We start from the raw sequence: 56,940 nt of genomic DNA, 5'->3' as shown, positions 1-56,940 counted from the left end.
TTGCCGCTCACATGCAGTTTTTGGCGCCTTCGGGGCCCCGCAAGCGTCTGCGGGCTAGCTCTCGACGCCACGTTCGCCGCAGCGGACGCTTCGCCTCCGGCTTCCGCCGGCTCCTCAATCCCGTCGCCCATGACCATTCCGCGGGGATCAGCGCTTGCGTGACCGGCCTCGTACGGTCGCGATACGTCAGCGAAGGCATGGTTGCGAGACCCCGGGCGCCTCAGGCGAACGGATTCGCTTGGCCGCGCCGGCCGAGCAGGGGGCTGTGTCCTGCCCGGGCGGGTGCGGGCCTTCTACCAGAGGTTCCGCTGCGATATGGGCGGGCTTAGCCGGCGCTCCACGCCTGGGCGACGTCAGGTCAGGGCGCGACAACTGCGCCCGTCGCCAAACCGGCCCGCGCCCGCCATGGTGGGATTTGGACTCCCAAGGAGCGCTCACTTTGGTTCAAACTCGCCCGCGCTTGTCCCGCCGGACCCTCGTGTTCGGCCTGCCCCTGGTCGCCGTGCCCGGCCCGGCCCTCGCCGCGCCCCCGAAACGGATGATCGCCTACAAGACGCCATGGTGCGGCTGCTGCGGCGGCTGGATCGCCCACATGCGCCAGGCGGGCTGGATCGTCGAGGTCGTCGAGCGCGAGGATCTCGCCCCGATCCGGGCCCGGCATGGCATTCCGGACCGCCTCGCCTCGTGCCACACAGCGGTGGTCGGCGCCTACGCCATCGAGGGCCATGTTCCGTCGAGCGATGTCGAGCGGCTGCTCGGCGAACGCCCCGCCGCCCGCGCACTAAGCGCGCCCGGCATGCCGGCGGGCTCGCCGGGCATGGAGGCCGCCGGGCGCGAACCCTATGCGACCGTCCTGATCCTCAACGACGGTTCGACCCGCGTGTTCGGTCGCCACAACGGGGCCTGAGAAGGCGCACCGCCGGCAGTCACGACGGTTGACGACGCGGCGTCCAGCGCAGCAGGCGCATGGCATTGGCGGTGACCAGGACCGTGGCTCCGGTGTCAGCGAGGATGGCGGGCCACAGGCCCGTCACCCCGATCACGGTGGTGACCAGGAACACCGCCTTCAAGCCCAAGGCGATGGTGATGTTTTCCCCGATATTGCCCATCACTCCGCGGGACAAGGCGATCATGTCGGGAATGTCCCTGACCCGGCCGTGCAGGACGGCGGCGTCCGCCGTCTCCAGGGCCACGTCGGTGCCGCCGCCCATGGCGATGCCGACATCCGCCTGGGCCAGGGCCGGGGCGTCGTTGATGCCGTCCCCGACCTTGGCGACCACCAGCCCCTCGGCCTGCAGCGCCTTGACGATGACTAGCTTGTCCTGCGGCAGCAGTTCGGCCCGGGGCTCGATGCCCAGGCCGGCGGCGACCGCCTCCGCCGTGCGGCGGTTGTCGCCCGTCAGCATGATGGTCCGGATGCCCCGCGCCTTCAGGTCGGCCAGACCCTGGACTGCGTCGGGCCGCGCCTCGTCGCGCATGGCGAGGAACCCGGCGACGCCATCCCCGACGACAAGGACGGAAACCGTCTTGCCCTCGGCGTTCAGGGCGGCGATGGCCGCGTCCTGGGCCGGCGTGATCGGGGCGCGTCGGGCCGCGGCCTGCGGCGAGCCGAGGAATATGCGTTCGCCGCCGACCTCGCCTTCCACGCCCTCCCCCGGAATGGCCTGGGTGGCCGAGGCCGGCGGCGCCGTGATCTTGTCCGCCTCAGCTCGGGCGAGGATGGCGAGGGCGAGCGGATGGCTCGATCCCGTTTCCAGCGCGGCCGCTAGGGTCAGCAGGGCGGAGGCATCCCGCGTTCCGGCGACGACGTCGGTGACGACGGGCTTGCCGGCGGTCAGGGTCCCCGTCTTGTCGAAGGCGATCGCCGTGATCTTGCCCAGCGTCTCCAGCACGGCCCCGCCCTTCATGAGCAGGCCGCGCCGGGCCCCCGCCGACAGGCCGGCGGCGATGGCGGCCGGCGTGGAGATGACGAGGGCGCAGGGGCAGCCGATCAGCAGCACGGCGAGGCCCTTGTAGACCCATTCGCTCCACGTCCCGCCGAACAGCAGCGGCGGCGTGACCGCGACGAGGGCGGCGAACACGAGCACGCCCGGCGTGTAGATTTTCGAGAAGCGGTCGATGAACCGTTCGGTCGGCGATTTCGATTCCTGCGCCTCCTCGACGAGACGCACCACCCGGGCGATGGTGTTGTCCGAGGCTGAGGCCGTCACGCGCACTCGCAGGACGCTGCCGCCGTTGATCGTGCCGGCGAACACAGGATCGCCCTCGACCTTGCGCTTGGGCACGCTCTCGCCCGTCACCGGGGCCTCGTCGAGGTCTCCCGCGCCCTCGATGATCTCGCCGTCCGCCGGAACGCGGTCTCCGGGCCGGACGAGGATGATCGCGCCCACCGCCACGGTCTCGGCGGCGACCTCCGTGGTCACGCCGTCCACCTCGACGAAGGCGGTCTTGGGCACGAGGGTGGCGAGCCCCTGGATGCTCTTGCGCGCGCGACCAGCCGCCACCCCTTCGAGCATCTCGCCGACGAGGAACAGCAAAACGACGGCGGCGGCCTCTTCCGCGGCCCCGATGAAGACGGCGCCGACGGCGGCGATGGTCATCAGCATTTCGATGGAGAAGGGCGTGCCGTGGCGCGCCGCCGAAAAAGCGCGCGACGCGATCGGAATGAGCCCCACGGCCAGGGCGGCGAGGAAGGCGTATCGTTCCAGGGAGGGGAACAGCGTGCCCAGTCCATAGGCGGACAACAGCGCCAGGCCGCAGAGCGCGGTGAGGCGGGCCTTGCCGGTCCACCACCACGGGGCGCCCCCGGCCCGGGCGGCCGCCGGAGGTGGGCCCGCCGCCGCAGCGACGGCTCCGGACGTCGGCGCGGCCGCTTCTCCGCTGTAGCCGAGGTTGCGCAGTTGCTGCAGGACCGCCTCGTCGGCGAGGTCTCCGCCATGCCGGATCTTGAGCACGCCGGTCTGCACCGCCACCGAGACGTCCTCGACGCCCGGCAGCCTGCGGATCGCCGTGTCGATCTTGCGGCCGCAGCTGGCGCAATCCATCCCGGTGACCCGGTATCGGCTTTCGAGAGTTTGCGCCGTCATGTCTGTTCCTTGTGATCTCTATAGGGCAAGGCTACCTCCTCCAGCGACTGTAGATGCAAGCTAAAAAATGAGCGCGCCGTTCGGTTGGAGTGGAGGGCGCCGTCCGACGAACCCCGGAGGCGAGCCCAGCCCCTTGATGACCTCGCCTTGTCCGCATGACCGGGAGACCGCGCCGCCGACGGCCGCACAGGTGGAACGCGCCCTGGACGCAGCCGCCGCCAGCGTCGCCGCCGCCGGGGACAAGCTGACGCGCCCCCGGCGCAGGGTGCTGGAGCTCCTGCACGTCGCGGGCGCTCCGGCCAAGGCCTATGATCTCGTGGCGACGTATCACCGGGAGGCCCGCGTCGCGACGCCGGCGACCGTCTATCGGGCGCTGCAGTTCCTCGAGACCCGCGGTCTGGTTCATCGTCTTTCCAGCCTTAAGGCCTATGTGGCCTGCGATCCCAAACGCCTCGGTTCGCCTGCGGTTTTTCTTCTGTGCGACTGTTGCGGCTTCTGTCGCCAGATTCCTTCGTCCGGCATGGCGTCGCTGGGCGCGGCCGCGACAGCGGCGGGCTACGAGATCGAACGGATCATGCTCGAAGGCCAGGGTCTGTGTCCGGCCTGCCGCCCGCAGCGCCCCGGCGCGGCCCGGGATCCGGCCCCCCAGACAGAGCCGGAGGCGGCCGCGGGGGTCCGGGCCCACAAGCACTGAGCCGCGCCCCTGATCAAGCCCGGGGCGGGTCGATGGCGGCCTGGCCCGGGCGCCCGGCCGCGGCGACGCCGGGGCCCGCGGCCCATTCCATGGCCTGTTTGGTGGCGGCGGCCGACATTCGGGTCGCCCCCCCCCGTCGGGACGGACTAAGCCAGGTCTGGACCGGTCGGTCGAAGCCGTAGCGAAACACGGCGGCGGCCACGAACGCCCCGACCAAGCCGATCGCCCACAGGACCCAGCGAACGCCGGACGACCACGCCTCCTGTCCAAGGGCGTCGAGCAGGCCGAACCAGACGATGCGGCTCACCTCATTCGTGAGGAACATCGAGAACGACATTAGGGCCAGATGCTCGATCAGCCGTGAAGGACTGCGCACCGGCACGGCGCCGGCGGCCCAGATGATCACGGTCATCAGGCCGAGCGACACCAGGCTGAAGGCGCCGAAGGCCTGCAGCCCCACGAGCGCGAAGGCGGCGGCGAGGCCGATCGCCCTGGCCCGGTGCGGCGCGACACAGACCCGCGAACCGTAGAAGGCCGCCGCGACTCCGAGCAGGAAGAGCGGCAGGGCGCGCAGGATGCCGTAGCGCATCGGCAGGCGGTAGATCGGATCGCCGAGCCACAGCGAGGCGGCGATATCGGCGGCGACGACGAGGAGCGTCGCGCCGATCACCATTGCGACCGGCGGCCAGCGCCACAGGGCGCGGCAGATCCAGGGCAGCAGGAGATAGCAGCCGATCAGGGCCGAGAGGGTCCAGGTCGGGGCGTTCCACCCCTGCCCGCCCGGCACGCCATAGGCCTGGACCAGTAGCACCTGCGCGGGCAGTTGCGACCAGTCGAACCAGCGCGGATTGCTGGGCGCGATCCCGGCCAGGGCGGCGCCGCCGACGAGCAGCACCAGGACGAGGCTGACCGCCAGGTGGGCCGGAATGACCCGCAGCAGGCGCTGGCGCGCATAGGCGCGCAGCGAGGCCTGTCCGGACGCGAGGCGATCACCGTAGATGCGGGCCAGGACATAGCCGGAGTCGATGATGAAGAAGTCGGTGAGCAGATAGCCGCGCTCGAAGACTGGATGCAGTTGTCCGAGAGGCACAGGCGCGGCCTCGCGGAAATGGTAGAGGATGATCAGCGCCCCTACGATAAAACGCAGCGCGTCCAGCCAGCCGCCGCGCGCGATCCGGACGGGGCGAGGCGATGGCTCGGTCAGCGCGGCTTCGGGCATTCAGTCAGCCTTCCGTGGCGCAGACTTGGCGGCGGCGCTGCGGTGCTCATGTGGACGCAGGACGATCTGGTCTCGCGAAGCGTAGAGGACGGCCGTTCCCAAAACCCAAACGACGACCAAGCCTCCGACGACCATCAGTCCGGGCCTATCGCGGGGTCCAAACACAAACGAGCAGCCGATCACGCCGCCCAGAATGGCCCCGTAACCAAAATGCAGCGGCACCTTGTGTGCGCCCAGCAGCAGAAGGGCCATGCAGAAGACCAGGCCTCCTGCGAACAGGCTGACCCCGATGGCGACGAGCGTATCGAGCACGGGCCGTGGCTTCAGCGGGCGCGCCTGGAGCCGCCGCCTACCTCGTTGGCGATAGCGGCCTTCCCGCCAACGAATGCTCCGGCCGCGCACGGTGAAGCGTTTGCCGGCCATGCGTCAGGGCCTTGCGTTGGGCGCGGGCGTGTCCTCATGGCGCGCAAGAAGGATTCTCATCCGGACAATTTCGGATTCCTGGGCCGCAATGATCTCATCGGCCAGATTACGCACGTCGCGGGCTTCGCCATGCTCGACGGCGACCTTGGCCATTGCGAGCGCACCCTCGTGGTGGGCGATCATTCCGCGCAGGAAGTCGATGTCGGCGTCGCCCGTGTAGTTGATGCTCATGGCCTGGTGCATCTTCGCGCTGGCCTCGCGATAGGCGCGAGTCGATGGGCTGTCCGTGGTCTCGCCAGCGTGGCTTGCCTCGGTGTCGCTCGGGCGAGAGTCAGCCGCCGACGGCGCCGCAGGGACCTCGCGGGTTTGCCGCGAGATCATCCCGAAGGCGAAGACCGACAGGGCGAGAAAGACGGCGATGACGGAAATCCATCCGAAACGCTTCATGACGATGTCCTCGAGAGAGCCGGCGGGGCCACGGGGGCGGCCGGGATTGCACTGGGAAGGATGGGCGCCGTTCGGTCGCGGTAGCCGAGCAGGCGCAGAGCGTTGAACACCACCAGCAGGGTCGACCCCTCGTGGAGCGCCACGGCAGGGCCGATGCCAAGGCCGAGGATCGTCGCCGGCACAAGGAAGGCGACGATTCCGAGACTGACGTAGAGATTCTGGAGAATGATGCGCCGCGTCTGTCGGCTGAGACCGACGGTGAAGGGCAGCTGCGACAGGTCGTCGGACATCAAGGCGACGTCGGCGGTCTCAAGCGCAACATCGGAGCCAGCCGCGCCCATCGCGATACCGACGGTCGCCGTGGCCATGGCCGGGGCGTCGTTCACCCCGTCGCCGACCATGGCAATCTTGCCGTCAGCGCGAAGGCGTTTGATGGCGTCGACCTTGTCCTCGGGCATGAGGTCGCCCCAAGCCTCTGTCAGGCCGACCTGTCCGGCGATCGCCTGTGCGGCCTTCTGGTGATCGCCCGAGATCATGATCATTCGCCCGATGCCGAGGGCGCGAAGAGCGGTCAGCGTCGGCCGCGCTGCTGGGCGAGGCGTATCAAGAAGCCCAATGACACCGAGATCGCGCGTGCCGCGTCGCACCACCATCAGGGTTCGCCCCTGCAGTCGCAACTGAGCGACGACAGAGGTTGTTTCGTCGCCGAGCGGCGCTACGCCGTCGACGCCGAACATCTCCGGCTTCCCTATCCAGATCGTCTCGCCGTGCAGCTGGGCGGTCACGCCCTTGCCCGTCAGGCTCTTGAGGTCGATCGCGGCCGGGATGATCGTATCGCGCAAGCGTGCGCCACCGTCGCGCGCGATGGCCTCCGCCAACGGGTGGTCGCTGAGCCGTTCGACCGCCACAGCGACCGCCAGAAGATCGCCCTCCTTCGTCCCGCGCACCGTCATGACGTCGGTGATCCGCGGCCGTCCCTCGGTCAGGGTGCCGGTCTTGTCGAAGGCGATGGCGTTGAGCGAGCCGAGGTTCTCCAACGGCGCGCCGCCCTTGATCAGGACACCGGCGCGCGCCGCACGGGCGACGCCCGAGAGGACGGCGCTCGGGGTGGCGATGGCGAGCGCGCAAGGACTCGCGGCGACCAGCACGGCCATGGCGCGATAGAAGCTGTCGCGGAACGGCTCATCGACGACGACCCAGGCGAACAGCAGGACAAAGGCGAGCGCCAGCACCACAGGCACGAAGATGCGTTCGAACCTGTCCGTGAAGCGCTGGGTCGGCGACTTCTGCGTCTCGGCCTCACTCACCATCCGAACCACCTTGGCCAGGGTGGTGTCGCTCGATGTGCGGGTCGTCTCAATCTCGATGGCGCCTGAGCCATTGATGGTGCCCGCGAAGACGAGAGACGGCGATCCGACCTGGGCCGGTCTCGCCCGCGCCGCCTCGGGGTCCGCGACGGGCTGCTTGTCGACAGGCATGCTTTCGCCGGTCACGGGGGCTTGGTTGATGCTTGTGGTGCCGACCACGACAAAGCCATCAGCGGGCAGTCGTTCGTTTGGACGCACCACCACGGTGTCGCCGACGACCAAATCTTCGACAGGCAATTCGACGACCTGCCCGTCGCGTCGCACATGGGCTGTCCGGGGGGCAAGCTCGGCCAGGGCCTCGATCGCGCGTTTGGCGCGGCCCATGGCGTAGTGTTCGAGCGCGTGGCCGATGCTGAACAGAAACAGCAGGAGAGCGCCTTCGGCCCAGGCCCCGAGCGCCGCCGCACCTGCGGCTGCGACGAGCATCAAGGTATCGATCTCGAAGCGCTTCTGGCGGAGGTTCTCGAACGCTTCTCGCACCGTAAAAAAGCCGCCGAAGATGTAGGCGATCAGGAAGAGGGCGAGGGGAATCCAAGCGGGAAGGCCCGTTGCGAGTTTCTCGAGGGCGAATCCAAGGCCCAGAGCAAGGCCACTTGTCAGGGCGAAGATCAGCTCCGTATTGGAGCCTAGAACGCCACCGTGATCGTGCTCCTCGGACTTGGTGTGGAGATGGTCCGGCAGTGTTGTGCTGGTCATAAATAGGGTCCCGTTGCGGGTTGGGAATCGCGGCTGCTTGCGGCGACCGCCGCGATCGAGGGGGCGGGATAGCGACACGGGCGAAGGCGCGCCGGGCCAGCGGGTTCCAGCGCGATCCGCTCGCAGGTGGTCATCCCGGTTCTCCCGACCTCAGGGCACGGGCACGACGGCATTAAAGCCCCCGAGCCGCTGGAGCTGCTCAATCGCTTCGAAAAGCGGAAGCGCTAGGAGAAAGACGAAGCCGTCGCGCACCGTGCGGACGAAGAATACCGGCCGGATCATGATTTCCGCCTCGTCGCGCCATAGGGAGAGCTTGGGCAGGAACCGAGGGGTGCGCTCACGGTAAGCTTGGTAGTCGTGTCCAAAGGCGTCGGAGAGGAAGCGTTCTTCGCGGCCGACCACGATGCGAAACACCACCCAGCAGGCTAATCCGAAGACCAAACCGACGCTAAGGCTGCCGGACTGGGCGCCGATGCCAAACGCGCCGATGAAGCTGAAGACGTACAGCGGATTGCGGCTGACCGAATACGGTCCTGCGGATATGATCTCCTGTTTCTTGCGGCCACCGATGTAAAGGGAACACCAAGCCCGACCGATGATGCAAACCATGATGGCGATCAGGCCCAGATGCTCGACAGGATGTTCGAGCAAGGGCCAGGATGTGACGAGCGCCGCGCAGACGACAAGAAGCAGGCCCCCGACGAGAATGCCCGCCTTGCGCCATCGTTGAACGGATTGGATATCGACCGCTGATCGACAGGCGTCATCAGGGGGCGAGGAGCCGGACAAAGCGGGGCTTGCGGGCTTGGAGACGCTGTCGGAGGGCTCGAGCGGCATCATTGCCCCTCCCCCTCAGCCGGATGATCCTTAGCCGCATCGCGCAGGATATCCACGCCGCCCTTCAACGCGATGGCGGCCACGAGGACGCCGACGACGAGGTCCGGCCACGCCTGGCCGAGCCAGAGCACCAGGGCCCCGGCGACGAGGATTCCCCCGTTGGAGGCGAAGTCGTTAAAGCTGAACGTCTCGGCAGCCTTCATGTTGACGTCGCCGCTGTGCTGACGGCGGATCAACTGCAGGCAGATCAGGTTGATGATCGCTGCGACGACCGAGAGTCCCATCATGGTCGGGCCGATCGGTTCGGTCCCGATGAGGAATCGACGACCCGCGTCCAGAAGGACGCCAGCGCCGAAGATAAGGAGCATGACGCCCGAGAGGCGCGCCGCCCCCCGCTTCCACGAACCAGGCCGACCGATCGCGAGAAAGCTGATCAGATAGACAGCAGCGTCCGAGGCGTTGTCCACTGCATTGGCCAGCAGAGCGCTGGAATCGGCGGACAAGCCGCCGATCCCGAGCGCTAATGCCAGGCCCGCGTTGAGCGCGAGAACCGTCAGCAACGTGCGTCGCTGCTGACGGTCATCCTGAGTGCGAGCAATCAATCCTCAACCCCCTCGTCCTTGCGATGACGCACCGCCTTGGCCGCGAAGGTCGGCAGGACCAGCAGGGTCAGGGCCGTCGCGGTCAGAAGGCCGCCGATGACGACCGTCGCCAGAGGCTTCTGAACCTCGGCCCCCGCGCCGTGGGCGAGCGCCATCGGGATGAAGCCGACAATGGCGACCAAGGCTGTCGTCAACACCGCACGCAATCGGCTGGACGCCCCTTCGATCGCCGCGTCCCGGGGCGCGAGCCCCGCCTGCAATCGCTCGCGAATGGCCTGCATCAAAACAAGTCCGTTCAGGGTCGCCACACCCGAGACGGCGATGAAGCCAACGGCCGCAGACACCGAGAACGGCATCCCTCGCATGAGAAGCGCCAAGGCGCCGCCGATCAAGGCCAAGGGCACGCAGGCGAAGACCAGCCCAGCCTCGGAGAACGACCCCAGAGCCATAAACAGCAGCACACCGATCAGGACGAAGACGATCGGAATAACCAGGCCCAGCCGTTGTTCGGCCCGTTTGAGGTTCTCGAACTGACCGCCCCAGGTCAGGCGGACGCCCGGCGGGAGCTGGATTTGGTCCACCTTGGTTTGTGCGTCGGTGACGAAGCCGCCCAGATCCCGGCCGCGAACGTTGGCCTGGACCACCATCCGTCGGCTACCGTCGTTGCGGCTGATCTGGTTCGGCCCCTCGGCGCTTTGGATACGGGCTACCGAAGACAGCGGCACGGTTACGCCTGTCGAAGAGACGATCGGCAGGGCCGCGAGCGCCGCCGGATCGTTGCGCGCATCGTCCGGAAGACGGACGACGACGTCGAAGCGACGGTCGCCCTCGAAAATCCGGCCGGCCTCCGCGCCGCCGATGGCGGCCGAGACCGCTTCAGAAACGTCGGCTGCGGACAGGCCGTAGCTGGCCGCCGCGAACCGATCGACGCTGACCGTGAGCGTCGGCAAGCCCGACGCTTGTTCGACGCGAACGTCGGCGGAGCCGGTGGTCTGCCGCAGTACGCCGGCCACCTCATCAGCGACCCGCTGCATGGTGTCGAAGTCATCGCCGTAGACCATGACCGCGAGGTCGGTCCGGACCCCGGAAATGAGTTCGTTGAAGCGGAGCTCGATGGGTTGGCTGAACTCGAAATTATTCCCGATCTGTTGGTTGGCGAGCTCTTCGAACCGCTCGAGCAAGGCTTCCTTCTCGAGACCTGAATCCGGCCAGTCCTTGCGGTCCTTCAGAACGATGACGCTGTCCGAAATGTTGGGCGGCATCGGGTCGACGGCCGCCTCGGCGGTGCCGGTCCTGGAGAACATGGTCTCGACTTCCGGCTGGGCGGTGATGACCCGTTCCAACGCCATCTGCATGGCGAGCGACTGTTCCAGCGACGCCGAGGGAACACGCAGCGCCTGCATGGCGATGTCGCCTTCGTCCAGGGTAGGGATGAACTCCCGCCCGAGGGACGAAAAGGCCAGACCACCGACGACGACCGCGCCGAGCGCCGAGATCAGGACGATCTTCGGACGATCGACGGCGGCGCGGATGGCCGGCTGGATCCAACGCCGCGCGTGGCGGAGCAGGAAGGTTTCGTGTTCGTGGGCGTGGCCGTGTTCGTCGGTCTCGACCTTCTTGGGATCCCGCACCAGCAGGGCCGTCATGGCCGGAACGAAGGTGAAGGAGAAGATGAAGGCCCCGACCAAGGCCAGCATCACCGTCGCCCCCATGGGGACGAAGGTCTTGCCCTCCACCCCCTCAAGCATCAGCAGGGGCGTGAAGACCAGCAGGATAATCAGCTGACCGAAGGCGGCCGGCTTGACCATCTTGCGAGCTGCGGCCACGGCGACATCGAGGCGTTCCCGACGGGTCAGGGCCCGTCCCAGATCGATCCGCCGCTGCGATAGCATCAGCAGGGTGCTTTCGACGACGATGACCGCCCCATCGACCAGAAGGCCGAAGTCCAGCGCGCCCAAGCTCATCAGGTTTCCACTGATGCCAAACCTATTCATGCCGATGACGGCGAACAGGAAGCTGATCGGGATCATCAAGGCCGTGATGCTGGCCGCACGAATGTTTCCGAGCAGCAGGAACAGCACGACGATGACCAGAAGGGCGCCCTCGGTGAGGTTGCGGGCCACGGTCGAGATGGTCGAGTTGACCAGGGCGCTACGGTCAAGGACCGTCACCGCCTCGATCCCTGCGGGCAGAGTCTTGCGAACCTCATCGAGTCGCTCCCCGGCCGCCTGGGCCACGGTGCGGCTGTTGCCGCCCGCGATCATCAGCGCCGTTCCGAGCACGGCCTCGTGGCCGTCACGGCTGGCGCCGCCCAGGCGCGGAGCCTGGCCGATCTCGACCGTGGCGACATCGGCGACCCGCACGATCAGGCCGTTCCGGTTGACGACCGGCGCCTGAGCCAGATCTTCCACGGTGGAGGCCAAGGCGTCGGTGCGGACCGTCAGAGCTTCGCCAGCGCGCTGGATATAGCCTGCGCCGGCCTGAGTGTTGGCGCGATCGAGGGCCTGGATAAGGTCGCCCATGCCCAGGCCGTAGGCGGAAAGGCGCGCCGCGTCCGGACGGACCGCATACTCCTTCACATAGCCGCCGACGGTGTCGACGCCGGCGAGACCGGGGGCGGTCCGCATTTGCGGCGCGACGATCCAGTCCTGCACGGTGCGCAGATAGGTGGCGCGCTGCTGCGGGGTCGAAAGCAGATCGCCTTCGGGCGTCAGATAGGCTCCGCCCGCCTGCCAGCCCGGCTCGCCAGGCTTGGCGAGGTTCTGACTGTTGAATGGCTTGTAGTCGATCGTCCACATCAGCACTTCACCGAGGCCCGTGGTGATCGGGGCCATGGTCGGCTCCACCCCGTCAGGCATGGCCTCCCGGGCGCCCGCGAGCCGTTCGGCGACCTGCTGGCGCGCGAAATAGATGTCGGTCTGGTCGGTAAAGATGACCGTGACCTGGCTGAAGCCGTTTCGGCTGAGGGATCGGGTCGTGGTCAGGCCGGGAATGCCGGCCATGGCGGTTTCAATCGGGTAGGTGACCTGTCGTTCGATCTGTTCAGGCGCGAGCGCCGGAGCGACCGTGGTCACCTGGACCTGGCGATTGGTGATATCCGGCACGGCGTCGATGGGAAGCCGTGTCAGCTCGAGGAGTCCGTAGGCCGCGACAAGCGCCGTGGCGAGAACCACGAACCATCGGAATTTGACCGAGAGTTCGATGATGAATTTGAACATGCGGTGCGCCCCTAGTGACCGTGCTCGGCCTCGCCCTTGGCGAGCTCGGCTTTGAGGAGGAAGGCGTTCGTGCCGGCGACCCGTTCAGCCCCGGTGAGGCCACGCAGGATTTCAGTCCGCCCCCCGGCCTGACGACCGGCGAGCACCGGACGGGCCTGGAAGCCGTTCGGGACCTGAACGAAGACGACGGTGTTGCCGTCGACGGTCTGGACGGACTCGGTCGGCACGGTGAGACCGCCGGTCGTCTCGCCCGTCACGATCGCCCCCGTGACGGCGGAACCGGCCGGCGGGAGGACAGAGCCCGTCGGCCGGGCCCGAATGACCGTGGCGCCGCTTTCGCCGCCCGCGCCTGCGGCAACGCCGGTGACGATGGCGTCGAAGTCGCCGCTGGGGCTGCTGACCCGCAGAGGCGCCCCGGCCCTTACATTGGCGGCCAAAGCAGGCGGCGCGTTGAAGACGAGCTCAACCCTGGCCGGGTTGGTGACCTCGGCGACAACGCCGCCAGGGGCGACGAAGCCGCCCGGTCCGACCTGGACGCTGGTCACGACTCCGGTGATGGGGCTGGTGACGCTGAGGCGGCCCGAAGCGTTGGGCGAGCCCGCCGCGCTGGACCGCGCGCGAGCCGCGCGGGCGCCGGCTTCGGCGCTGAGCAGTTGCGCGCGGGACGCCTCGACCTCCTGTCGGGCGACAACGCCCTGGTCCGCCAGATTGCGGTTGCGTTGATAAGCCTGGCGCGCCACTTCAGTTTCGGCGGCCGCCGCGTCTGCGTCCGCGCGGAACGTCGCCGCTTCACCGCTGACGACGCTCGCCAGGGGCTGACCGATCCGGACCGACTGGCCCGGAGCTACGAGAACCCGCTCGACCCGCCCGCCGACGGACGCCGCCACAGCGGCGCGCGCGTCGACCATGGGCTCGACCCGCCCGGAGAGCCGGGTTTCGGCGCCCCCTCCCCGACCGACGCCGACCACGATCAGGTTGGCGGCCTGGGCCTGGGCCGCGCTCAGAGCGACGAAGCCTTCCGGCGCTTCGGCCTCGCCTTCGTGGCCGGCTTCGCCCTCGGCATGAGCGCCCTCTTCTTCAGCGTGACCCGCCTCACCCTCGGCGGCGGCTGGAGCGGCGTCCGGCCCGCGCGTGAGCAGGAACAGCCCGCCTCCGCCAAGCAGAACGACGGCGGCGGCGCCGCCGATCAGCAACGTCTTGTTGGATGTGCGCTTGCGCATCATTGGGCTCCTTGGAAGGGGGCGCGGCCGTCCTGGCGCGCAAGTTCAATCTCGGCCTGGACGCGTGCAAGGCGCGCATCGACGGCCGAAGTTCGGGCAGAGATCAGGGCTGCACGGGTGACCCGCAGCTCGAGTTGAGAGATGCGCCCCGCTTCGGATCCGATCCGCGACAGACGGTAGGCCTCCTCGGCAGACGCCACCCCTGCATCGGCGGCGGAGACCCGGCTCACGGAGGCGGCGAGGCGCGCCCGCGCTGCGGCGCGATCGGCCTGGGCCTCCTGGCGGGCGCCCAGGAGCCGCGCATCCGCAGCCCGGAAGTCGGCCTGCGCCGCGTCGATGTTCCCGCGGTTGCGGTCGAACAGGGGCAGCGGCATGCTGACGCCGAAAGTCAGCGCCGTCGCGTCTTCCATCTCGTAGCGACGGACACCAACGCTGGCGTTGATGTCCGGGCGCGAGCGGATCCGCTCCACATCGATCCTGCGTTCGGCGGCCGCGCGCTGAGCCTCGGCGACGCGAACGGCCGGCGCCTCCGCCGGGGGAGCGAAGGTCGCGGCAGGTGCGAGGTCCAGCAGGCTGGTGTCGATCGTCGTGACCGGAGCCGCCAGCATGGCGACTGCGGTCAGCCGCGCGAAGGCCGCGTCGCGCTCCGCGACGGCTTCATCGCGAGAGGCACGCGCCGCAGCCGCTTCGCTTTCCCCCTGGATGCCGCGCAGCAGCGGCTCACGGCCTTCCTCGACAAGAACAAGGGCGGCCCTCGCATCGGCGATGGTCAGGGTGAGGCTTTCCTCCGCGAGAGCAGCCCGCCTTTGGGCGGCTTCCGCATCGGCATAGACCTGAGCGAGCCTTCCGGCGGCGTCGATGATGGCGAGATCCCGCTGCAGCGCCGCGGTTCCGGCTTCCGCGCGGGCGACATTGACCCGCGCGGTCCGACGTCCCCACAGCTCGAGGTCCTGGCTGATCGACAAGGTGGTTTCGGCATTGGCGTAGCCCGAGAAGGGCCCCGTGCCGAAAGCGTTCTCGGCGTCGAGAGCGATCGTCGGATTAGGCCTCGCACGGGCCTGGCGGACACGTGCTTCGGCGGCGTCCGACAGGGCGCCGGCTTCAAGGGTGGCCGGGGTTTGACCCAGCTGGGCGAGCAGCTCGGCGAAGGACGGCGCGGGGTCAGCCCAAGCGGGACTGGCCAGCACGGCCGCGAATGCGGCCAACGCGCAGCCGACCGCGAAACGCGGCGGCCTGCGATATGAGGGAGGCATGATTCATCTTCCAGAAATTTGACACGAGTTCGCGCGCACGGCGGCGCAGACGTCCGGTCAGACTCTGGGAGGGCGCTTCAGGCCGTCGGGAGAGATCGACGACGGAAAATCACTCGAGGGGAAGGCGTGAACAGGCCGCGCGTGGATCTGCATCGCGATGTGGTCGGCGACATCCGCACGGGCAGTTCCGTTGTGGTGGCAGTGGCCGTGGGTGCAGACTCCGTGCCCAGCGCCAAGGTCGACCTGGTCGCCATCGCCCGCATCTTCAACGACCATGGCGTGAGCCGATGCCGTCTCCGGGACGCAGGTCGCGGCGTCAGCGATCGGGGCGACGAAAAACACGGCGGAGACCAGGGTCACCGCCAGTATCAGTCTTGCCCATGTCGCAATTGGCCACGCCATCGCGTGGTGGATACTTTCATTCGGGCGATCAAGCAATCTGTTACAGTGTTCGGGGGCTGCGACTGTTTCGAGTGACCACCAATCCGCGGTGAGGGAGAGGGAAAGTCGACATGCAAGGCCGAGAGTGGCGCGTCGTCGGCCATCTCGACCTATTCAGCAACGTCGAGCGATCTTTAAGCGAGCGCACGCTGATCGCGTCCGATTCTTTCGCTGCGTCTGCAGGTGGATCGAGATTGCAGAATGCGCAATCTTCACCTGAGTAGCGCTCCCGCTATCAGGTCGGGCCATCGTGAACCGGTCAGCCAGACCGCTCCGCCGGTCGCCGCGACGCCAGGCTCTGGGTAAGGTCGTTGCGCGCGCATAGCCAGAGCGAGCGGACGTTGGCGTCGCCTGCGCAGTGGCTTACCAGCAGTAAGCCGGCCAGGGCGTTGGCGAAGAAGCCCAGAGGGCCCAGTCCGGTGATGCCACGGGACGGCGCCCCGGAGGTGGCTCGCGAGATCGCGTAGCTGAGGAATAACAGCACCAACGCAACGAGGCTGGCGCCTTGGCCATTGGCCGCCCCGGACTGCACGGCGACCGAACGTCCGATCACGGCCAGGCTGATGCCGTAGGTGGCGCGTCGGCCAGGAAGTTGAGCACATTGGCGCCCAGGGGGCGCCGAGCCTTGCAGGGACACGCCGCTGGCTATGGCCATAAAGGCGGCGCAGTTGACGGCGATCACCGCGATCATGATGCGCCGGTAGGCGGGGTGGCGCTGTCGAACCTGGAGGCCACGCCGCAACTGCAGCCGGGCGAGGAAGTGCACAGGACGAGAGGGGGTTCAGTCATCGGATTACCCTTTCGCGAGAAGCATGCATCTCCCAATGGCTAGACGATCATGCCGAGAATGCATGGCTTCCATGAAAGAAACGCCTGTCAGATAAAACCAGCTTGATCCTCTAGTAACTAGAGGGCCCAAAATCAGTTGAAATCCATTGGAGGCTTCATGATCACCATGCACCCGACGCGACGCGTTCCCGGCCGCCTGCAGACGATCGCCTTCGCGCTCGCGGCGCTGATCGCCGTCGTGGATCAGGCCGCCAAGGCCGCGGCGCGCGCTCAGCTGGACGCTCCGATCAACCTCACGCCGTTTCTCGCGCTGCGTCTCGGGTTCAACCCCGGCGTCACCTTCGGCCTGTTCGCCGGCTCAGGCGCCGTCGGCCGCTGGGCGCTGAGCGCCGTGGCCTCCCTGATCATCGGCGCCCTGCTGGCGTGGATCTGGCGCACGCGCAGCGCCGTGACGGCGGCCGCCGCAGGCCTCATCGCCGGTGGAGCGATCGGGAACCTCGTCGACCGGCTACGCTTTGGCGCGGTCACCGATTTTATCGATCTTCATTGGGGGGCGGCGCACTGGCCGACCTTCAACCTCGCCGATGCGGCCATTGTCTGCGGCGTCGCGCTGCTCCTCCTCACCGTCCGGGGCTCGGACAGCCGCGCGGCGTCCTCGACCCTGGGACGGGCGGCGCGATGAGGCTTCCCGCCGAACAGAGGGCGATCGCCGTCCGCTCGGCGCCGGCGATTCTCATCACCGCCTCAGCGGCGGCCTCCGCCTGGCTGCGGCTTTCCCCGCCCCTTCTCGGCGCGGCGCGCGACATGGCGACGGCCGATAGGCTGGCCTATGCCCTGCAGGCGAATCTCCCGGTCTTCCTGTGGCTCGCGGGGTGTTTGAGGGTGGTGGCCAGCATCCGGTTCCGGTCCGACGCCGACCGGCCGGGTCCGCCGATGCGGCGCCCGGCGCCAGGCTCGCCCTACCCGCCGCCGTGCTACAGAACTCGCTTGAACAGACCGTTCTGGCGGTGAGCGCCCACCTGGTGCTCGCCACCGTGCTGCGCGGCGAGGAGATGATCCTGCTGCCGGTGTTGGTCCCTCTTTATCTGGTTGGTCGGGGTTTCTTCGCCCTGGGTTACGCGCAGGGCGCGGCGGCCCCGGCCTTCGGCATGGCGCTCACCGGCGCCTCCACGATTGCCGCCTTCGGCATCGCCGTCGTCCTGATGGGGCTGGGCCGATGATCCCTCCCCGCCCCAGATGCCTTTCACCCGCCGTTACGAGCTGACGCGATGCCCCTCCCCTCTCCCGCCTCGTCCGGGTTGCGCCCCATCGGCAAACTGGCCGCCGCCACGGGCGTCAAGGTTCCGACCATCCGCTTCTATGAAGAAATCGGCTTGCTTCCGCCGCCGCCGCGCACCGCCAGCGACCGGCGCATGTATGACGACGCGGCGGAGCGCCGCCTGTCATTCATCCGGCATGCCCGCCAGCTGGGCTTCGATCTGGATTCGATCCGCTCCTTGCTTGATCTGTCGGATCACCCCGATCGGCCCTGCGCCGAGGCCAGCACCCTGGCCGAACGTCATCTCGCCGATGTGAAACAGAAGATCGCCCGGCTCCGCGCCCTCCAGCGCGAACTATCGCGGATGACGACGGAATGCGCCGGGGGCCGGGTCTCCGCCTGCAAGGTGATCGAGGCGTTGCACGATCCATCCGCGCCGCTTTGACCCTGTGGAAGATCCGGAAGGCGCAAAGACCCCGGAGCCATTAGCCCACCGCGACGTTTGGAGGCGATTGGCGGCTCCCGTCGCGGACCGCCCGTCCTTCTGGAGGATTTCGATGACGCATCGGCCGACCTCGCGACACGGCGACCAGACCCTGGCCCTGCTGACAGACCCTTATCGGCGCCTTTCCCACCTGTTCGAGCAGGCCGGCGCCGACGTCGTCGAGACCCGCCTGGCGCTGAAGGAGACGACCTGTCTGAGAGGCCGCGAGGCGGCGCGGATCTTCTATGACGAGACCCGCATCGTGCGGGCGGGCGCCATGCCGGCGCCGGTCCGCCGCACGCTGCTCGGCGAGGGCGGCGTCCAGGGGCTGGACGGCGAGGCCCACCGCGCCCGCAAGGGCGTGTTCATGTCCCTGATGTCGCCAGCCCGCGTCGCGCGACTGGGCGAACTGTTCGAAGCGGAGTGGCGGCGCGCGGCCGTCGAATGGGCCGGCGAGGACGACATCGTGCTGTATGACGCCTTGCAGCCGGTGCTAACGCGGGCCGTCTGCGCCTGGGCCGGCGTGCCGCTCGAGCCGCACGAAGAGGCGAAACGGGTCCGTCACCTGAGGGCGCTGTTCGACGCGGCGGGATCGCGGGGCCCCCGGCATCTGTGGTCGAGGCACGCGCGTCGCCGCGTCGACGCCTGGCTGGGCTCGATCATTGAAGACATTCGCGCCGGCCGTCTGTCGCCGGATCCGGACACGGCCGCCCACGCCTGGGCCTGGACCCGCGCCGCGGACGGCGAACCGTTGCCGATCCACACGGCGGCGGTCGAACTGGCCAATGTATTGCGGCCGACTGTCGCGACCTCGGTCTACATCGTGTTTGTGGCGCACGCGATGCAGGCTCACCCGGATGCGGCCCGTCTGGCCGACGCCGACGCCGGACGTCGCCGCGCCTTCGTCCAGGAAGTCCGACGCTTCTATCCGTTCTTCCCGGCAGTGATCGGGCGTGTGCGCGCGCCGTTTCGCTGGCGCGACCTGGTCTTCCCGGAGGGCCGTCAGGTGGTCCTCGACCTCTATGGCTCCAATCACGATCCCGCACACTGGACTGATCCCGAGGCGTTCCGGCCGGAGCGGTTCAGCGACGGCTCCGGAGATCCGTTCGGTCTCATCCCCCAGGGCGGTGGGGATGCGGCGACCGGTCACCGTTGCCCTGGCGAAGGGATCGTCGTGGAGCTGATGGAGCGCGCCGTCGGCCTGCTCGCCGACCTGAACTACCGGCTGCCGGATCAGGATCTGGAGATCGACTTCCGCCGCCTGCCGGCCCTCCCCGGAAGCGGGTTCCGAATGGAGACGCGCGACGCGGCCCTCAATGAGGGGGGCGCCTGATGCCGCTTCCTCGGGCTGGCCGGGGCCCTTCTCTCCCATCCACTCGCAGCAAAGGCTGACGCCATGAGCCGTTCGACGACCTCCTACGACCTGGTGATCATCGGCGGCGGGCCGGGCGGATACCCGTGTGCGATCCGGGCGAGCCAGCTCGGCCTGTCGGTGGCGGTCATCGACGACCGCGAACTGCTCGGGGGGACCTGCCTGAACATCGGGTGCATTCCGTCCAAGGCGCTGCTCCAGGCCACCGAGCGGCTGGAGATGGCGCGCAATCTCGAAGCGTTCGGCGTCATGGTAGACAATGTGCGGGCCGATCTTGACGGTGTCATGCGGCACAAGGGCAAGGTGGTGACCGAGCTTGGCGAAGGGGTCGCCTACCTCCTGCGCAAGCACAAGGTCGCCCGCTTCCAGGGCCGCGGGCGGCTGCTGGCGCGCGACCGGGTGGAGGTGCGCGCCGCGGACGGCGCTTTCGAGGTGCAGGCCAGCAAGGCGGTGGTCATCGCCAGCGGATCGGAAGCGGCGACCTTGCCCGACCTGCCCATCGACGAGCGGCGAATCGTCACCTCCGCCGGCGCCCTGAGCCTGACGGCGGCGCCGCGCCATCTGGCGGTGATCGGCGGCGGCTACGTCGGACTGGAGCTGGGGTCGGTCTGGCGTCGGCTCGGCAGCGAGGTCACGGTCATCGAGGTGCTCGACCGGATCGCCTCCGGCGTCGACTCGGAGATGTCGGCGGCGCTGCACAAGGTGCTCGAGGCCCAGGGCTTCCAGTTCTGCCTTGGGCATAAGGTGGTCGGATCGCGGATGGAGGGCGACGACGTCGTCCTCGACGTCGAGCCCATGGGCGATGGCGCGCGAGGAACCATCAAGGCCGATGTCGTGCTGGTCTCCATCGGCCGACGGCCCGCAACCGCCAGGCTCGATCTGGAAACGGTCGGCATTGCGCCCGACCGCAGGGGCTTTATTCCGGTGGACGAAGGGTTCCGGACCAGCGCCGACGGGGTCTACGCCATCGGCGACGTCATCGGCGGCGCCATGCTGGCCCACAAGGCGGAGGAGGAAGGGATCGCCCTGGCCGAACGCCTGGCGGGGGGCGCGGGCCATGTGGACTACGGAACGATTCCGGCGGTCGTCTATACCTGGCCGGAACTGGCTTCGGTCGGCCGCACCGAGGACGACCTCAAGGCGGCCGGCGTGGCCTACCGCGTGGGGCGCTTCCCCTTCTCCGCCAACGCCATGGCCAAGGCGCGTCTGGAGAAGAACGGTCTGGTCAAGGTTCTGGCCGACGCCGCGACGGACAAGATCCTCGGCGTGCACATCCTGGGCCCTGAGGCCGGCGGGTTGATCCATGAAGCGGTCGCCGCCATGCAGTTCGGCGCGGCGGCCGAGGATCTGGCGCGGACAAGCCACGCCCATCCGACCCTGCCGGAAGCCCTGCGCGAAGCCTGCCTGGCGGTAGCCGAGCGCACGATCCACCTCTGACGGCCGCGCGTTACGAAGTCTGACCCGACGGCAGCCGCGATCGCGGCCGCCTCTGCGGGCCCGGGCGCGTCCGCAGTTTAGACGCGACAGCGGCGTCGCTTGAATGCTATTGCGAGCCGCTCACAACTAGGTCTCCCATGCGTCCTCTGCTCCGTCTGCTCACCCTGCTGTTCGCCCTAGGGTTGGCCGCCCCGGCCCTCGCCCAGGCGCCGTCCGCCTCGGAGGCCCAGGTCGCCTGGCGGCTGCTGGATTATGTGGCGGTCGACTACGCCGGCGCAGTGGCCGACGGCGAGATCGTCAATCCGGCCGAATACGGCGAGATGATCGAGTTCAGCACCCAGATCCGGACGCGTCTGGACGCCCTGCCGGCCAACCCGGCCAAGGCCGCCCTGATGCGCGACGCAGAGGGCCTGCAGGCGGCCATCCGGGACAAGGCGGATCCGGCCGTCGTCGGCGCCCGGGCCAAGGCCCTGGCCGGCGCGGTGCTGACGGCCTATCCGAGCCCGCTGGCGCCCTCGTTCCCGCCCGACCTGGCCCGCGGCGCCGCCCTCTACGCCGAGCAGTGCGCGGTCTGCCACGGCGTGACCGGGCGCGCCGACGGCCCCGGCGCCGAAGGGCTCGATCCGCCGGCGATCGCCTTCGCCGACGTGGAGCGCGCGCGCCAGCGCAGCGTCTTCGGGCTGTATCAGGTGATCGACCAGGGGCTGGAGGGCACGGCGATGGCCAGCTTCTCGCACCTGCCGGCCGAGGACCGCTGGGCGCTGGCCTTCTATGTCGGCCGCTTCGCCTTCACCGACGCCGAAGCCGCCGAGGGCAAGCGCCTGTGGGACGGCGATCCGGCGGTCCGCGCGGCCTTTCCCGACCTGGCCGCCCTCACCCAGACCACGCCGGCCGAGCTGGCCACCCGCCTCGGCGAACCCCGGGCGCGGGCCCTGACCGCCTATCTGCGACGTCATCCCGAGGCCGCGGCGCGCCCGGCCGGATCGACGCTGACCCTGGCGCGGACGCGCCTGGCGGAGAGCGAGGCCGCCTATCGACGGGGCGATCGCAAGGCCGCCACCGACGCGGCGCTGTCCGCCTACCTCGACGGCGTCGAGCCGATCGAGCCGGCCCTCGGCGCCCGGGACAGCGCCCTGCTGCGCCGGGTCGAGACCGCCATGACCGAGCTGCGCGTCTCTATCAGCCGGGGTGCGCCCGCCCAGGAGGTCGCCGGTCGGGTCGCTCGTGCGAACGCCCTGCTGGACACGGCCGAGCGGGCCCTCGCGCCCCAGGAGGCGGACAATCTCGCCAGCTTCCTCGGCGCCTTCACCATCCTGCTGCGCGAAGGCCTAGAGGCCCTGCTCATCGTGGTGGCGATGATCGCCTTCCTCAGGAAGGCCGAACGGCCCGAGGTGCTGCGCTACGTCCACGGCGGCTGGGTCGCCGCGCTGGTCGCCGGCGGGGCTACCTGGGCGGCCGCGACCTTCTTCATCTCCATCAGCGGCGCCAGCCGGGAACTGACCGAAGGGTTCGGTTCGCTTCTGGCCGCCGTCGTGCTCGTCTCGGTGGGCATCTGGATGCACGGTAAGTCGCACGCCGACGCCTGGCAGACCTATATCCGCGACAAGCTCTCCCATGCGCTGTCGAAACGGTCGGCCTGGTTCCTATTCCTGCTGTCCTTCGTGGTGGTCTACCGGGAGGTGTTCGAGACCATCCTGTTCTATGCGGCGATCTGGAGCCAGGGCGGCCACCTCGGCATGCTGGCCGGCGCCCTGACGGCGGTGGTCATCCTGGCCGTGGTTGCCTGGGCCCTGCTGGCCTACAGCAAGCGCCTGCCGATCGGCCGGTTCTTCTCCCTGAGCTCGATCCTTATGGCCATCCTGTCGGTTGTCCTCGTCGGGAAGGGGGTGGCGGCGCTGCAGGAGGCGGGCTGGCTCGACGTCCATCCGCTGGCCTGGATCCCCCGTATCGAGATCCTCGGCCTCTACCCGACGGTCGAAGGCGTCGCCGTTCAGCTGCTGACGATCGCTATCCTCGTGGTCGGCTTCTCCCGGCATGCGGCACCGAAGGGCGCGCGGCCGGCGGACATCGGCTAGGGCCGCCAGCCCTTCAGCGAACTTCCGCCCCGCCGGGGGCCGCATGGGCAGGCGCCGGCTTCCGGTTCTGAAACCGCCCTCCGCCCCCGGAGTCCGCAGGCCGGGGAGACGGTCTTATCGGACGATGGGTTTGCCTCCGGCGGGCAGCACATCGGGCTCTTTCGTTGGAATGTCGTCGCTTGCGGGATCAAGAACCTCCGGCACGTTGCGATGCAGCTCGTCGATCCAGACCTGGCCATGAGCGTCCGAGGGCATGCGCCAGTCGCCCCGCGGCGACAGAGAACCGCCTGTCGTGACCTTGGGTCCGTTCGGCAGGGCCGAGCGCTTGAACTGATTGGCGAAGAAGCGCTGCAGGAACACCTCCAGCCAGCTGCGAATGGCCCCGATGGGGTAGGCCCGCTTTTGCTCGTCCGGAAAGCCCGGCGGCCAGTGCCCGGCGGCAGTGTCCCGCCAGGCGTGCAAGGCCAGGAAGGCGATCTTGGAGGGCCGAAGCCCGAACCGGGTGAGATAGTAGATCCAGAAGTCGTGGAGCTCGTAGGGGCCGATCTTGCCTTCGGTGCTCTGCGACTCGCCCTCGGCCGTCTGCGGGATGAGCTCCGGCGAAATCGTTGTCGCCAGGATGGCGAGCAGGACGTCGGACACCGCGGGGTCGAACAGGCGGTTCGCCGCTGTCCAACGGACCAGGTGTTGAATGAGGGTTTTCGGGAGGGAGCCGTTGACGTTGTAGTGGCTCATCTGGTCGCCGACGCCGTAGGTGCACCAGCCGAGCGCGAGCTCGGACATGTTGCCGGTGCCGAGCACCATGCCGTTCCGCTGATTGGCGGCCCTGAACAGGAGGTCTGTCCGGAGCCCGGCCTGCACATTCTCGAACGTCGTGTCGTACACAGGTTCGCCCCTCGCGAACGGATGGCGCAAGTCCTGCAGCATCTGCTGGGCGAGCGGCTTGATGTCGATTTCCTCGACGGTCACGCCGAGCCCGTTCATCAAGGCGTAGGCGTTAGACTTGGTCCTCGCGCTCGTGCCGAAGCCGGGCATTGTGAACCCGAGAATGTCCGTGCGTGGACGCCCAAGCAGATCGAAGACCTTGGCCGCGACGATCAAGGCGTGCGCTGAATCCAGGCCTCCGGACACGCCGATGCAGATCTTGGCTGTTCCGGTCGCCTCAAGCCTCTTGGCCAGCCCGCTCACCTGTATGTTGAACGCCTCGTAGCAATCTGGTCGAGACGGGAGGGATCGTTGGGCACAAAGGGAAAACGGTCGATGCGTCGTTGCAGGCCGAGGTTGCGAACTGGCGGATCAAGATGGAAGGTCACCCGGCGAAAGCGCCGGTCGGGCATCCCGTTGGCGATCGCGGCCTCGTTAAAGGTGCCGGTCCGCATACGTTCCAGCTGCAGCCGTTCCACGTCTATGTCCGCGACGGCCATCTGGGACCCCAGGCTGAAGCGCTCCGTCTCCGCGAGCTGCGCCCCCAGCTCGTAGATGCAGGCCTGTCCGTCCCAGGCCAGGTCGGTCGTCGATTCTCCATAGCCGGCCGCGGAGTAGATGTAGGCCGCCCAACAGCGGCCGGACTGCAGCTCGCAGAGTCTTCGCCGCGTGTCCGCCTTTCCGACAACGATATTGCTTGCGGACAGGTTCGTCAGAATCAGCGCGCCGGCGAGCGCGGCGAAGTCGCTGGGCGGCGCGGGCGCCCAAACATCCTCGCAAATTTCGACATGAAAGATCAGGCCGTCGACATCGTCGGCCTGGAACAGCAGATCCATTCCGAATGGAGCGGTCTGGCCCCCGATCGTAATCTCGCCTTCCACATCCCGCCCGGAGGCGAACCATCGCTTTTCATAGAACTCGCGGTAGTTGGGCAGATGGCCCTTTGGCACCACGCCAAGGATCCGCCCCCGGTGGATAGCCACCGCACAATTGTACAGCCGTCCCTCACGACGGAGGGGCGCGCCGACCAGTATGACCGGGTGGAGATCGCGGCTTTCGGCCACGAGGTTCACGAGTTGCCGCTCGACCTCGTCCAGCAACGCCCGCTGCAGAAACAGGTCGTCGATGGAATAGCCCGACAGGCCGAGCTCCGGGAAAACCATCAACGCGGTCCCGGCCTCGTTCCCCTCACGGGCGAGCCTCAGGGTCTGCTCCAGATTGAACGCCGGATCCGCGATCCTGCAAACGGGACGGCACGCAGCGACCCTCACGAAGCCTTGCTGGTAAATCGACAGGAAATCGGCTGCGTTGCGAGGCACGTCCTGCTCCTATTCCGCTTCGGGCATTACTGTTCTCGGCCGGACGGCCCGCGCCTGGTCCCCCTTGCTAAGCGCGGCAAGGGCCTGGAGGTTCGTCAGGATGAGAACGTCACCCGGAGAATAGCCTTTCGCCACTTCTGGCGAGTTACGGCCATCGCGATGCTCGGCGGCCGCCGCGGCCATGGCGTCAAGGTCCGTATTAAGGCGGGAGGAATGCGAGGCATGTTCGCGTGGTCGAGGGGAGGTCACGCCTGGCGCGCGATGACGATCCCCGACAGATCGGAGGCGGCGTCGAGGGGAATCCCGGCCGCCTTGCGCTCGGAATAGCGGTCCACCAGCTGGGCCGCGTGCGGCCGGGTGAGGATGGTGAAGCGCACCAATTCCTCCATCACATCGACGATCCGCTCATAGTAGGCCGAGGGCTTCATCCGGCCGGCCTCGTCGAACTCCTGGAAGGCCTTGGCCACGCTGGACTGGTTGGGGATGGTGATCATCCGCATCCAGCGGCCCAGCAGGCGCAGGGTGTTGACGGCGTTGAAGCTCTGCGACCCGCCCGACACCTGCATCACCGCCAGGGTGCGGCCCTGGGTCGGGCGCAGGCCGCCCAGGCTGAGCGGCAGATGGTCGATCTGCAGCTTCATCAGGCCGGAGACCTGGCCATGCCGTTCCGGACTGCACCAGACCATGCCCTCCGACCAGAAGGCGTGCTCGCGCAACTCGCGCACCGCCGGGTGGTCGTCGTCGCCGGGCGCGCCCGGCAGGGGCAGGTCGGAGGGGTCGAAGATGCGGGTCTCGCATCCCATCCGCTGCAGCAGACGGGCCGCCTCCTCGACGCAGAGCCGCGAATACGACCGCTCGCGCAGCGAGCCGTACAAGAGAAGGATCCGCGGCGCCGGGTCGGTCGGGCCCAATCCACGGGCGGGGTCGGCGGACAGATAGGCCGCGTCCAGAGCCGGCAGGTGATCCGGATCCGGCAGCGAACGCAAGCGGGCGAGGGTCATCAGAGGTCCTTGATCAGATAGGCGGCCGACGCCGGGCAGACGTCCGCGAACTCGCGGGTTCGCCGGATCGCGGGCGGTGCAGACGCCCGATCGGCGACGACGAAGCCGTGCCGGGCGAAGAAAAGCTCGGCCGTCGTGGTGAGCAGGTGAAGCCGTTCGCTACGCAGATCGCTCGCCATGGCCTCGACGGCGGTCAGTATGCGGCTCCCGATCCCTTGGGCCTTCAGGTCGGCGAGCACGACCAAGGAGCGCAGCAGGAGATCCTGCCCCTCCCCTTCCAGGCCGACATAGCCGGCGATGCCGCCGTGTTCGTGGGCGGCGAAGTATCGACCAGCGCCAGGCTCGGGCAGACCCGCGCCGCGCAGGGCCGCGATCAGGCCGACGTCATCCGCGTCCAGGAGATGCAGGACGACCATCAGGCCGCGTCCGCCGGCGGAGCCGTATCCGGGAACCAGCGGCGTCCCATCCACAGCGCGACCGACACCAGCAGGATCAGCACCGGCACCTCGACCAAGGGACCGATGACGGCCGCAAAGGCGACCGGCGAGGTCAGGCCGAAGGCCGCGATGGCGACGGCAATGGCCAGTTCGAAATTGTTCGAGGCCGCGGTGAAGGCCAGGGCGGTGGTGCGCGGATAGTCGGTCTCGATCAGCTTGCCCATGAGGAAGCTGACCACGAACATCACAAGGAAGTAGATCGTCAGCGGAATGGCGATGCGCAGGGCGTCCAGCGGCAGGGCCACCACCTCCCCGCCCTTGAGGCTGAACATGACCACGATGGTGAACAGCAGGGCGATCAGGGTGATCGGTCCGATGCGCGGCAGAAAGCGCCGCTCGTACCAATCGGCGCCCCGGCGGGCGATCAGGCTGCGACGGGTCAGGAAGCCGGCCAGGAAGGGAAGACCGAGGTAGACCAGGACCGCCCCGGCGATGGTCCAGACGCTGACGTCCACCACACTGCCCTGCAGGCCGAACAGGGGCGGCAGGACGGTGAGGAAGATCCAGGCGTAGAGGCTGAAGAACAGGATCTGGAAGATCGAGTTGAAGGCGACGAGACCGGCGACATACTGGTTATCGCCCCGCGCCAGCTGGTTCCACACCAGCACCATGGCGATGCAGCGCGCCAGTCCGATCAGGATGACGCCGGTCATGTATTCCGGCTGATCGCGCAGAAAGATCACCGCCAGCGCGAACATCAGCACCGGGCCCAACACCCAATTCTGGAACAGCGACAGGGCCAGCACCCGCTTGTCGGCGAAGACACGCGGCAGTTCCTCGTACCGAACCTTGGCCAGCGGCGGGTACATCATCAAGATGAGACCGATGGCGATTGGGATGTTGGTCGTGCCGATCGAGAAGCTATTGACCCAGGCGGGCAGGTCCGGCGCCAGCGTCCCCAGAGCCACGCCGAGACCCATGGCCACGAAGATCCACAGTGTCAGCCAGCGGTCGAGGAAGGACAGGCGACGCGGCGAGGCGTCCGCCACCGGGGTATCGATCATCGCTTCACCCGCTGGCCGGCGGCGTCGACGACGACCTCGCCGTCCTCCTTGGTGAAGGGCTTGAGATCATCGGCGGGCAGAAGATCTAGCACGGCCTCCGATGGCCGGCAGAGTCGAACGCCCATGGGACTGACGACGATCGGGCGGTTGAGAAGAATCGGATGGGCCTCGATCGCGTCGAGCAGTTGATCGTCCGTCAGGCCCGGGTCCCCGAGGCCCAGCTCGGCGAAGGGCGTGCCCTTTTCGCGTAACAGGTCGCGCAGCGGCGCGCTGGTGCGTTCGGCCAGCCAGGCGATCATGGCCCGCGACGGCGGGGTCTTCAGATACTCGACGACGTGCGGCTCCATGCCGACATGGCGGATCAGCTCAAGCGCGTTGCGCGACGTCCCGCAGGCGGGGTTGTGATAGATGACGACGTCCATGGGATCCTCAGGGGCGGCAGGGTGCGAGTTCGGCCAGTAAGGGCTGACACAGGTCCGCCCTCCCCTCGCAGCAGTCCTTAAGCAGGAACAGGACCAGCTCGCGGAACCGGTCCAGGTCGGCCCGGTAAATGATCGAGCGGCTGCGCCGCTCCGACCTGATCAGCCCCGCGCGGGTCAGAACGCCGAGATGGGACGACAGTGTATTGGCCGGGATGGCCAGATGGTTCGAGATCTCACCGGCCGGCAAACCGCCGGGTTCGTGGCGCACGAGGAGACGAAACGCCTCCAGCCGCGTAGACTGCGCCAAGGCGGCGAGAGCGAGAATCGAGGCTTCCGTTTCCATAGTTCCGAATTAGTCGAACTATGGAAGCGATCAAGCTCTCGCTTTCTTTTGATCAGGCTGACCGACGTCCCAGCCTGTGGATGCCACGGATGTAAACCAACTCCGCCAAGAGCTCGATCAGAGTCTGGGTGACGATAATGGCCGGGACCAGGGGGATGGCGCCGGGCACGACCAGGGCCAGCGGCAGGACCACGAGCGAGTTGCGGGTCCCAGCGCTAAAGGCGACGGCGCGGCCGGCTTCCGGCGTCAGCCGTGCGAGCCTCGAGACGGCCCATCCGATGAGCGGCGCCAGCACGGAGAAGGCGACATAGACCGGCACGACACTCAGGGTCCGGTCGAGGGTCTGTCCGAGTTGCGGCATGACCGCGGCGACGACGATGAAGAGCACCAAGGCCGTGGCCGGCACCGGCGCCAGGCCGAGACCAGACGAGACTCGCTCGCCCATTTTGCTGCGGGCCGCCCAGGTCTGGACCAGCGCCGCCAGAACGAACGGGATGGCGATCAGCCAGACGAAGGCGTGGATGAACGGACCTGGCTGCACATAGGCCGCCGCCTCGGCGCCGAGGAACAGACGCAGATAGATGGGCAAGAGCACCATCTGGGCGATCAGCAGCATCGGTGTCGAGGCTAGGAGCAACCGGGCGTCCGCACGACCCAGATGAGCGAAGGTCACGACATAGTCGATGCAGGGACAGAGCAGCACCATCAGCACGCCGAGACGGATCAGGGGATCGGCCGGCAGGAACTGCATCAGGCCCAGGACGAACAGGGGCACAGCGATGAAGTTCACCGCCAGCAAGGCGCCCAGGAACCGCAACTCCTGAAGCGCCCGGCCGAGGGCGGCGACCGGCACCTGCAGGAAGGTGACGAACAGCATCAAGGCCAGCGCCGGATTGATCGCTGATTCCAGCACTTCCGTGCGCGGTATCAGGAACCCGATGGCCGTCGCGACGATCACGGCGGCGAAATAGATCCAGACCTGTCGGGCTTCGAGGCCGTCGCGAAGTTCAGACGTGTTCATCCCGGATCCTGACTTCGCACTGCACCCCTAACGGGCGCGACCGCCCCGGCTGTCAAGCCTCGTCCTGCGTTCCGCGGCAAGAGGGTGGACCGAACAACTGGCGGCGTTCGAGCGGCGTCGGCGCACGCCCGTAAGCTCTGGCGCGCGCACCGCACTTGAGGGTTTGGCTTGGTTCCTACTCCGGCTAAGATGGGCCCCGGCGGGCCTTGACCGGATAGCCTTTGATCTTGAGCCAGGGGACGTTCTGCGTCGGCGGCGATCACGGGTGAAGACGTCGAGCTTCACACAGAAGTTCCCGGCCCGCCCCCTCCCCTCCTCACCAACGGGCGACGCTGAGGCGGCGCCATCGATCCTTCTCCGCCAGAGGCACCTCGGCCAGATCGGCGTGATCGCGCCACCGAGTGATCACGCCCTTCTCAACCTCGAAAACATTGATGGCGCGGACGTTCATGACGAGGCCACGGTTCGCGGCCAGCAGATAGAGGCTTTCGGCGATGACCAGCTCGCCCTGGGTGACGGACTTGAGAATGTGAAGTTCGAACAGCGAATAGCTTTGGAAGAGCCGACGCCAGAAGCCGAGAAGCGCTGTACGTCCGACGAGTTCGCCCGCGATGTCGAACTGGGCCGCGACCTGCTCCGACAGATAGGATTCGAGGCGACGCACATCGCGTGATGCGATCTCCCCGGCGAAAGCTTGGACGACGTCTCCGGGCATAAGCGACATGATCACCGTTCAGGCGCGCAATCATGATCCGATTCTCAGCGAAAAACTCGCGTATCGCGTGTGACCAACGATGTCACTCCGGTTCGATAACCCCGGCCCCCACCGCGACCGCGACGGCCTCTATCCGGGTGCGCACGCGCAGCTTCGAGCACACCTTCTCAAGGTAGCTGTCGACCGTGCGCGGCGACAATCCGAGGATGGCGCCGATATCTCCCGAACTCTTGCCGCGACTGACCCACAACAGGCACTCCAGCTCTCGCGGGCTCAAGGCGAAAACTCGAGAGCCGACATTCGGTTGGAGGTTCGGAGCCATGATTTCACTCGCGATTGACCGGTGAAGGCTGAACGGACCAGCAGCCACGAGCAACACAGGGGAGTTGCGCATTCTCCGCAAGAAAGTTGCGGAGAATCGACGTCGGACCCGCCGCCCCTTAGGATCAAAGCCAACGCCAGAGACTGATTGCCCCTGCTTTGGCGACCGCTTACACAGTCCGGCGTCGGGCGCCGTCAGATACGGGCGCAACTTGAGCCGGGGTCCGTCAGTGGCGGAGGCGGCGTTTCGCCCTGAAGTAGCGGGCCTCTTCGCAGAGGATTCCTCGCCCGACCCCTCCGCCTTGCACCGGGACTCGCTTTGATTCATTGTCGGCCGTCGGCGCTTGCGTCGACAGGGGCCGGGAATCCCCTGTGCGAAGCTCAATCTTTACGACCGCGCCTCGACGCGCGGCGTCCGTCCGCTGGTGACCGCGGCGCACCCCTGTGTGCGCCCGGTCGTGGCGGGCGCGCTCTCGGATTCCTGCCTCCTGAAAACCGGCTGGAGGCCGCCGTGAGCGATGTGAAGGAGATGAACCCGGACGCTGCGGCGAGCCTGAACGGGCTTTACCGACGCTATTCGGGGTGGCTTGGAAAGCGCCTGCGCGGACGTGTGGGCGTCGATGAAGCCGCCGATGTGGTGCAGGAAACCTACCTTCGCCTAGCTCCCTATCTCATCGAAGACATCCGTCACCCCAAGGCTCTGCTCCTTCGCGTGGCCCTCAACCTCGTTCGCGATGAACGGCGTCGGATGGCCCTCCGGGACCGGGCGATGCAGGGGGCGATTCCAATATGGGTCACAGCGGTCGACGCGCCTGTCGACCGGCTGCACCTCAAGCAGGTTCTCCTGACCATGCCGCCGCTGTATCGGGACGTCTTCGTCTTGAGCCGGTTTGACGGTATGACATATCCGGAGATTGCTCTGGCCCACGGGATCAGCCTGGCTACGGTTGAACGGCGGATGGCCAAGGCTGTTGAGCACTGCATGGCCCAACTGGACGTCTAAGGCACGAACGATGACTGCCGATAATGACCTGGACGTAAGACGACGCGAGGCCGCGTCGTGGTTCGCCACCCTCAACCAGAAGCGGGTGGCGGCTTCGGACATCACTGCTTTCAGTCAATGGCGCCGCACCCCTGCGAACGCGGAAGCCTATGCCCGGATCGAAACGATGTGGGAGGCGGCCGGGAGCCTCAAGGGCGACGCCGATATCGCCGCCTTGACTGCAGGGGCCCGCGCACGCGCCGACGCCTCGCGCAAACTGCAGGGCCGCCTCGCCAAAGGCCTTATACCGATCGGCGCCGTGGCGGCCGTCGCCGCAGTGGTTGTCGGCGTGACAATGTGGTCTGCCCGTCCTCTGTCCTATGAAACCGGGCTGGGCGAACGGCGGATCGTCGTCCTGGCCGATGGGTCAAAGGTTACCCTGGACACCGAGTCTCGCATCACCGTCAGGCTCACCGGCCGTCGCCGTGCTGTAGAGCTGGCGAGCGGCCAGGCCTTCTTCGATGTGGAGGGCGATCCCGCCCGCCCCTTCGTTGTTCGCGCCGGCGCGACCGACGTCACCGCCGTAGGAACCCGGTTTGACGTCCGCCGCGCGGGCGGCGGCGCGCAGGTGACGCTCGTCGAAGGCAAGGTCGATGTCGTAGACCGGGGGCAAGCCACGCCGCGGTGGTCCCTCGCCCCGGGCCAGCAGATTGTCACCGCCTCGCCTCGTCCAGCCGTCCGGTCGGTGGATGCGGCGTCGGAGACCAGCTGGACATCCGGCCGCCTCATCTTCGCCGGCGACACCGTCGAAGCCGCTGTGGCCGAGGTCAATCGCTACACCGCGTCCAAGGTCGTCCTGGATGCGCCCGCCATCGCCGATATCGCTGTCAGCGGCGCTTTCAACACGGGCGATGTCGAGGGCTTCGTGTCCGCGCTGACCGAGCTCTATCCGGTCGTCGCCGACCGCACGGCTTCCGGTCAGATCGTCATTCGTGACGCCCCCGCGAAAAATGCGAGCGTGCGCTGAGGGGTTTTGCCACGCCCCTTCGTCTCTTCCCCGAACCGCGTCTGTGCGGATATCCATTTCGGGGGATTATTATGCGTATCGGTCTTTGTTCGTCTGCATTCGGAGCACTCGCTGTCGCGGCGGCAATGCCTGTCGTCGCCCAGGCGCAATCCCCTGCCGTCCAGTTCCGGGTCCCGGCGGGCCCGCTACAAACCGCTCTTCCGCTGTTCGCCACGCAGAGCGGCGAGCAAATCCTCTATTCCACAGACCTCGTAGCCGGCCGTCAGTCTGCGGGCGTCAGCGGCGCGCTGCGGACCGATCAGGCGCTGACCACGCTACTGCAGGGCACGGGCCTGCGCGCGCGGCGCACGAGTCCCAATACCCTGGTTGTCTACGATCCGGACGCAAGGGCGGACGCGACAGATGAGGCTGTCGAGATTGAGGATGTTGTCGTCACGGGAAGCCTCATCCGGGGGGTCGCCGACGGCCCCTCGCCAGTCGTTACGGTGACCCGGGACGAGATGGATCGGAATGGCCGCGCAACCGTGGCCCAACTGCTCGCGAGCTTGCCGCAGAATTTCGGCGGCACGGCGAACGAAGGCGCACTGGGAAACGGCGGCGATCGCTCCGGCACGAACTCGACATACGCCAATGGCGTCAACCTACGCGGTCTGGGCAGTGACGCCACGCTCGTCCTCATCAATGGACGCAGGCTCGCGGGTACGGGGGCCAAAGGCGACTTCGTCGATGTCTCGACAATCCCCACCGCCGCAGTCGAGCGCGTCGATATCCTGTTGGACGGAGCCTCCGCCCTTTACGGCGCCGACGCTGTCGGCGGCGTCGTGAATATCATCCTCAGAGACGACTATGATGGCGCCGAGACCCGGGTGAGGGTCGGAAACACCTCCGACGGCGCGAGCGGCGAATATCAGGTCGCTCAGGTTCTGGGACGGCAGTGGTCGACCGGCTCGGCGATGCTGACCTACGAATACTACGACCGTGAGGCCCTGGCCGGATCCGAGCGTCGGCGAGCTGGCGATGCGGACCACCGCTGGCTCGGCGGAAGCGACCGACGCTCCTTCTACAGCAATCCCGGCAACATCGTCGTTCTTGACCCCGCGACCGGCAGCTACATTCCCCGGTACAGCATCCCCGATGGCCAAAATGGGGTGGGCCTGCTCCCGGCCGACTTCCGCCTCGGGCAGACCAATCTCGAGAACTTCAGGGCGACGAGCAACATCCTGCCCCGCCAGACTCGCCAAAGCGCCTATGCCGCCGCCCGCCAGTCTTTCGGCGATCGCTTCGAGATCAGTGGCGATGCTCGGTGGGGCATGCGCGAGTATGAAACGGTCTCGACGGCGATCAGCACCCTGCTGACAGTCACCCGAGCCAACCCGTATTTTGCGTCACCGACCGGAGCCAGCTCGCACACGATCGCCTATTCCTTCCAGGGCGAGATCGCGCCTCCCAAAGTCTTCGGCGAAGTCGAATCCCTCGGCGCGAGTCTGGGCGGGACGGCTGACCTTTTTGGCGACTGGCGGCTCGAGTCCTACGTCTCGTACAGCACCGAAGAGGCCCATACCGGTTCCGACGGCGCCTTGCAGTCGACCAATCTGCGTGAAGCCCTCGGCGCGGTTGCGGACAGCCCCGCCACCTCCTTCAGCACGGCGCGCGACGGCTTTTTCAACCCCTTCGGAAGCGGCGCGTCCAACAGCGCGACCATCCTGGACTTCATCAGCGCCGGCTACACCCGAAACCAAAGCCAGACCAGAAATCTCTCTGCCAATCTGCAGATCGGCGGCACAGTCATGACGCTGCCCGGAGGGCCGCTTCGGCTCGCAGCCGGGCTGAACTTCCGTAGAGAAACCTTCGAACGTCAGGTCACCAACTTCTCCTCGGGCGCCGCTCCGACCGTCGGGGCTCGCACGAAAACCGAACGCGATGTCAGCGCTGCCTTTGCGGAGTTGCGTGTCCCCTTGTTCGGCGAGACCAACGCCCTTCCCGGCCTTCACCGGCTGGAACTGTCGTTGGCGGCGCGCTTCGAAGATTATGGTGACATCGGCCAGACGACGAGCCCGAAAGCCGGCGTCCTGTGGGAGCCGACCGAAGGCCTCCTCCTCCGGGCAAACTACGGTCGCTCCTTCCGGGCCCCTGCCCTGCGCGAACTGAACGACGCGGCGAGCGCCAGTCCATCCATTCTACCGCGTGGATCGCTGCAGATTCTGTCGATGATCCTCTACGGCGGCAATCCCAACCTCGAGCCCGAGGAAGCGGACACATGGACTGCGGGCTTTGAGATCAAGCCCACTGGGTTGCCTGGTTTGAGACTGGGCGCAAACATCTTCCGGACCGACTTCGACAACCGCATCGGTCAACCCGCGCTCGAAAGTATTCTCACGGCCCTTTCCGACCCTTCGCTGGCCCCGTTTGTTCGCACCCTTGATCCGGTGAACAACGCCGCTGATCGCGCAGCCGTCCAGGCCATTCTGGATCTGCCGACCACTAACCTGCGCGACCTGTTCCCCGCGACCTCCTATGGGGCGATCGTGGACGCCCGCTATGTGAACACCGCCAAAGTACAGGTGGAGGGCCTCGATCTCTCAGCCGGCTACGGCTTCAATCTCGCGGGCAACGCCTTCGATCTCGACGTTAACCTGACCTGGCTGGAGCGTTTCGACGCCCAGCCAACACCGACCTCACCGACGGTGTCCCAGCTTGATCGCCCCAACTTCCCGGTCGGCCTGCGGGGACGAGCGTCGGCGAGCGGGTCCCGCGGCCCCTGGACGGTGTCGCCCTCGCTCAACCACGTGGGGGATTATGCGGACCTCACCGGTCGCCGTATCGGCTCCTGGTCCACAGCCGACGTGTTGGTGCGCTTCGCACCGGCCGGGGGTTTGCTCGACGGAACCGCCGTGTCGCTGACCGTCCAGAATCTCTTTGACCGCGATCCGCCATTCTACGACGCCCCGGAGGGGATCGCCTACGACGCGGCCAACGCGAACGTGCTCGGCCGGTTCATCTCGCTGCAGCTGACCAAGGCCTGGTGATGCGACAGCTTCCGTTGATGCTTGCCCTCGCGGCGAGCCTGGCCGGAGTCTGTCCGGCGTCCGCTCAGACCCATCGGTTCGGAGTGGAGGATCTGATTAAACGGGAGGGTGTCGGTCAGGTCCGGGCCAGCCCCGATGGACGCTGGGTGGTCGTGGAGCGACAGGCCGCCCACGACCAGGCTGCGACCTATCGCTTCCAGACCATGACCTACGCGCTGTTGACCGAACTGGAGATCCACGCGGCGGACAAAGGGTCGCCGCCACGGCGGTTTGCAGCGGCGGGTCACGACGTCGGTTATCTCGCGGGCCCCTTCTCGCCGAGCGGCGCGCGGATGGTGGTGGTCAAAGTCACCGAGGCCACCTACCGACTGGGTATCCTCACCTTGGCGAGCGGCGCCGTTCAGTGGCTCTCGATCACGCCGGAACAGAGCCAGTTCGGGCGATCCATCGCCTGGAGATCAGAGACCGAAGTCGCCGTCATTGCTCGGCCGCTTGACGATTTCCCGATCCAGATGCGGGTCGGGTTCCAAACCCAGGACAGGATTGAAAGCCTTTGGCGGAACGCGGCCTCCGGTCATGCCTCGAGCGGCGTTTACATCCCCAGTGGCGCGACGCGCGATGCTCGCGCTCAAGCCCTGCCCTCCAGCCTTATCCTCGTCAACGCCCAGACCGGCAGCCAGCGGGTTCTGGCGCAGGGCGAATGGTTCGATCTGGCGCTGTCGCCGGATGGACGCCGTCTCGCCGCCCTTCGCAACGCCGAGGACATCCAGCCCACCCCGGATCGCCCCCTCCTGGTCGGGGATCCCATTCGTCGCCGACGTCTCGCGGTGATTGATCTCGACAGCGGCGCTGTGGCCGATCCGCTGCCGGACGAGGACCTCGCCATGTATCTGATGTCCTGGGCCCCCGATTCCTCGCGCCTGCTCGCCTACGGCCGCCCATCCGCATCGGCGGACTTTGATGAGGGCGGTCGCTACTGGCTCATCGGTCGCGACGGACGGGCCACAAGGCTCGACACGGGCACGGACCGTCCCTGGCTGCAGAGGACCTGGGACGGCGTCGCCATCCCTCTGGGAAGCTGGGACGGTGCGCGGCCCCTGATACAGGTCGGCGAAACCGATCAGAACCGCCATTGGCGACGGGATGACGGGGCCCGCTTCCCGGTCAAGGAGTCCGGTGAACGGATCGCCCGCTTCGAGGGCCAGACCGTAATTCAGCGCCGCGACGGGCTCTACGCCCTCAACGGGGCCAAGGCTGTTTCGGGCCGGCTGGTGGACCTAGGGCAGATGTCCGACGGCGCCAATCCCGCGCAATGGAACCCCGATCCCGTTCTTCTTGGGCAGGGAAAGGTTATTGACGGGGCCTGTATCCACACCGCGGCGCCGTCGCCTCCGGTCTGTGTTTCTCCCATTCCAGAGGGTGAGCGTCCTCTGGCGGTGCTCCCGTCCGGGATCGTGACGACCGGCCTGGACGAACGCGGCGTCACCACCGTACGCCTTCATACGTTGGGTGAGGTCCAGACGCTGACGACCGTCAACGCCGCGTGGCGTGACATCGACTGGGGTCGCGTCGAGCCCGTCGCTCACTTGGGACCGGAGGGTCAGTCCCTGACGAGCTGGCTCCTGCTTCCTCCAAACATGCCGGTTGGCGAGCGCCCGCCTGTCGTGGTCCAGATCTATCCCGGCAGAGCTCTGTCGGCGCCGCCGGCGACGATCCTGCCCGGGTCCAGGAATCCGCAAAACAATCCATCGGTGATCGCCGGGGCAGGCTATGCCGTTCTCATCGCCAATCTGCCCCACCCAGCGTCCGGACCTCGAATGGACGATCTCGCTGAGCGCATCTTCGCCATCGTTGACGAAGCCGGCCGTCGGGGACTGATCGATCCGGACCGGGTCGCCGTGACCGGCCACAGTTACGGCGCCTATTCGAGCCTGCGCGCTGCGACCCAGTCGGACCGCTTCAAGGCCGTGATCGCCACCAGCGGCTACCCGGAGCTGACGCGCTCGATGGAACTGCCGCCCTTCTTCCGCGTGTCCCCGGACGAGGGCGTTCCGGTCGGACAGATGGCCGGCTGGGGCGAGACGGGCCAAGGGCGGTTCGGCGCCTTCTCAACCTCCCCGGAGAACTACGTCGCCCAGAGCCCTCTCTTCAGCGTCGAACGTCTGAGAACCCCCACGCTTCTCGCTGAGGGCGATCAGGAGAACGCCCGTATGGGCGCGCTGTTCAGCGCACTCTATCGACTGAACCGCGAAGCGGCCTTGGTGACCTACTATGGCGAGGGTCATGTCTATGAGAGCCCCGGCAATGTGAGGGACCTACACGCGCGCATCCTGGATTGGCTGGCTCGATATCTCGGTCCGCCAGCGCGCCTCGAGCCGCTGCGTCCAGCGCTGCGCCCAGACCTCGAGCACCCCGAGCAGCAAGGGCCGGTTGGCGCCGGGACTCCATAAGAGACGTTCAGGCTCCAGATCCCGACCGAGCTCCACCCGATCGAACAATCGATGCTCGACCATCAGCCCGTCCATCAGAAGGGGACGCAGGTCCGGAAGGCTGCGCTGGACGACGTGTCCGTAGAACCGGCCCAGATCACCCTTGTCACGACGCTGGGCGATGGACGGCGGTAAACGGCCCGCGAAGGCTTTGCGCGCAAGGCCGCGGTCTCTCGGACCCAACGTCAGGCGATCGGCGGGGATCGCGAGGCAGTGCTCCATTACGGGCTGACTGAGCAGGGGATGGATCAGGTCGGCGGCCCTCGCGCGCAAACAATCGCTCCAGAAAAGCTGGCAGTTGGCGAGACGGTGCACCTGTCCATACTTCCCCGGCGGAAGATCTGCGGCATCCCCCAGCCAGGGATGGAGCGGCGCGGCCGAAGGCTTTCGGGGCGGAGGCCAAAGGGCCAGACGCGCAAGCGTCCAGGCGGAATGGCGGGTCCACCTGGCCATTTCGCCCCAGTAGCGCGGGCGGAACCCGGCCAGCCCTTCGCGGCGCCGGCGGTCCACCACGATGCGGGGCTCTGGCGCCTGATAGAAGACTGCGTCCCCGCCCTGCCCCGTCACGAGGGCGGTGGCGCGCCCCTGCCGCAGGCGTCGGGCGACGTCGCGATCATAGGCCACGTCGACGCCATGCAGTGCGGGGCGAATGCCTTCACCCAGCGGGCGCAGAAGCGCTTCGGTGATGGCTGCAACCGGCTTTCTGGCCGCCTCGAGGCGCAGTCCTGATTTCTCGGCCGCCGCCAGTGCGTAAGCTCGTTCATCACCCTCGCTCCAATCAGCGAAATAGTTGACGAAGCGCGCCCGCGGGCCCAGCCCCGCGGCCGCGACGCTTCCCGAAACGATGGCGGAATCGAGCCCGCCGGAAATCTCTCCCTGGATGCGCTCATGGGGTGCGAGAGAGACGGCCACCACCTGATCCACGAGGGTGCGAAGTGCGTCAGGGCTGTCGTCAAACGCGGTCCCGACAAAGCGGGACGGACGCCAGAGGGCATGGCGCTCCATGGTGTCGCCGAGAAGAACCATATCTCCGGGCGTGACGACGTTCAGGCCTCGGAGCGGAGGTCGGTCGCTGAGCAGTCCGGGATCGTTCGACAGCGTCGCCAATACCTCCCAATCGATCGCGATCTCCGGTGGCAGGAGAGCATCCGCAACCTCTGGAGGCTGATCGGACGCCAGTCTCAGCCCCCCGCTGCGCCACCACACGCAATCGATGGCGCCGCTTGGGTCTCGAATAAGAACGAGACGGCTTTCGTCGTCGCGCCAAGCCAGAATATAGCGTCCCCAACCGGATCGGACGACCTCCGATCCCAGGCTCCCTGCTGTTCGGCTCGTGCCAATGATCGAGGACAAGGATCGGTCGCTCGGTCGCCACGTTCCGATCTGGATGTGGCGGCGATGGACCTGCCGCACGGCCACGGTCGCGTTGGGTCCCAGGAAGACTTCGATGTGGTCAACAACAAGAGCCGATCGCCAACCCGCTGCCAGAAGGTCCCGGCGGACTTGATCGAGGCGATCCCGATCGGCTGGCGTCGCGTGGCTGCTGTCGATCAGAAGGTAAGCCCGCGCATCGACAGCGGGCGTCATCGGCACAGCAGGGGCTGGTAGGCAGACAGGCGTTCGACATCATCATTCAGGCAGGTGTCACCCAACTGAACCCAACAATGCGCCATGAATGGAAAGAGCCTCACCCCGAACACCCAGTCGGCGCGGAGACCCTGCCGATGCAGGGCCTGAACGAGCAAAGCCGACCGAACGAGGCATTCACCCTCGATCGGGAGCCAGGGCTGCAGTCGCCAGAACACCGTCGCAGCGCGCTGCACATCCGGCTCGGCCGCAGGTCGTAGCGGGGGTTCAGAGAAATAGGCGGTGATCCCGGACCCGGCCGGGATCTTCCGCACCGCGAGCGCGGCGGCGAGGCCCGCGTAGATATCGCGCCATGATACGGCGGCGGGGTCGTGGATAACGGTCCGCGCGGGTTTCGCCGGCAGCGCTCGCACCAACGGTGGCGCTTGGGCTTGAAGCAGTCCCGCCGCCTGGAGGGTGTCTCGCGTCGAACCGCCCAGGACTTCAGCTCCGCCGTCAGATCGGCGCACGACGGTCTCGCCGCCGCTTGGCAGACAGAAATAGTTGTCGGCCTCGAGATCCAGGATCACGAGCGCCGTGTCGATGACGGCCGCATGCACGCCGGTCTTCAGAAACATCATGAGAGATCGCCCTGATGAGGACGCCGGCCCCTGACGGGCCGACGTCCCTTCGTTCAGTGGAAACGCACGCCAGTCATGGTCCAACGCTGGACCGGGATCAGCTCGAACTCGCCGTCCGGCGAGTCCGCCCGAGTCTGGTCCGCGGCGGAGCCGAGCCGGAGCAGGCCCGATCCGGCCTCGTCGTAATACTGGATCGGATTCAGTTCGGGCTTCTCGACGCCGACTTCGGCGCGGGTGTGATGGGCGGCCGACCCCAGGGAGATCAGACGCGTCAGGTTCTTCAGCATGGTGATTGCCTCCTATGCCGGACGGGATTGCCCGACGCCGTCAGGAGGCGCGTACGCTGTCGTATTTTCAAACTATATTTGGAATATACTTCACACAGACTGACGCATCATCTTCTCCAGGGCCGAAGAAAGGGCGAAGCGACCCTTATGATACTCGTCGAGCGCAGCCGCCAACTCCCCGCTCCCGCCCTCTGACCGGAGGCGTTCAATTTCGAGCGCGATGTCCAATCCAGTATTCTGCAGGACCGCTTCAACCCTGCGGATCGGTCTGAGCTGCGCAGAGACCCGCCGATAGGCTTCGAAGACGGCGCTGTTCCCCCCATGCTGCGCGAGCTGATCGAACACGAGCTCGACCCGCAGGACCGGATCCGTCGGCGGGTCCGCCGTCGGCGCTTGGGGCGCAAAGCCCTCTTCGGAGCCCCACCGCAGAAACTGGTGATGAAGCTCGTAAAGGCCAATGATATCAGAGGCGGTGAGGCTCGGGGCGAAGTAGCCTCGTCCTGGCCGATGCTCGATAATGCCCTCGCCAGCGAGGTGGGCCAGCGCCTCGCGTACAGGCGTTGGACTGAGACCGAGTTCGTTCGCAAGACTGGTTGCGACCAGAGGACGCCCCCAACCGAACCGACCCGCTGCGGCATAACCAGCAAGGGCGCTGTGGGCGACCGCGAACTGATCGCGTTCGCGCATCAGGATACGGTTCCCGGCGCCCCGCGCGAAGCCGCGCTTCCGGAGCGACCGTACGAAGCGCGGAAAGCCGCGAACTGACCAGTAGCGGCAATGCGTTTTTTAGTTTCCATTCGAGAACTGCATGTTCTTTGCGCACTTTCCGCAAGACTCGGGACACCGTGAGCTTCCCGTCTTCCATTTGATGCTCAACTGACGCATTTTTCAACCACCGGGAGTACGGCGTCGAGAACCGCGTTGCCCTCCACAACCCGAGGCAGCCGAGCTGATGGAAAGCGATCGTCCCCGCTCTCAGAACGAAATCCTGGCTGCGGCCCTGCGGTTGATCCGCCTGCATCGACGGATGAAGCCCGCCGAAGTGGCCGACGCCATGGGCATGGCCAAGCGGTCGTACGAACACTTCGAGGCCGGGAAGGGAAAGATCAATCTCGAGCGGATCCATCGGTTCGCCGAGGCCACGGACAGTGATCCCTACGCCATCATCGACTGTATGGCGCTCGGCTCCCCTGAGTTCGCCGTTCGCTGCGCGGATAACAAGGCGATGCTCGCGCTGCGGGTTGTCACACAGGAGTTCGACGAGGACGTGGGCGATGCGATCATGGAACTCGACACGCGCTCGATCATCAACGCCTTCACGCGCACCCTGAAGGACCTTGGGATGCAGGCCGTGAGACGTGATGACGCGGCCAAGGCCTGGCTCGATGAGCGGATCGGACGGCTGGTCACGCCCTCGAAGGACGAGGACGAGTGACCGGGGTTCGTCTCACACCGTAAGTTCGCTGCGTGAACTTTGCGGTATTGCCGCAAGTTCGAAACCGGGTCTGGCTTGAGTCCCATGAACCAGTCGCTTTCCAGATCGTCCGGTGGAGGTCGTCTCGCGCTCGCAGCCCGCCTGTCTGAACGGCAGTCAGACTGTCTGCGCCTCGCCGCCCAAGGCCTACCGTCCCGCGAGATCGGACGTCGCCTCAGCCTCTCCTCCCGCACGGTCGATGATCATATCCTGCTCGCCTGCAGGACGCTGGGTGTCAGAACCCGCGTCCAGGCCGTAGCCCGGCTTGTCGGGGACGACCGCCGCGAAAGCGAGCGGCGCACCTTCGCCCCGTAGGTCTGCGGTGGCGCCCTGACGGATCGATTGGGCGCTGCCGATGGGGTCTGCTGACGGCTCTTAACGGAGCCCTGCCTTGCTCGATCTCGCACTCGTCCTCGCCCTTTCCGCCCAGTGCGCGCCCGGCGTCTCGCCGCAGACCCTGGCCGCGATCGCCCATACGGAAAGCCGCTTCAATCCCCTGGCGATCGGCGTCAATCGCGGCGCCGCCGTGCGCCAGCCCAGGACCCGCGAGGAAGCGGGGCGGGTCGCGCGCCGCCTGATCGCCTCGGGCGCCAACATCGATCTCGGTCTCGCCCAGATCAACTCCAGCAATCTCGGATGGCTGCGTCTGAGTGTAGAGGACGCCTTCGACCCCTGCCGCAACCTGACCGCCGCAGGGACCGTGCTGCGCGCCGGCTTCGATCCCGCATCGACGGCCTTTGACCGTCAGCAGGCCCTGCGCGTGGCCCTGTCCCGATACAACACCGGTCATCCCGATCGCGGCTTTCGCAACGGCTATGTCGCGCGCGTGGAAGCGTCCGCGGCGCGCCTGGGCCTGGCCGTCTCCGCGCCGCCGCTATCCGAAGCCGCATCAGGCTCACTCCCCGATCAGGTGGCGCCAGACCCCGTCGCGCCACCCGCCGCCTGGGACGTGTTCGCGCGCGCCACCGCCAGCGCGATCGTCCTCTTCGCCCCCGCCTCACAGACCCAAACCTGGAGCGTCAACCCGTGACCCTGTCCCCCATTCGACGCCGCCAATGCGCGGTCGGAGCGATCGCCCTGGCGACAACCCTGATGTCGGTGCAGCCCGCCTTCGCCTCGGCCAATGTCGAGGGCCTGCTGCAGAACGTGGTCGACATGCTGACCGGCAACACGGCCAGGCTGTTGGCCATCCTGGCGGTCGTCATCGTCGGCATCCTGTGGATGTTCGGCCTGTTCGATCTGCGGCGCGCCGCCATCGTCATTCTCGGCATCGTGGTGGTCTTCGGCGCCGCCGAGATCGTCGGCCTGATCACGGGCGGCGCCTGATGGCCCGGGCCGACGCCTGTCTGATCGTCGCAGGGATCGCCGGCGGCCTTGCGCTGACGCTGATGCTCGGGGTCCGGCTGATCTCGCCGGCACGCTTCGCCCAGGCTCTGGGCGGCGGTCTGGTCGGTCTCGCCGTGGCGAAAGCCGCCCTGGTCCTGAGCGGGGCGGACCATGGCTGAGGAACGACTGATCGAAGAGCCCCTCTTCCTGGCCTGCACCCGGCCGGCGATGATCCTGGGCGTGCCGATGGAGGCCATGGGCGTCAACGTCATGATCTCCGGCCTGGCCTTTCTCGTCGGGGGCAGCCTGCTCTATCTGCTGATCGCGCCGGCCCTGCATCTGGTCTTTCGGGCGATCTGCAAGGTGGACCACAACGCCTTCCGGCTTCTGCTGGTCTTCGTCGACACCAAGGGCCGGTCCCGCAACGGCGCCCTGTGGGGCGGCAGCTCGGCGACACCCCTCCCCCTTGTCCGGCGTTACAGCGCAAGGGAGCTGCTCCGTGGGTGAGCTCCGTCTATCGCCGTCGCGTCTGCGCAGGGAGGGCGACGCCCTGGCCGGCCTGCCCTATGCACGCCACGCCTCGGACCACATCGTCACGCTCGATAGCGGGGCGCTGATGATCGCCTTCCAGCTTCAGGGCGCGGCGTTCGAGACCGCCGACCCGCGCGATCTGAACGACTGGCACGTCAAGCTCAACCAGACCTGGCGCAACCTCGCCGACGACCGGTTGGCGGTCTGGCACCACATCGTTCGGCGCGAGGTCCAGCCCGAGGTCATGGGCGGGTTCCGCTCCGACTTCGCACGCGATCTGAGTCAGGCCTACGAAGCGCGGCTCGGAGGCCGGCGGCTGTTCGTCAACGAACTCTTTGTCACCCTGGTGCTCCATCCCGGCCGTGATGCCGGCGATCGCGCTGCGGCGCTCATGCGTCGCCTGCAGACCGCCCGCCGTCAGGACACGGAGGTCGCCCCCGAACTGATCAAGCGGCTCGAGGACGCCGCGCGCGATCTTGAGCAGTATCTCGGCCGCTATGCGCCGCGCCGCCTTGGCCTGTACCAACACGGAGACATCTGGTGCTCCGAACCGATGGAGCTGGTTCGGCTCGTCCTTACCGGGCGGCCAGGACGCGTCCCCATCGTTTACGGCCATCTCGGATCCGCGGTTCATACGGTGCGCGTCATCTTCGGACGCGAAAGCCTGGAGCTTCGGGACGTCGACGCAGGCCGTTACGCGGGCGTCCTCGCCATCAAGGAATATCCGCCCTCGACCCGGCCCGGACTGTGGAACGCGCTGCTGAGCGCGCCTTTCGGGTTCGTCATGACCCAGTCCTTCGCCTTCCTGTCCAAGGCGGCCGGGCGATCGGTGATGGAGCGCAAGCAGAACCAGATGGTCTCCGCGCGTGACCGCGCCGCTTCCCAGATCGACGGCCTTTCGGACGCGCTGGACGATCTGGTCAGCAACCGGTTCGTGCTCGGCGAACACCAGGCGTCCGTCCTGGTCTACGGCGACACGCCCGCCGCCCTGGCCGACCACCTTTCGAAGGCGCGGGCGTATCTGGCCGACTCCGGCCTGGTCGTCGCCCGTGAGGACCTCGGCCTCGAGGCCGCCTTCTGGTCCCAGTTCCCCGGCGGCTTCGCGCGGCGCACGCGTCCGGCCGCGATCACTTCACGCAACTTCGCCGCCCTCGCGCCTTTCCACGCCTATCCCGTCGGAAAGCCTCACGGCAATCACTGGGGACCGGCTGTGGCGACGCTGCGCACGACAGCCGGATCCCCTTTCTACTTCAACTTCCACGTCGGCGATCTCGGCCACACCTTCATCTGCGGCCCCTCCGGGTCGGGCAAGACGGTCGTCCAGAACTTCATGCTGGCGCAGCTGGAGCGGTTCGACGCCCAGCAGCTGTTCATCGACAAGGACCGGGGCGCCGAGATCTTCGTTCGGGCCTGCGGCGGCACCTATCTGGCCCTGCGCAACGGCGTGCCCACAGGGTTCGCGCCCTTCAAGGCATTGGAGCCGTCACCCGCCAATCGCGCCTTCCTCAGCCGACTGGTGCGGACCCTGGTCGCCCGACCGAACGAGACCCTGTCGGTCCCGGAAGCGCGCGCCATCGACGAAGCGGTCGCCGCGCTTGAGGCCCTCCCGCGCGAGCGACGCTCGCTTTCGGCCCTGCGCAGCTTGCTCGGTCAATCGGACGTGGGCGGCGTGGGGGCGCGGCTGGAACGCTGGGTCCGGGGCGGGCCGCTTGGCTGGGCTCTGGACGGCGAGGACGACGCCCTGTCGCTCGACGCCCGCTTCGCCGGTTTCGACATGACCGATGTGCTGGACCACCCCGAGGTCCGCACGCCGATGATGCTCTACCTCTTTCACCGGATCGCCCAGCGGGTGGATGGGCGCAGGCTCGTCCTCGACATCGACGAGTTCTGGAAGGTGCTGGGCGACGCCGCCTTCACCGACCTGGCCCAGGACGGCCTGAAGACCTGGCGCAAGCAGAACGCCCTGATGGTGTTCGGCACCCAGTCCCCGGCCGACGCGCTGCGCTCACCGATCGCCCACACCATCCTCGAACAGTGCGCGACCAAGATTTTCCTGCCGAACGCCCACGGCCAGGCCCGCGACTATGTCGAAGGCTTCGGCCTGAGCGAGGAGGAGTTCCGACTGATCCGGGACGAGCTGACGCCGGAGTCTCATCGCTTCCTGGTCAAACAGGGTCACGACAGCGTGGTCGTGGAGCTTGACCTCAAGGGGCTGGATGACGCGCTGGCCGTCCTGTCCGGACGATCCGAAACCGTCGCCCTTCTCGACCGGCTGAGAGCCGAGACCGGGGACGACTACGCCGACTGGCGGGGCCCCTTCCATTCCCAGAGGAGACTGACATGAGACGCTCCATCCTTTCGATCGCCGTCGCCCTGGCCGCGATGACCGCTGTTCCGGCCCACGCCCAACAGGTTGTCTATGACCCGACGTCCTTCGCCCAGATGGTCAAGGATGCGCGCACTGCCATCGAACAGCTCGACAGCCTGAAGGCCCAGGTCCAGCAGGGCGAGGAACTCTTCGCCAGCCTCAACGACCTGTCCAACGTCAACGCTATCGCTGCACGGCTGGGCCTCCCCGATATCCGCAATCCCCTGCCCGACATGGCCACCCTGCGGTCGGCCGCCGACGGGGACCTGTCGGCGCTCGGCGAACTGGCCGAGAGGGCCGACGCGATCCGCCGCGAGACCCGCGTCTATACGCCAGCTGCGCCGTCCACCGCCGCCGACGCCCTGGAGCGGTCAGGCGCGCGGACCGCCCGTGATCTGGCGATCGGCGAGGCCGTCGACCGGTCGGCGACCGATCGTCTCGAAGGCCTGGAGACGCTGCGTCGCGCGCTCGACACCGCGCCGAACGCGCGGGCCGTGATGGACCTGAACGCCCGGCTCGCGGCGGAACAGGCCCTGATCCAAAACGAACAGGTCCGGCTGCAGGGCCTGGCCCTGACCCAGGCCGCCGAAGCCCGTCTCGAGGAACAGCGGGCGCGGGAGCGGATCGCCGCGGAACGGTCGGCCCGCATGGACGCCTACCGTCAGGCTTTTCAGTGAAAGCCGCCCTGGTCCTGCTCGGCCTGCTGGCGGGTTGCGGCGAGCCGGAATCTCCGAGGGCTGAGCCGCGCCCGGATCGCGCCGCGCTCGAGGCGGCCGTCGTGGACTGCGAACGCGGCGCCCGCCGGCACGGCTGTGACGCCGCCCAGGCGCGGCTCGCCGAGGTCCGGCGGGCCGACCGCATGGCCGCCTACCGGCAGGGTTTCTAGGAGGTCGCCATGTCGTTTCGGGTCTTTGAGCCGGCCTATGTCTTCCTCGACGAACGGCTGAGCGCCTTCCTCGGGGACCGGCTGGGCGCGGTGATCGCCGAGGTCGAAGGCCCGCTGCGCATCGCCCTGGTCCTCTACATCGTCCTCTATGGCTTCGCGATCTTCCGGGGCGCGATCAGCGAACCGGTCATGGATTTCGCGATCCGCGCGATCAAGCTGCTGTTCATCTATGTGCTGGCCACCACCCCGGCCTATTCGGACTTCGTCACCGAGCCGCTGTTCCGCGACCTGCCGAACCTTCTGACGCGGGCCATCAGCGGTGCGGAGACGCCGAACGTCGGCGCGGCCTTCGACCAGTTCCTCGCCTACGCCGGCTATCTCGGAGAGAAGATCGGCAGCGAAGGATCGGCCTTCGACCCGTCGCCCTGGATCGTCGCCGCGGTCGTCTTCATCGTCGGCGCCCTGGCCTGCGCGCTCGGTTTCGGCGTTGTTCTTGTCGCCAAACTGGCGCTGGCCCTTCTGGTCACGCTGGGCCCCATATTCATCGCCTGCGCCCTGTTCGACGCGACGCGGCGCTTCTTCTTCGGCTGGCTGTCCCAGGCAGTGAACTACCTGGTCCTGTTCGCCCTGATCATCACCATCTTCCAGCTCGTCCTGTCGCTGGTCCGGGATCAGTGGGGCGCGATCGAGGGCGGCGACCCGATGGTCGGCGGCCTGATCTTCATCGCCCTCTGCCTGCTCGGCGCGATCTTCTTCCTGCAGACACCCGCGATCGCGGCCGGCATCGCCGGCGGCGCCAGCGCCGGGCTCGCCGACTTCGCCAACGCCGCCTCCCTGGGATCCAGCCCCAGCGCCGTCGCGCGGGGTCCTCTCGAGGCCAGCCGTCAACCGCCGCGCGGCGGCGGATCCATCCGTCCCACAGGAGCCCGCTGATGCCCTTTCTTCGAACATTGTCCCGCGTCGTATCGATCACCCTGGCGGTCCAGGCCGTGTCCGCCTGCGCCACCTTCCGGACCGCCGATCCGCCGGTCTGCGACGGCCGCCATCGTCGACCCGCCAATCCCTACGGTTCGATCCTCTCGCCGGCGGCGTCGCACACGCCCGCGCCCGCAGCCGACGCGGCTTCGTCCATCGATCCTGGCGCGGGAGGCTGCACATGACCGGCGTCCCCTCCCCCGATCTGAAAGCCTATTTCGCCGAAGCGCGGCGATGGGATCAGGACCGGCTCAGCGCCGCCATACGATCGCGCCGGCTGGCCTGGACCGTGGCGGCCGTGGCCGCCGGCCTGACCGTCGTCGCCGTCGCGGCGGTGGCGGTGCTGACCCCGCTCAAGACCACCGAACCCTTCGTCGTGCGGGTCGACCAGACCACCGGCGCGGTCGATGTGGTGCGGGGTCTCTCTTCGGCCGAAGGCCCGGCCACCTATGCCGAGGCCGTCAGCAAATACTTCCTCGGCCAGTACGTCCGGGCCCGGGAGGGCTATCTCGACCCCGCCGCCGAGGAAAGCTTCGCCCTGGTCTCGATCCTGTCGGGCGCAACGGAGCAACGCCGCTGGGCCGACCTCTATCGCGGCTCCAACCCAGCCAGTCCGCAGAATCTCTACGGACCTGAGGCCGAGGCCGTGATCGCCATCCGCGCCATTGGCTTCATCAATGAAGGCGTCGCCAATGTGCGCTTCCACCGCACGGTGCGTCAGGCCCAGCAGATCGTGGAGAGCGATTGGATCGCCACCATCGCCTTCACCTATACGCGCGCGCCGATGTCGGAGCCGGATCGCCTGCGCAATCCGCTCGGATTCCAGGTGACCTCGTACCGCGCCGATCCGGAGGTGGTCCGATGAGAACCCTGTTGATCGCCCTGGCCGCCGGCCTTGCGCTGACGTCGGGGCCGGCCTGGGCCGAAGAGCGCGACGCCCGGATGGTGGAGGTCGACTACGCCCCGGGCGCCGTTTACCGCATCGCCGGGGCCTTCCGTACCGCCACCCAGATCGTGTTCGGTCCGGACGAAGCCATCCGCCATGTCGCGATCGGTGACAGCGTCAGTTGGGAGGTCGCGGCCGAGGGTTCCGTCCTCTTCCTCAAACCCCGCGAACGCCTGCAGGCGACCAATCTGCTCGTGGTCACCGAACGCGGAGGCGCGACGCGTCACTATGCGTTCGAACTTGCGGCGCGAGACGCCCGCGATCAATCCTCCATCGCCTACCAGATCCGGTTCCGCTACCCGGCCGACCTCCAGGCCGCGACCGTGGCGTCGCTCGACGCCGCCGCCGAGGCGATCGAAGAGCGCGTGATCGATCTGACGCTCGACCAGGCGGCCCTCTCAGGCCCCCGCAACCTCGCCTATAGTGTCCAGGGCGCGTCGGACTTGCAGCCCAGCGAGGTCACCGACAACGGCCGCTTCACCGTGCTGAGGTTCCCGGCGAACCAGCCCCTTCCTTCGATCTTCGCTGTGTCCGCCGACGGCGAGGAAAGCCTGGTCCCCTTCGATGTACGCGGCGAGTTCGTGGTCATCCACGCGGTCGTTCCGGGCCTGCGGCTGCGCCGCGGCGCTTCGGTGCTGTGCATCTTCAACGAAGCCTACGACCCGCGCGGTGTCGCCACCGGTACCGGCACGGCCTCGCCGATCGTGGATCGAAGCGTGACGCAAGGAGCCCAACCATGACCGCCTCGCCCGAACCGAAGGACGCCGCCGCAGCGGAAGCTCGTTCCGAAGGCCAGGATCTGCCGCCAACGACCGACAGGGGCATATCGCCCATCGGCGGCCGTTTCGGCGGTCGCGGGTCCAAGGTCGTCACCCTGACCGCCCTGGGCCTCGGCTGCGCTGTCTTCCTCTTCGCCACATGGGATCGTGGCGAGGGGGATGACCAGAAGGCGGCGGCAGACGAACCGGCCCGGCAGGTCGTTCCGTTCGAACCGGCACGCCGTGATACCGAGCCGCCCCTGCTGACGGACCAGTCTTTCGATCCCGACGCACCGGTCCTGACGTCGTCGGACGAACAGGTGCCGGCGCTCGAGACCTCGCCCTCCCCTGCATCGAACGGCCCCTCGGCAGCCGAACGGCGCCAGACCCTGACCGACGAAGCGAGGCGGTCCCCGGTCCTCGCCTATAGCCGTCAAGGCTCCGGCGTCGCACCGACGGGCGTCCTTTCCGCTGCGGCTCTTGCGGCCGGGATCCCTGCGCCGATGCAGGCCCGCGTCACCCCGCTCGACGGCTTGCGCCAGACCTCGCCGATCGGTGAGGCGCGCGCCGGCCAGCTGGGGGATCGCAACCTCTTGCTGACGGCGGGAGCCTCCATCCCCTGCATCCTCCAGACGGCGATGGACAGCGCGACCCCGGGATTCGTCAGCTGCATCCTCCCGCGACACGTCTACTCGGAGAGCGGAACCGTGGTGCTGATGGAGCGCGGCACCCGGGTGCTCGGCGAATACCAGGGCGGTCTGCAGCAGGGCCGCAACCGGCTCTTCGTCCTGTGGACCCGCGCCGTCACGCCTGCGGGCGTCACTGTGGGCCTGGCGTCTCCGGCCGCCGACGCCCTCGGGCGCGCAGGCTTCGACGGCCGCGTGGACACCCATTTCTGGGACCGGTTCGGCGGCGCCCTCCTGCTGTCGCTGGTGGACGACGGTCTCTACGCCGCCGTCGGACGTGACGACGCGGTGCGCCAGACCGCGCGGGTGCCTTCGGACGCGGCCGGCGTCGCGTTGCAGAACTCGGTCGACATCCCCGCGACCCTGCGCAAACCCCAGGGCGCCGAGGTCTCCATTTTCGTCGCCCAGGACCTGAATTTCGCCGGCGTCTATCGGCTGAGCGCAAGATGATGGACGACACCGCCGTCCTGGAACACTACCTCGCGCCGCTGCGACCCCTGCTCGCGCCAGACGACGTGACCGAACTGGTGATCAATCGCCCCGGCGAGGTCGGGATCGAACAGGGCGGCGGCTGGTGCTGGCATGAAGAGCCGCTGCTCACCGAGACCTGGCTTAGGACGCTTGCCGTCGCCGCCGCCGCCTTCACCAAACAGGATGTCAGTGACGCCCGGCCGATCTGCTCGACGACCCTGCCCGGCGACGAACGATGCCAGATCGTTCTTCCGCCTGCGGCCCCGGCCGGCACGGTGTCCCTCACGATCCGCAAGCCCTCGCGCCGGCAGTTCGGCCTCGACGCCTTTGCGACCGGGGGATTGTTCGATGCTGTCGTCGCGGCGGATGACGCGTCCGCCGATCCGGTCGACGCCGAACTCCTCGCCCTGAAAAGATCGGGAGACTGGCCGGCCTTCTTCAAACTGGCCGTGGTCTCACGGCGCAACATCCTCGTCTCCGGCGCCACCGGCTCGGGCAAGACCACCTTCGCCAAGGGTCTGGTGGAGGCTATCCCCGACCATGAGCGCCTGCTGACGATCGAAGACACGCGCGAACTCGTCGTGCCTCACCGCAACGTCGTCCACCTGACCTATTCCAAGGAAGGCCAGGGCCTCGCGCAGGTCACCGCCAAATCCCTGCTCGAAAGCGCCCTCAGGATGCGGCCCGACCGGATCCTGCTGCAGGAACTGCGCGACGGCACGGCCTTCTTCTATCTTCGCAACGTCAACTCCGGCCATCCGGGCTCCATCACCACTGTCCACGCCGACAGCGCCTCTCTGGCCTTCGAGCAACTGACGCTGCTGGTCCGCGAGTCCGACGGGGGGCGCGATCTGCCGCGGGAAGACATTCGGGCCCTGCTGCACCTGCTCGTCGATATCGTGGTCCAGATGCGCAAGACCGATGGCCGGTTCCGCGTGACGGAGGTCTGGCATGACCCGGTTCGAAAACGCCAGCCCGGCCGCTAGGACGACGCTCGTCGTCATCGGTGTCATGCTCCTGCTGGTTCTGGCCGGAACCTCCACCGCGATGATCGCCCTGGCCGGTGTCGGGCGCCTGTCGCCGGACATCGATCCCGCCCGTGTTCCAGCCTGGCTATGGTACTATCGCGCCGACCCCGACCTTCAGCGCTGGCTTCGGATCGGCGGTCTGATCAACATTCTCCTCGCCGTCGTCATCGTCGCGGCGGTTGCGCTAAGCATTCGCCGTCCGCTTCATGGCGCGGCGCACTGGGCCGCTACGCGCGATCTGAAGGGGGCCGGGTTGGCGGCGCGCGAAGGCATCCTGCTCGGTCGGCGAGGTCGCTCATGGCTGATCGCCGGCGGCTCGGAGCATGTGATGCTCTACGCCCCGACACGCACCGGCAAGGGAGTCGGGATCGTCATTCCCAATCTCCTGACCTGGCCGGGCTCGGTCGTGGTCCTCGACATCAAGCGCGAGAACTACGAAGCGACGGCGGGTTTTCGAGCCGCCGCCGGGCAGACGGTGCTGCTGTTCGATCCCCTCGCCCCGGACGGCAGAACCGCGCGCTTCAACCCGCTGGCGCACATCACGCGATCGTCGGCTTCCGCTGTCCTGGACGAGCTCCAGCGCATGGCCGTCATGCTCTTCCCCGGTCACGATCATGCCGATCCCTTCTGGTCGGAAGCCGCCCGGACCGGCTTTATCGGGGTCGGGGGGTATGTTGCGGAAACGCCTGATCTCCCCTTCTCGCTCGGCGAGATCTTCCGGCAACTCACCCAGGGCGATGCGAGGGAACGGTTCCCCGGCCTGATCAAGGCGCGGGCGCTGGCAGGAGCGCCGCTGTCCACCGGATGCGCCTCGGCCCTGTCGGACTTCTGCAGTTCCAGCGAGAACACCTTCGCGTCCATCCGCCAGACGATCACCAGTCGAATGGGATTGTGGCTCAACCCCGCCGTAGACGCGGCGACGGCCGCCAGCGACTTTGACCTGCGTGACCTGCGCCAGGGCCGCCTGTCGCTCTATCTGGGCGCCTCGCCCGACAACATGCTGCGGGTGGCGCCGCTCTACAGCCTGCTCTTCCAGCAACTCGTCGACCTGAACAGCCGCCGGCTTTCCGGCCCTGACGATCGCCCCGTGCTGGTCCTGCTGGACGAGTTCGCCCGGCTCGGTCGCGCGCCCGTGCTCGCCGCCGCCTTCTCCTACCTCGCCGGCTACGGCTTTCGACTCCTGCCGGTGATCCAGAGCCCGTCGCAGCTCCGGGCCCTCTACGGCCCCGACGTGACCGAGGACATCCTGACCAATTGCGGGATCGAGGTCGTCTTCGCGCCGAAGGAGCTGAAGGTGGCCCAGGAGCTGAGCGAACGGCTCGGCTACTACACCTATCAGGCCCGCAGTCGCAGCCGCCCCATGGGCCTCGGGTCCGGCCGGCGCAGCACGACGACATCCGATCAACGCCGGGCGCTGATGATGCCCCAGGAGCTGATGCAACTCCCTGAACGAAGCCTGATCGTGCTCAAGGCCGGGATGCCGCCGGCGCGCGGCGAGAAGATCCGGTTCTTCCGAGAACGGGTGTTCACTCGCCGGCAACGGCCGGCGCCGATCCCGCCGAGACGGCCCGTCGCGCCCGAGCTCGCCTCCGCCACCCCCGTCACACCAGCCCCAGCGCTAGAGGAGACTGATATGAGCTACGAGTCCGTGGTTCAGGCCTTCACCGAACAGGGATGCCCCCCGCCCGAGATCGGCGCCAGCGAGAACGAAGTCGCCGATTGGCTGGACCAGATCATCGACGCCATCGTGCCTGCTCCTGATCGGGACGACGACCGATGAGCCCACGCCCTGCCAAAGCGCCAGAACAGTCCGCCGAAAACACGGTGGCGCCGACACCCGCCAAAGGGGGCGACGCCCGATCCCGTACCCGGGGTGACGCGCCTCAGGCCATCTTGGATCGCTATCTGATCGAACGCGACCGCCAGGGTCGCCCGGCCCGCTTCTACCGGGATCACCGCGCCGCCGAACCGATGTTTCGGGACGAGGGCCGCAAACTGACGACGACGCAGTCCTATCCTGACGCCGTCGCCGACATGCTGAAGATCGCGCAGCACCGGGGCTGGACCAAAGTGCGGGTCTCCGGTGACGAAGGGTTTCGTCGCGAGGCGTGGATCCAGGCACGATCTCTCGGCGTCGAGGTCAGGGGTTACCAGCCGCGCGATCGGGATCGTCAGGCGGCCGGCGAGCCGTCCCTCGCCCGATCTCCGTCAAGCCGACACCTCGACGAGCGAGCCGTGGAGGACCGACTTCGCGCAGCCTCGGTCGTGGTCAAACGGTTGATCGAAGACCCGGCGGCCCGGACGCGGCTGATGGAGCGCGCCGTCCAACGTCTGCATAACCAGCCTGACACCGCCCGCACGCGAGATCGCGACGGCCCACGCGACCGACGTTCATGATGACGCCTCGCCCCTGACGCCCTCACGTGAGTTTCGTCGCGGTGTGCAGCCCACCGCAGTCTGAAGAGCGCCAAGAGAAGACATTGGCATGCTGCCGAAAACCCGACACTCGGACCAACTGTCAATCTGTAAGGAGCGAACACGCGCTAAGATTGACTTGGCTGACTTAGCCCACGCGGTTCGCTCCCACGACGCCAGTCAGAGATAGTCTTCCTGTCGGTCAGCCCCCCGGCCGCCTTTACCGCACGATGGAGGCGATGGGCGGGCTCGCCGTGTCGGCGCATCTGCATGTCCTGTGCGCCGTGAAAATCCAAGGGGTGAGCTTCGGTTTCCCAAAGAGGGCTAGGGTACTCGACAACGGGGATTGGCGGTCGGCCTCTCGGGCGTTTCACCTGGGTCGTTACACTACTCGGGTTGGGCATGGTCTCACCTTGGACGCCGCCAACGCGGCGGCGGGCGAGAGAGAGAGAACCGAGACAGGTGGGGCCCCTAAATCAAACCCCTGCAGCTACGTCGTCCGCGACAACGGTTCTCGCTTCCCTGCGCAGCAAACGCATCCAATAATCGGAGCGACTTGGACGCCACGTGAGGGCTAGTCACCAAGCACGACCACGGAAAAGGAACCGCGGGATGTCCATCCAAGAGGAAGGCTTTCTGTCTCCCGACATCATTCGGTTCATTCGGGAGCATCGGCAGAAATGCGAGGCGGCGTTTCGCCTTGCAGGCGCCCTCAACCGAACGGCTCAGCACCTCCTGCTGACATCAGAAGCGCCAGTCGACGGCGACGGCCTCAACGCGACGAATATCGCCCAACTCTTGTTCGTTCGGGCGCTTTCGAACTTCCAAGGGGCGATCCTCATGGCGGAGCGCGGAGCCGTCGTCGAAGCCCGCACGCTGGCGCGCACCTGTCTGGAAACAGTGTTTGCGTTGGCCGCCGCCGTGAGCATGGAAGACGGGTTCATCGACCGAGTTGTCGCGAACGAGATGGGCTCGAAGTCCAAGGGCGCCAACTGGCTGCTCAACCAGCCGCAACTGACGATCAAGATCGAGCCCGGCGCTCAGTCGGAACTGAAGTCCTTCGTTGACCGCCTGAAGCAAGAAGCTGAGCCGACCGGCTCATTTGCGACCGAAGAAATGGCGCGGAATGGCGGGTTGGACGGGCTCTACGTTCTGTTCCGACAACTGTCGTCCGACGCCGCTCATCCGTTGCTGGAGGCGCTGAATCGCTACGTGGACGATGGACAGGGCGGCTTGCGAGCCGAGATTCTCTGGGGGCCCGTCTGCGGGGCGGACGAGATCGAAGACACCGTCACCATGGCGTGTTGCTTCCTCCTGGTCGGGGCCGTGACGCTCAATATGGCCTGCCCCGTCCTCGGTGTTGGGGATCAACTCGGCGACCATTTCGACACCTACAAGTCGCTGCTCTCGTCCGCATCGGCACAGGGTCGATCATGAGCGCGTCGGAGCCAGAAGAGGGCGGCGACCTTCAGCCCGACTGCCCGCCGTGGGCGGAAGCGACGGCGGGCGATGTGGCGGCCTGCGCCATCGACAACCTCATTCCCGCTGGCGCGGCGGCGGACTGGCATTCCCTCAGCGACCTCTTCCTTGCGGCGTCAAAGCAAGAAGGCGTCGCCCCGGAGTCAGCCCGGGTGTTCCGAATGGTCTGGGGACTGACCTCGATGATGCTGGAGGCCAGAAGCCCTACGGAGCCGTTTCGCCCCATCCTGGTCTGGGCGGACGGCCGCCGTTCATCGGCCCTGCAGGACTTCCGGCCCTGCGTAGACGCCGTCGCGGCGATCGCAGACCGCTCCCAGCATCCCGCAATCGTGTCCCGCGCGGCCGATGTCGCATGGATACTTCAGCGACGTCGTCACGAGATGGGACACCTGGCGATCGACGCCTACCTTCGCCTTCTGAGCGGCGTGTCCTCTGGCTCGGCGACGTTTAAACGTCAGACGGATCAGGAGGGAGGACGGCTCGGCATCGGCGTCCTCCGGCGTTGCATGACGATCGCCCGATCGCGGTCTTTCGGCGATCATGCGCCGGACAGTGCGCCGATCGCGAAGAGCATCGAGGCAGCGCGGTTGACTACCCGCGACCGATGCGATGTTAGCCGTCACATCGCGCTGGTCGACCTCCAGCTCGACTATGGCCTCAAAGAACCCGCCATACTCGCTGCTGACGTCGAAGCGACCGTCGACACGCTAGATATCCCGAACGATGGCTACCTCGCGGCCGATGCGCTCAAGGTCGCGGCTCGCACCTACCATCGCGCATCGGAGACTCAGAAGGCCCACGACTGCCAGCGGCGGCTCTCCGATGTCTATGTCGCCATGTCCCAGCAGATGGCCAACTCGGCAATGTTGTCGTCAGGCTTCCTCGCCGACGCCATCAGCGCCCTGGCCGGCGTTCGTGACGCGCGTGACCGGCGCCGAGAGTTACGCCACCTCTTGATCGACGCCCAAGCCGGCATCGGTGAGGAGATGACGACGGTCTCGCATCCGCTGGACATCGACGATCTTCGGACGGAGCTGGCCGCACGTGTTGAGGGGCTCGGGTTCTATGACGCTCTCTTCCTCTTCGCGGTTCTG

Annotated in this window: 54 protein-coding genes and 2 pseudogenes (1 of these 56 cut by a window edge); 32 read left to right on the top strand and 24 right to left on the bottom strand. The window is 67.4% G+C overall.

Annotated features, from left to right (window positions below):
* The first annotated feature begins 478 nt into the window (after positions 1–478).
* Positions 479–907 (top strand): DUF411 domain-containing protein, encoded by a 429-nt coding sequence (locus tag ACP693_RS08050; protein ID WP_008263799.1) that lies wholly within the window; start codon positions 479–481, stop codon positions 905–907.
* Positions 908–926: 19 nt separating this feature from the next.
* Here ACP693_RS08050 and ACP693_RS08045 read toward each other — a convergent pair whose 3' ends face one another.
* On the bottom strand, positions 927–3,086 hold the full coding sequence (locus tag ACP693_RS08045; RefSeq protein WP_426017646.1) for a heavy metal translocating P-type ATPase: 2,160 nt from the start codon (positions 3,084–3,086) through the stop codon (positions 927–929).
* Positions 3,087–3,222: 136 nt separating this feature from the next.
* Between ACP693_RS08045 and ACP693_RS08040 the strand changes: the two genes are divergently transcribed.
* Positions 3,223–3,780: a Fur family transcriptional regulator gene (locus tag ACP693_RS08040; RefSeq protein ID WP_426019603.1), complete on the top strand. Its 558-nt coding sequence runs from the start codon at positions 3,223–3,225 to the stop codon at positions 3,778–3,780.
* 13 nt (positions 3,781–3,793) lie between these two features.
* Here ACP693_RS08040 and ACP693_RS08035 read toward each other — a convergent pair whose 3' ends face one another.
* From ACP693_RS08035 to ACP693_RS07995, 9 genes are all read right to left on the bottom strand, one after another.
* Entirely contained in the window at positions 3,794–4,999 is a 1,206-nt protein-coding gene (locus ACP693_RS08035) for an acyltransferase family protein (RefSeq protein WP_219354435.1), read from the bottom strand.
* Positions 5,000–5,422, bottom strand: a complete 423-nt coding sequence (locus tag ACP693_RS08030; protein ID WP_112863181.1) for a hypothetical protein — start codon at positions 5,420–5,422, stop codon at positions 5,000–5,002. It lies immediately after the preceding gene.
* 3 nt (positions 5,423–5,425) lie between these two features.
* On the bottom strand, positions 5,426–5,869 hold the full coding sequence (gene copM / locus ACP693_RS08025; RefSeq protein WP_088582518.1) for a CopM family metallochaperone: 444 nt from the start codon (positions 5,867–5,869) through the stop codon (positions 5,426–5,428).
* Positions 5,866–7,932, bottom strand: coding sequence for a heavy metal translocating P-type ATPase (locus ACP693_RS08020; protein WP_088582519.1), 2,067 nt, complete (start codon positions 7,930–7,932; stop codon positions 5,866–5,868). The genes copM and ACP693_RS08020 overlap by 4 nt, the downstream gene beginning before the upstream one ends.
* 150 nt (positions 7,933–8,082) lie before the next feature.
* Positions 8,083–8,772, bottom strand: a complete 690-nt coding sequence (locus ACP693_RS08015; protein WP_008264189.1) for a methyltransferase family protein — start codon at positions 8,770–8,772, stop codon at positions 8,083–8,085.
* Positions 8,769–9,329 carry a cation transporter gene (locus ACP693_RS08010; RefSeq protein WP_426017650.1) on the bottom strand — a complete coding sequence of 187 codons (561 nt, stop codon included), beginning with the start codon at positions 9,327–9,329 and terminating at the stop codon, positions 8,769–8,771. The genes ACP693_RS08015 and ACP693_RS08010 overlap by 4 nt, the downstream gene beginning before the upstream one ends.
* A gap of 38 nt (positions 9,330–9,367) precedes the next feature.
* A complete protein-coding gene (locus ACP693_RS08005) occupies positions 9,368–12,589 on the bottom strand; it encodes an efflux RND transporter permease subunit (protein WP_008263211.1) in 3,222 nt (1,073 codons plus the stop codon).
* Between the two features lie 11 nt (positions 12,590–12,600).
* Positions 12,601–13,809, bottom strand: a complete 1,209-nt coding sequence (locus tag ACP693_RS08000; protein ID WP_040349349.1) for an efflux RND transporter periplasmic adaptor subunit — start codon at positions 13,807–13,809, stop codon at positions 12,601–12,603.
* Positions 13,809–15,062, bottom strand: a complete 1,254-nt coding sequence (locus ACP693_RS07995) for a TolC family protein (protein WP_040349348.1) — start codon at positions 15,060–15,062, stop codon at positions 13,809–13,811. Before ACP693_RS07995 ends, ACP693_RS08000 begins: the two co-directional genes overlap by 1 nt.
* Before the next feature lie 141 nt (positions 15,063–15,203).
* Between ACP693_RS07995 and ACP693_RS07990 the strand changes: the two genes are divergently transcribed.
* A complete protein-coding gene (locus tag ACP693_RS07990) occupies positions 15,204–15,539 on the top strand; it encodes a hypothetical protein (protein WP_156796407.1) in 336 nt (111 codons plus the stop codon).
* 223 nt (positions 15,540–15,762) lie between these two features.
* Here ACP693_RS07990 and ACP693_RS07985 read toward each other — a convergent pair whose 3' ends face one another.
* Entirely contained in the window at positions 15,763–16,194 is a 432-nt protein-coding gene (locus tag ACP693_RS07985; protein ID WP_008262257.1) for a hypothetical protein, read from the bottom strand.
* Between the two features lie 255 nt (positions 16,195–16,449).
* On the opposite strand from ACP693_RS07985, the gene lspA reads away from it, so the two are divergent.
* The 6 genes from lspA (at position 16,450) to ACP693_RS07955 (ending at position 22,918) form a co-directional block, all read left to right on the top strand.
* Positions 16,450–16,974, top strand: a complete 525-nt coding sequence (lspA, locus tag ACP693_RS07980) for a signal peptidase II (RefSeq protein ID WP_008258720.1) — start codon at positions 16,450–16,452, stop codon at positions 16,972–16,974.
* Positions 16,975–17,164: 190 nt separating this feature from the next.
* Positions 17,165–17,512: an MAPEG family protein gene (locus ACP693_RS07975; RefSeq protein ID WP_153923203.1), complete on the top strand. Its 348-nt coding sequence runs from the start codon at positions 17,165–17,167 to the stop codon at positions 17,510–17,512.
* A gap of 48 nt (positions 17,513–17,560) precedes the next feature.
* Positions 17,561–17,995 carry a MerR family transcriptional regulator gene (locus ACP693_RS07970; RefSeq protein ID WP_040349346.1) on the top strand — a complete coding sequence of 145 codons (435 nt, stop codon included), beginning with the start codon at positions 17,561–17,563 and terminating at the stop codon, positions 17,993–17,995.
* 112 nt (positions 17,996–18,107) lie between these two features.
* Positions 18,108–19,367, top strand: a complete 1,260-nt coding sequence (locus ACP693_RS07965; protein ID WP_008261169.1) for a cytochrome P450 — start codon at positions 18,108–18,110, stop codon at positions 19,365–19,367.
* 63 nt (positions 19,368–19,430) lie between these two features.
* Positions 19,431–20,843 carry a dihydrolipoyl dehydrogenase gene (gene lpdA / locus ACP693_RS07960; protein ID WP_008259848.1) on the top strand — a complete coding sequence of 471 codons (1,413 nt, stop codon included), beginning with the start codon at positions 19,431–19,433 and terminating at the stop codon, positions 20,841–20,843.
* Positions 20,844–20,980: 137 nt separating this feature from the next.
* Entirely contained in the window at positions 20,981–22,918 is a 1,938-nt protein-coding gene (locus ACP693_RS07955; protein WP_153923204.1) for a cytochrome c/FTR1 family iron permease, read from the top strand.
* Positions 22,919–23,116: 198 nt separating this feature from the next.
* Here ACP693_RS07955 and ACP693_RS07950 read toward each other — a convergent pair.
* The 9 genes and pseudogenes from ACP693_RS07950 to ACP693_RS07910 all read right to left on the bottom strand — a co-directional run.
* Positions 23,117–25,161, bottom strand: a pseudogene (locus tag ACP693_RS07950) (NAD(+) synthase); the annotation flags it as partial.
* Positions 25,162–25,406: 245 nt separating this feature from the next.
* On the bottom strand, positions 25,407–26,162 hold the full coding sequence (arsH, locus tag ACP693_RS07945; RefSeq protein WP_426017656.1) for an arsenical resistance protein ArsH: 756 nt from the start codon (positions 26,160–26,162) through the stop codon (positions 25,407–25,409).
* Positions 26,162–26,578, bottom strand: a complete 417-nt coding sequence (locus ACP693_RS07940; RefSeq protein WP_008264023.1) for a GNAT family N-acetyltransferase — start codon at positions 26,576–26,578, stop codon at positions 26,162–26,164. The genes arsH and ACP693_RS07940 overlap by 1 nt, the downstream gene beginning before the upstream one ends.
* Positions 26,578–27,663: an ACR3 family arsenite efflux transporter gene (gene arsB, locus ACP693_RS07935; RefSeq protein WP_426017658.1), complete on the bottom strand. Its 1,086-nt coding sequence runs from the start codon at positions 27,661–27,663 to the stop codon at positions 26,578–26,580. The genes ACP693_RS07940 and arsB overlap by 1 nt, the downstream gene beginning before the upstream one ends.
* Complete coding sequence (gene arsC, locus ACP693_RS07930; protein WP_426017660.1) at positions 27,660–28,085, bottom strand: arsenate reductase (glutaredoxin); 426 nt, start codon at positions 28,083–28,085, stop codon at positions 27,660–27,662. Before arsC ends, arsB begins: the two co-directional genes overlap by 4 nt.
* A 7-nt stretch (positions 28,086–28,092) precedes the next feature.
* Positions 28,093–28,428 carry an ArsR/SmtB family transcription factor gene (locus ACP693_RS07925; RefSeq protein ID WP_008264065.1) on the bottom strand — a complete coding sequence of 112 codons (336 nt, stop codon included), beginning with the start codon at positions 28,426–28,428 and terminating at the stop codon, positions 28,093–28,095.
* Between the two features lie 52 nt (positions 28,429–28,480).
* Positions 28,481–29,449, bottom strand: a complete 969-nt coding sequence (locus tag ACP693_RS07920) for an arsenic resistance protein (protein ID WP_008260487.1) — start codon at positions 29,447–29,449, stop codon at positions 28,481–28,483.
* 316 nt (positions 29,450–29,765) lie between these two features.
* Positions 29,766–30,173 (bottom strand): nuclear transport factor 2 family protein, encoded by a 408-nt coding sequence (locus tag ACP693_RS07915; protein WP_232216215.1) that lies wholly within the window; start codon positions 30,171–30,173, stop codon positions 29,766–29,768.
* Between the two features lie 73 nt (positions 30,174–30,246).
* Entirely contained in the window at positions 30,247–30,486 is a 240-nt protein-coding gene (locus tag ACP693_RS07910; RefSeq protein ID WP_083793413.1) for a helix-turn-helix domain-containing protein, read from the bottom strand.
* A 510-nt stretch (positions 30,487–30,996) separates the two neighbouring features.
* Here ACP693_RS07910 and ACP693_RS07905 point away from each other — a divergent pair.
* The 4 genes and pseudogenes from ACP693_RS07905 to ACP693_RS07890 form a co-directional block, all read left to right on the top strand.
* Complete coding sequence (locus tag ACP693_RS07905) at positions 30,997–31,488, top strand: RNA polymerase sigma factor (RefSeq protein WP_008261235.1); 492 nt, start codon at positions 30,997–30,999, stop codon at positions 31,486–31,488.
* A gap of 10 nt (positions 31,489–31,498) precedes the next feature.
* A complete protein-coding gene (locus ACP693_RS07900) occupies positions 31,499–32,494 on the top strand; it encodes a FecR family protein (RefSeq protein WP_426017663.1) in 996 nt (331 codons plus the stop codon).
* A 71-nt stretch (positions 32,495–32,565) separates the two neighbouring features.
* Positions 32,566–35,520, top strand: a complete 2,955-nt coding sequence (locus ACP693_RS07895; protein ID WP_426017665.1) for a TonB-dependent receptor domain-containing protein — start codon at positions 32,566–32,568, stop codon at positions 35,518–35,520.
* Positions 35,520–37,817, top strand: a pseudogene (locus tag ACP693_RS07890) (prolyl oligopeptidase family serine peptidase); the annotation flags it as partial. The gene ACP693_RS07895 and the pseudogene ACP693_RS07890, both read left to right, overlap by 1 nt.
* An 18-nt stretch (positions 37,818–37,835) precedes the next feature.
* On the opposite strand, the gene ACP693_RS07885 reads toward ACP693_RS07890, so the two are convergent.
* From ACP693_RS07885 to ACP693_RS07870, 4 genes are all read right to left on the bottom strand, one after another.
* Positions 37,836–39,596: an asparagine synthase C-terminal domain-containing protein gene (locus ACP693_RS07885; RefSeq protein ID WP_134581271.1), complete on the bottom strand. Its 1,761-nt coding sequence runs from the start codon at positions 39,594–39,596 to the stop codon at positions 37,836–37,838.
* A complete protein-coding gene (locus tag ACP693_RS07880; RefSeq protein WP_426017668.1) occupies positions 39,593–40,216 on the bottom strand; it encodes a lasso peptide biosynthesis B2 protein in 624 nt (207 codons plus the stop codon). The genes ACP693_RS07885 and ACP693_RS07880 overlap by 4 nt, the downstream gene beginning before the upstream one ends.
* Positions 40,217–40,269: 53 nt before the next feature.
* Complete coding sequence (locus tag ACP693_RS07875) at positions 40,270–40,503, bottom strand: hypothetical protein (RefSeq protein WP_114816364.1); 234 nt, start codon at positions 40,501–40,503, stop codon at positions 40,270–40,272.
* Positions 40,504–40,593: 90 nt separating this feature from the next.
* Positions 40,594–41,190: a GntR family transcriptional regulator gene (locus ACP693_RS07870; protein ID WP_426017670.1), complete on the bottom strand. Its 597-nt coding sequence runs from the start codon at positions 41,188–41,190 to the stop codon at positions 40,594–40,596.
* A 265-nt stretch (positions 41,191–41,455) separates the two neighbouring features.
* On the opposite strand from ACP693_RS07870, the gene ACP693_RS07865 reads away from it, so the two are divergent.
* The 19 genes from ACP693_RS07865 to ACP693_RS07775 all read left to right on the top strand — a co-directional run.
* Positions 41,456–41,938, top strand: a complete 483-nt coding sequence (locus tag ACP693_RS07865) for a helix-turn-helix domain-containing protein (protein WP_114816366.1) — start codon at positions 41,456–41,458, stop codon at positions 41,936–41,938.
* Between the two features lie 84 nt (positions 41,939–42,022).
* Entirely contained in the window at positions 42,023–42,292 is a 270-nt protein-coding gene (locus ACP693_RS07860; protein ID WP_426017672.1) for a LuxR C-terminal-related transcriptional regulator, read from the top strand.
* A 76-nt stretch (positions 42,293–42,368) separates the two neighbouring features.
* Complete coding sequence (locus ACP693_RS07855) at positions 42,369–43,007, top strand: lytic transglycosylase domain-containing protein (RefSeq protein WP_134581275.1); 639 nt, start codon at positions 42,369–42,371, stop codon at positions 43,005–43,007.
* On the top strand, positions 43,004–43,303 hold the full coding sequence (locus ACP693_RS07850; protein WP_244093369.1) for a TrbC/VirB2 family protein: 300 nt from the start codon (positions 43,004–43,006) through the stop codon (positions 43,301–43,303). Before ACP693_RS07855 ends, ACP693_RS07850 begins: the two co-directional genes overlap by 4 nt.
* Positions 43,303–43,482 carry a hypothetical protein gene (locus ACP693_RS07845; protein WP_134581276.1) on the top strand — a complete coding sequence of 60 codons (180 nt, stop codon included), beginning with the start codon at positions 43,303–43,305 and terminating at the stop codon, positions 43,480–43,482. The genes ACP693_RS07850 and ACP693_RS07845 overlap by 1 nt, the downstream gene beginning before the upstream one ends.
* A complete protein-coding gene (locus ACP693_RS07840) occupies positions 43,475–43,810 on the top strand; it encodes a type IV secretion system protein VirB3 (protein ID WP_114816371.1) in 336 nt (111 codons plus the stop codon). Before ACP693_RS07845 ends, ACP693_RS07840 begins: the two co-directional genes overlap by 8 nt.
* A complete protein-coding gene (locus tag ACP693_RS07835; RefSeq protein WP_134581277.1) occupies positions 43,803–46,178 on the top strand; it encodes a VirB4 family type IV secretion/conjugal transfer ATPase in 2,376 nt (791 codons plus the stop codon). The genes ACP693_RS07840 and ACP693_RS07835 overlap by 8 nt, the downstream gene beginning before the upstream one ends.
* Positions 46,175–46,879 (top strand): type IV secretion system protein, encoded by a 705-nt coding sequence (locus ACP693_RS07830; RefSeq protein ID WP_134581278.1) that lies wholly within the window; start codon positions 46,175–46,177, stop codon positions 46,877–46,879. Before ACP693_RS07835 ends, ACP693_RS07830 begins: the two co-directional genes overlap by 4 nt.
* Positions 46,876–47,088: a hypothetical protein gene (locus ACP693_RS07825; RefSeq protein ID WP_134581279.1), complete on the top strand. Its 213-nt coding sequence runs from the start codon at positions 46,876–46,878 to the stop codon at positions 47,086–47,088. Before ACP693_RS07830 ends, ACP693_RS07825 begins: the two co-directional genes overlap by 4 nt.
* A 9-nt stretch (positions 47,089–47,097) precedes the next feature.
* The gene (locus ACP693_RS07820) at positions 47,098–48,021 is read left to right on the top strand and encodes a type IV secretion system protein (protein ID WP_134581280.1); all 924 of its coding nucleotides are present in this window, start codon (positions 47,098–47,100) and stop codon (positions 48,019–48,021) included.
* Positions 48,021–48,248, top strand: coding sequence for a hypothetical protein (locus tag ACP693_RS07815; RefSeq protein ID WP_134581281.1), 228 nt, complete (start codon positions 48,021–48,023; stop codon positions 48,246–48,248). The genes ACP693_RS07820 and ACP693_RS07815 overlap by 1 nt, the downstream gene beginning before the upstream one ends.
* A complete protein-coding gene (locus tag ACP693_RS07810) occupies positions 48,245–48,928 on the top strand; it encodes a virB8 family protein (RefSeq protein ID WP_134581282.1) in 684 nt (227 codons plus the stop codon). The genes ACP693_RS07815 and ACP693_RS07810 overlap by 4 nt, the downstream gene beginning before the upstream one ends.
* A gap of 8 nt (positions 48,929–48,936) precedes the next feature.
* Positions 48,937–49,749, top strand: a complete 813-nt coding sequence (locus ACP693_RS07805; protein ID WP_244093370.1) for a TrbG/VirB9 family P-type conjugative transfer protein — start codon at positions 48,937–48,939, stop codon at positions 49,747–49,749.
* The gene (gene virB10, locus ACP693_RS07800; protein WP_208542174.1) at positions 49,746–50,903 is read left to right on the top strand and encodes a type IV secretion system protein VirB10; all 1,158 of its coding nucleotides are present in this window, start codon (positions 49,746–49,748) and stop codon (positions 50,901–50,903) included. The genes ACP693_RS07805 and virB10 overlap by 4 nt, the downstream gene beginning before the upstream one ends.
* Positions 50,900–51,910 carry a P-type DNA transfer ATPase VirB11 gene (virB11, locus tag ACP693_RS07795; RefSeq protein ID WP_244093371.1) on the top strand — a complete coding sequence of 337 codons (1,011 nt, stop codon included), beginning with the start codon at positions 50,900–50,902 and terminating at the stop codon, positions 51,908–51,910. The genes virB10 and virB11 overlap by 4 nt, the downstream gene beginning before the upstream one ends.
* Positions 51,876–53,732, top strand: coding sequence for a type IV secretory system conjugative DNA transfer family protein (locus ACP693_RS07790; RefSeq protein ID WP_426017675.1), 1,857 nt, complete (start codon positions 51,876–51,878; stop codon positions 53,730–53,732). The genes virB11 and ACP693_RS07790 overlap by 35 nt, the downstream gene beginning before the upstream one ends.
* On the top strand, positions 53,729–54,349 hold the full coding sequence (locus tag ACP693_RS07785; RefSeq protein ID WP_134581285.1) for an LPD7 domain-containing protein: 621 nt from the start codon (positions 53,729–53,731) through the stop codon (positions 54,347–54,349). Before ACP693_RS07790 ends, ACP693_RS07785 begins: the two co-directional genes overlap by 4 nt.
* 630 nt (positions 54,350–54,979) lie before the next feature.
* Complete coding sequence (locus ACP693_RS07780) at positions 54,980–55,804, top strand: DUF5677 domain-containing protein (protein ID WP_426017678.1); 825 nt, start codon at positions 54,980–54,982, stop codon at positions 55,802–55,804.
* Positions 55,801–56,940, top strand: partial view of a DUF4209 domain-containing protein gene (locus ACP693_RS07775; RefSeq protein ID WP_426017679.1) — the 5' portion only. 762 nt of this gene lie beyond the right edge of the window; the window shows 1,140 of its 1,902 coding nt (coding positions 1–1,140); its start codon is at positions 55,801–55,803; the stop codon falls past the right edge of the window. The genes ACP693_RS07780 and ACP693_RS07775 overlap by 4 nt, the downstream gene beginning before the upstream one ends.

This window comes from Brevundimonas sp. TWP1-3 (assembly GCF_049896085.1).
Classification (GTDB): Bacteria; Pseudomonadota; Alphaproteobacteria; order Caulobacterales; family Caulobacteraceae; genus Brevundimonas.
The sequence above is the reverse complement of the archived record's forward strand: the minus strand, read 5'-3'. Positions and strand labels throughout refer to the sequence as shown.

Bases quoted from the DNA above. Each gene is read 5' to 3' on its own strand.
- copM (WP_088582518.1), bottom strand. From the start codon at position 5,869: ATGAAGCGTTTCGGATGGATTTCCGTCATCGCCGTCTTTCTCGCCCTG.
- virB10 (WP_208542174.1), top strand. From the start codon at position 49,746: ATGACCGCCTCGCCCGAACCGAAGGACGCCGCCGCAGCGGAAGCTCGT.
- ACP693_RS07875 (WP_114816364.1), bottom strand. From the start codon at position 40,503: ATGCTGAAGAACCTGACGCGTCTGATCTCCCTGGGGTCGGCCGCCCAT.
- ACP693_RS07985 (WP_008262257.1), bottom strand. From the start codon at position 16,194: ATGATCGCGGTGATCGCCGTCAACTGCGCCGCCTTTATGGCCATAGCC.
- ACP693_RS07915 (WP_232216215.1), bottom strand. From the start codon at position 30,173: ATGTCGCTTATGCCCGGAGACGTCGTCCAAGCTTTCGCCGGGGAGATC.
- ACP693_RS07900 (WP_426017663.1), top strand. From the start codon at position 31,499: ATGACTGCCGATAATGACCTGGACGTAAGACGACGCGAGGCCGCGTCG.
- lspA (WP_008258720.1), top strand. From the start codon at position 16,450: ATGATCACCATGCACCCGACGCGACGCGTTCCCGGCCGCCTGCAGACG.
- ACP693_RS08000 (WP_040349349.1), bottom strand. From the start codon at position 13,809: ATGCGCAAGCGCACATCCAACAAGACGTTGCTGATCGGCGGCGCCGCC.
- ACP693_RS07845 (WP_134581276.1), top strand. From the start codon at position 43,303: ATGGCCCGGGCCGACGCCTGTCTGATCGTCGCAGGGATCGCCGGCGGC.
- ACP693_RS07920 (WP_008260487.1), bottom strand. From the start codon at position 29,449: ATGAACACGTCTGAACTTCGCGACGGCCTCGAAGCCCGACAGGTCTGG.
- ACP693_RS07780 (WP_426017678.1), top strand. From the start codon at position 54,980: ATGTCCATCCAAGAGGAAGGCTTTCTGTCTCCCGACATCATTCGGTTC.
- ACP693_RS07965 (WP_008261169.1), top strand. From the start codon at position 18,108: ATGACGCATCGGCCGACCTCGCGACACGGCGACCAGACCCTGGCCCTG.
- ACP693_RS07880 (WP_426017668.1), bottom strand. From the start codon at position 40,216: ATGATGTTTCTGAAGACCGGCGTGCATGCGGCCGTCATCGACACGGCG.
- ACP693_RS08045 (WP_426017646.1), bottom strand. From the start codon at position 3,086: ATGACGGCGCAAACTCTCGAAAGCCGATACCGGGTCACCGGGATGGAT.
- ACP693_RS07820 (WP_134581280.1), top strand. From the start codon at position 47,098: ATGTCGTTTCGGGTCTTTGAGCCGGCCTATGTCTTCCTCGACGAACGG.
- arsH (WP_426017656.1), bottom strand. From the start codon at position 26,162: ATGACCCTCGCCCGCTTGCGTTCGCTGCCGGATCCGGATCACCTGCCG.
- arsC (WP_426017660.1), bottom strand. From the start codon at position 28,085: ATGGACGTCGTCATCTATCACAACCCCGCCTGCGGGACGTCGCGCAAC.
- ACP693_RS07895 (WP_426017665.1), top strand. From the start codon at position 32,566: ATGCGTATCGGTCTTTGTTCGTCTGCATTCGGAGCACTCGCTGTCGCG.
- lpdA (WP_008259848.1), top strand. From the start codon at position 19,431: ATGAGCCGTTCGACGACCTCCTACGACCTGGTGATCATCGGCGGCGGG.
- ACP693_RS07995 (WP_040349348.1), bottom strand. From the start codon at position 15,062: ATGCCTCCCTCATATCGCAGGCCGCCGCGTTTCGCGGTCGGCTGCGCG.
- ACP693_RS08035 (WP_219354435.1), bottom strand. From the start codon at position 4,999: ATGCCCGAAGCCGCGCTGACCGAGCCATCGCCTCGCCCCGTCCGGATC.
- ACP693_RS07815 (WP_134581281.1), top strand. From the start codon at position 48,021: ATGCCCTTTCTTCGAACATTGTCCCGCGTCGTATCGATCACCCTGGCG.
- ACP693_RS08020 (WP_088582519.1), bottom strand. From the start codon at position 7,932: ATGACCAGCACAACACTGCCGGACCATCTCCACACCAAGTCCGAGGAG.
- ACP693_RS08030 (WP_112863181.1), bottom strand. From the start codon at position 5,422: ATGGCCGGCAAACGCTTCACCGTGCGCGGCCGGAGCATTCGTTGGCGG.
- ACP693_RS07790 (WP_426017675.1), top strand. From the start codon at position 51,876: ATGACCCGGTTCGAAAACGCCAGCCCGGCCGCTAGGACGACGCTCGTC.
- ACP693_RS08040 (WP_426019603.1), top strand. From the start codon at position 3,223: ATGACCTCGCCTTGTCCGCATGACCGGGAGACCGCGCCGCCGACGGCC.
- ACP693_RS07940 (WP_008264023.1), bottom strand. From the start codon at position 26,578: ATGGTCGTCCTGCATCTCCTGGACGCGGATGACGTCGGCCTGATCGCG.
- ACP693_RS07785 (WP_134581285.1), top strand. From the start codon at position 53,729: ATGAGCCCACGCCCTGCCAAAGCGCCAGAACAGTCCGCCGAAAACACG.
- ACP693_RS08005 (WP_008263211.1), bottom strand. From the start codon at position 12,589: ATGTTCAAATTCATCATCGAACTCTCGGTCAAATTCCGATGGTTCGTG.
- ACP693_RS07885 (WP_134581271.1), bottom strand. From the start codon at position 39,596: ATGACGCCCGCTGTCGATGCGCGGGCTTACCTTCTGATCGACAGCAGC.
- virB11 (WP_244093371.1), top strand. From the start codon at position 50,900: ATGATGGACGACACCGCCGTCCTGGAACACTACCTCGCGCCGCTGCGA.
- ACP693_RS07910 (WP_083793413.1), bottom strand. From the start codon at position 30,486: ATGGCTCCGAACCTCCAACCGAATGTCGGCTCTCGAGTTTTCGCCTTG.
- ACP693_RS07860 (WP_426017672.1), top strand. From the start codon at position 42,023: ATGAACCAGTCGCTTTCCAGATCGTCCGGTGGAGGTCGTCTCGCGCTC.
- ACP693_RS07970 (WP_040349346.1), top strand. From the start codon at position 17,561: ATGCCCCTCCCCTCTCCCGCCTCGTCCGGGTTGCGCCCCATCGGCAAA.
- ACP693_RS07830 (WP_134581278.1), top strand. From the start codon at position 46,175: ATGAGACGCTCCATCCTTTCGATCGCCGTCGCCCTGGCCGCGATGACC.
- ACP693_RS08015 (WP_008264189.1), bottom strand. From the start codon at position 8,772: ATGATGCCGCTCGAGCCCTCCGACAGCGTCTCCAAGCCCGCAAGCCCC.
- ACP693_RS07810 (WP_134581282.1), top strand. From the start codon at position 48,245: ATGACCGGCGTCCCCTCCCCCGATCTGAAAGCCTATTTCGCCGAAGCG.
- arsB (WP_426017658.1), bottom strand. From the start codon at position 27,663: ATGATCGATACCCCGGTGGCGGACGCCTCGCCGCGTCGCCTGTCCTTC.
- ACP693_RS07865 (WP_114816366.1), top strand. From the start codon at position 41,456: ATGGAAAGCGATCGTCCCCGCTCTCAGAACGAAATCCTGGCTGCGGCC.
- ACP693_RS07955 (WP_153923204.1), top strand. From the start codon at position 20,981: ATGCGTCCTCTGCTCCGTCTGCTCACCCTGCTGTTCGCCCTAGGGTTG.
- ACP693_RS07925 (WP_008264065.1), bottom strand. From the start codon at position 28,428: ATGGAAACGGAAGCCTCGATTCTCGCTCTCGCCGCCTTGGCGCAGTCT.
- ACP693_RS07870 (WP_426017670.1), bottom strand. From the start codon at position 41,190: ATGCGCGAACGCGATCAGTTCGCGGTCGCCCACAGCGCCCTTGCTGGT.
- ACP693_RS07840 (WP_114816371.1), top strand. From the start codon at position 43,475: ATGGCTGAGGAACGACTGATCGAAGAGCCCCTCTTCCTGGCCTGCACC.